Origin of the sequence: Micromonospora sp. PLK6-60 (assembly GCF_019890675.1) — a bacterium.
In the GTDB taxonomy this organism is placed as follows: Bacteria; Actinomycetota; Actinomycetes; order Mycobacteriales; family Micromonosporaceae; genus Micromonospora.
In genome coordinates this window covers 1-56694 of record NZ_JAIOAA010000025.1, presented here as the reverse complement: position 1 = coordinate 56694, position 56694 = coordinate 1, and the positions used below count along the sequence as shown (strand labels likewise).

Here is a 56694-nt window from a genome sequence, read left to right as displayed (position 1 = left end):
GGCTCAGCGACAGCTCACCGGCGACCTGCACGGCGTAGACGGCGACCAGCCACCACGGGGAGACCAGGTCCCCGCCGACGGCGAGCTTGGCGGCGGCGGCCATCAGCACGAACGACAGGCCGTTGAGGATCAGGCCGACGGCGAACTTCACCGGGGTGGAGACCCGGTGGCCCAGCTTCAGCCACAGCGCGGCGGCCAGCGGCGCCCCGATGATGATGAGGATGGGGTTGACGGCCTGGAGCCAGGAGGCCGGGAAGGTGAAGCCGAAGACGTCCCGGTCGGTCCGGTCCGCGGCGAAGATGTTCAACACCGAGCCGGCCTGGTCGTAGATCATCCAGAACGCGGCGGCGAACACGAACAGCCACAGGTACGCCTTCATCCGGCTGCGCTCGGTGTCGCTGATCTCCCGGTCGACGAGGATCCGCGCGAAGTAGCCGACGGTGATCACCACGATGGCGGCGGTGAGCAGGTTGACCACGGTGTTGACGGTGAACAGGCCGGCCAGCGCGAGGGCCGCCAGGACGAGCAGGAGCACCACCACGCCGATGGCGATCCGGTGGAGCGCGCGGCGGCGGTCCGCGCCGAGCAGCGGGTCGGCGGGGCGATCGCCGGCGTCGCCGAGGTTGCGCCGGCCGAGCACGTACTGGATCACGCCGAAGGTCATGCCGATCGCGGCGGCGCCGAAGCCCAGGTGCCAGTTGATCTTCTCGCCGAGGAAGCCGCAGATCAGCGGGGCGATGAACGCGCCCAGGTTGATGCCCATGTAGAAGATCGAGAAGCCGGCGTCGCGGCGCGGGGAGTCGCGGTCGTACAGGCCGCCGACCATGGTGGAGATGTTGGGCTTGAGCAGGCCGGTGCCGAGCACGATCAGCGTCATGCCGGCGAAGACGCTCCAGCCGGTGGGGATCGCCATCACGTAGTGGCCGCAGGCGATGACCACGCCACCCCACAGCACGCTGCGCCGGGCCCCGAGCAGGCGGTCGGCGACCCAGCCGCCGGGCAGCGCCATCAGGTACACCATGGCGTTGTACGTGCCGTACACCGCGTTGGCGGTGGACTCGCGCAGGCCCAGGCCGGCGTCGGCGGCCGACGCGGTGAGATACAGCACCAGGATGGCCCGCATGCCGTAGAAGCTGAACCGCTCCCACATCTCGGTGAGGAAGAGCGTGGACAGGGCCCGCGGATGACCGAAGAACGTGCGTCCCCCCGGCGGTCGGCGCTCCACCGGCGTGTCACTGGCCATCGTCACCTCCGTGCGCGTGCGGCGGGCTAGCATCCCCGATAGCAGGCAAAACACTCCACCGTTTCAGCCCGGCCGGGGACGACCCCGCCGGGCGGCCGTCGTGGGCGGCTACCCTTGCAGGGGCCCGTCGGCGCGGACACCCGCCGCGGCGGGAATGGCCGGGCGGAGACGCGCCGTTGTAACACCGAGAAGACAGCACCACGGACGAGGGGAAGTCGATCATGGGCGAGCGTATGCTGCGCGGTAGCCGGCTGGGCGCGGTCAGCTACGAATCCGACCGCAACACGGAGCTCGCGCCGCGTCAGACCCGCGAGTACCTGTGCGCCAAGGGCCACCAGTTCGAGGTGCCGTTCGCCGTCGACGCCGAGGTCCCGACGACCTGGGAATGCAAGTTCGACGGCAGCGTCGCCCGGCTGGTCGACGGCACCGAGCCGGAGCAGAAGAAGGCCAAGCCGCCGCGTACCCACTGGGACATGCTGCTGGAGCGCCGCTCCATCGCCGAGCTGGAGGACATCCTCGCCGAGCGGCTGCAGGAGGTCCGCACCCGGCGCGGTCGCGCCTGACACACCGCGGCACACCGACGACGAACGCCCCCGGGAGCCACTCCCGGGGGCGTTCGGCGTGTGCGGTCAGGGCCGGTGTTCGACGATCTCGCCCTCGATGGCCCGGCCGGGTTCCGGCGCCGGCTGCCCGGTCTGCGCGGTCTGCGCGGTGTCGGCCGGTTGCGGGGCGCCCTGGCGCACCCGCACCACCCGCGGCCCGAACAGGTCACCGGCGGTCATCGACGACACCCGCCGCTCCGCCGCCCGCCGCACCCCGCCGCGCGCCAGCCGCCGCACCGGCGGCACCAGCAACACCAGCCCCACCACGCCGCTGAACAGGCCCGGCACGGCCAGCAGCAGCGCGCCGAGCAGCCCGACGAGACCGTCGGTGACCCGCTCGCCGGGGGGCTGACCGGCCTGCGCCGCGGCCCGGAAGCCCCGCCAGGCCCGCATCCCCTCCCGGCGCAGCAGCACCAGGCCCAGCAGCGACGCGGCGAACACCAGCAGCATGGCCGAACCGAACCCGATCGCCCGGCCCACCCCGACGAACACCGCCAGTTCCAGGATCACCACCAGCAGCAGAGCCACCGGCACGTACCTCAACCCTCGACGCATGTCACCTCATCTGCCGTACGGCCGTGACTTCCAGCATGACACGTCCCCGCTCACGGCCACCGCGCCCGCGGATCGCCGGCCCGCCGCCCGCGTACCGCGGCGCGCCGGTCCTGCACCGCCCAGCCGGTGATCCGCCACAACGCCTCCGCCACGATCACCGGGCTCATCTTGCTGTCGCCGTGTTCCCGCTCGGCGAACGTGATCGGCACCTCCACGATCCGCACCCCCGCCCGGTGGGCCAGCCGGGACAGCTCCACCTGGAACGAGTAGCCCTGCGAGCACACCGACGCCAGGTCCAGCGCCGCCAACGCCGCCGTCCGGTACACCCGGTAGCCGCCGGTGGCGTCGCTGACCGGCACGCCCAGCGCCAGCCGCGCGTACAGGTTGCCGCAGCGCGACAGCAGCAGCCGCCGCAGCGGCCAGTTGACCACCCGGGCGCCGCGGGTCCACCGGGAGCCGATCACCACGTCGGCGTCGCGGGCGGCGGCCAGCAGCGCCGGCAGGTCCTCCGGGGCGTGCGAGCCGTCGGCGTCCATCTCCACCACCGCGTCGTAGCCGCGCTCCCGCGCCCAGGCGAAACCGGCCAGGTAGGCCGCGCCGAGCCCCTGCTTGCCCGCCCGGTGCAGCACCCGCACCCGGTCGTCGGTGTCGGCGAGGGCGTCGGCGATGCGCCCGGTGCCGTCGGGGCTGTTGTCGTCGACGACGAGCACCTCCACCGCCGGGGCGGCCTGCCGGACCCGGGCGACGACGTCGGTGACGTTGGCCGCCTCGTTGTAGGTCGGGATGACCACCAGCACCCGGCCCAGCCCCGGATGGCCGGGGCCCGGCGCCCGCGTGTCGATCGCCCCGCTCACCGCTCCTCCGCATCCGCCGGCCACCGCGCCGGCCTGGCTCGCGCCCCCGCCGGCCGGTCAGGCCCGCGACCGGCGGCGCAGCATCCCCGCGCCCAGCAGGGCCACGACCGCGAGGCCCGTCAACGCCACCTCCGGCCACACCCCCACCACCGTGGCCGGGGTACGGCCGTCGCCCAGGCGCAGCTGCCGCACCACCACCGCCGCGGTGTTGAACCCGGTGGCCCCGGATACCCGGCCGTCGGGGTCGACGAACCCGGACACCCCGACCGTCGAGGCCATCAACGCGGCGCGACCGTGCTCGACGGCCCGCAACCGGACCATCGCCAGCTGCTGGCGGGCCTCGGCCACGTCGAAGGTGGCGTTGTTGGTCTGCACCACCAGCAGCTGCGCGCCGCCGGTGACGGTGTCCCGCACGATGCCGTCGTAGGCGACCTCGAAGCAGATCACGTCGCCGAGCACCGCCGGCCCGGCCTGCAGCACCCCGGGGGTGGTCCCGGGCACGAAGTCCATCCGCACCCGGTCGACCTGCGAGCTGACCATGCGGGCCAGGTCGCGCAGCGGCACGTACTCGGCGAACGGCACCGGGTGCCGCTTGGTGTAGAGCTGCGCCAGGTCGGGGCCGGTGCCGGGGCGCCACAGCAGGCCGGCGTTGCGGACCTGCCCGGCGCCGGGCCCGAGCAGCACCGCCCCGACCAGCACCGGCGCGCCGATCGCGTCGGCGGCCGCGGAGATCCGGGCGCCGGCCTCCGGGTTGCGCAGCGGGTCGATGTCGCTGGAGTTCTCCGGCCACACCACCAGGTCGGGACGGCGCTCGGCGCCGGCGGCGACCCGGTCGGCCAGCGCCAGGGTCGCGTCGACGTGGTTGTTCAGCACGGCCTGCCGCTGGGCGTTGAAGTCCAGCCCGAGCCGGGGCACGTTGCCCTGCACGATGGCCACCGTCACCCGGTCGCCGGCGCCGCGCACCCCGGTGGGCACGGCCAGGCCGGCGCCGAGCACGGCCAGGACCGCCACCACCCCCGCCGCCATCGGCCGCCGGGCCGCCAGCGCCGCCGGCCGGGACCAGGGCCGCCAGGCCAGGAAGAGCAGCAGCCCGCCGAGCAGCGCCACCGCGAAGGTGACCAGCGGGGCGCCGCCCAGCGCGGCCAGCGGCAGCAGCGGCGACCCGTCCTGGCTGAACGCCAGCCGCCCCCAGGGGAACCCGCCGAACGGGGTGCGGTCGCGCAGCGCCTCCTGCCCGACCCACAGCACCCCGGTCAGCACCGGCCAGCCGGCCCGCCACCGGTCGGCCAGCGGCGACACCCAGCCGGTGGCGGCGCCCAGCAACGCCAGATAGCCCGCCTGCAACAGGGACAACAGCAGCCACGGCAGGTAGCCGGTGTGCAGGTTGGTCCACTCCAGCATCGGCGCGAACAGCGCCACCCCGGTCAGGAAGCCCAGCCCGGCCCCGGCCCGCATCCGCCGGCGGTGCGCGGCGGCGCCGAGCATCGCCACCCCGACCGGGGCCAGCGGCCACACCCCGTACGGGGGGAACGCGGCCAGCAGCACCAGCCCGGCGGCCACCGCCAGCGGCACGGCCACCCGCAGCGGCAACGGCCGCGGCCCGCCCGCGCCGGGCGGCCCGGACGGGGCGCGGGTCTCTTCCCGGTCGAGCGTCGTCACCGGCACCTCACCACGATCACGGGCCGAAGGCTACCCGGCGGGACCGGCCGGGTGCCGGTGACCGGTCCGGGTTCAGCTGGCGACCGGGGACTCGCTCAGCTGACCGTCGCGTACCTCCACCACCCGGTCGACCGCGCGCAGGTGGGTCCGGTCGTGGGTGACCAGCACGGTGGCGGTGCCGCGCTGGCGGGTGAGCCGGGTGATCAGGTCGACCACTGCGGCGCCGCGTTCGTGGTCGAGCGCGCTGGTGGGCTCGTCGACGAGCAGCACGGTGGGCTCGTTCATCAGGGCCCGGGCGACCGCGACGCGTTGGCGTTGACCGCCGGAGAGCTGGTGCGGGCGGCGGCTGGCCTGCTCGGCGAGGCCGACGGCGTCGAGCAGGTCCATCGCCCGGGGGCGGGCCCGGGCCGGCGACCGCCCGTCGAGGTGGGCCATGACCTGAAGTTGCTCGACGGTGGTGAGGGCGGGCAGCAGGTTCGGCTGCTGGAACACGATGCCGATCGTGCGACGTCGCAGGTCGGTGCGGGCGGCGGGGGTCAGCCCGCCGGTGGGGGTGCCGTCGACCGTCACGGTGCCGGAGTCGGGGGTGACCAGGGTGGCGGCGACGGCCAGCAGGCTGGACTTGCCGGACCCGGAGGGGCCGACCACGGCGGTGAGGTTGCCGGTGGGCACGTCGAGGCTGACGTGGTCGAGGGCGGTCAGCCGGCCCGCCCCGTCCGGGTAGCTGAGGGTGACGTCGGTCAGGCGCAGGCTCATCGGGCGCTCCCCAGGGCGGTCAGCGGGTCGACGGAGGTGATGCGGCGCACGGACAGAGCGGCCCCGAGCGCGCCGAGGGCGATCGTCACGGCGGCGGGAAGCAGCACCGTGGCGGCGGTGAGCTGGAACGGCACGGCGGAGGCCACCAGCGCGCCCAGCCCGGCGGCGACGGCGGCACCCGTCGCGGTGCCGGCGACGAGCAGGGCGACGGCCTGCCCGAGCGCGTCGCGCAGCAGGTAGCCGGTGCTGGCGCCGAGCGCCTTGAGCACGGCGATGTCGGCGCCGCGCTGGATGGTCCACACGCTGAAGAAGGCCCCGACGACAAGCGCGGCGATGGCGAACAGGGAACCGCGCATCAGTTGCAGGGAGCCGTTCTCCGAGCGGTAGGAGCCGATGGCCGACAGCGAGTCACCGGTGCTGACCGTACGGGTGCCGGCGGCGGCGTCCACCGCCCCCACGTCGACGGCGGAGGTGGTGGTCAGGGCGATGACGGTGGCGGTCGGGCCGCCGGTAGCGGGCGTCAGCGCCCGCCAGGTGTCCAGCGTGCTCCAGACCACCGGCAGGTGGCTGTAGGAGGCGTCGCCGGTGACCGTGGCCACCCTCAGCGCCCGTCCGGCCAGGGTGACGCCGTCCCCGGCCCGTACGCCCAGCTCGTCGGCGGCGGGCCGGGACAGCACCAGCGTGCCGTCGTCGACGGCCGCCGGCGCCAGGGTGGATCCGGGCGGTACGCCGAAGGCGCTCACCGTGACGGCACGGCCGCCGGCGGTGGCTCGGGTGGTGGTGAGGCCCAACGGCTCGGCGCGGCGCACGCCGGGGGCCTGCGCCCACTGCCGCCACTGCCGCTCGGTGACCGTGGAGTCGGCGTACGACAGGTCGTGGCCGGCTGCGGGCGCGGCGAAGGCGATCCGGTCGGCGGACAGCCCGGTGATCGCGGAGACGTTCTCCCGGGCCAGCCCGGCGGTGAGCCCGGACAACAACCCGACCAGGGCACTGATGAGCGCGACGACGCTCGCCATCAGGGCGAATCGCCCTCGGGCGAAGGTCAGGTCAGCGCGTGCGAGGAACACGACGGGCGGCCCTTTCGACGGTGGAGGCGGATGTCTCCACGGTCCCCGCCACCGCCGCGAGCGGCATCTGGCCGTGGAGGGAACTTCCCCGGCCGAACGACGGTGGCGGCGTTGCATCCTTCGACAGAGGGCACCGGCCGCGACGACGCCTAGGCTGGAAGGACTGTGAACACCTTCGCCGCCACTTTCCGCGCCCTGGCCTGGTGCCTGCATCTGCTGGTCGCCGGCTTGCTCGGGCTGGTCGCCGCCCGGGCGGTGGTCGACGCCGCGCCGCACGCCACCGCGGTGGTGGCCGTGGCGGCGATGCTGGGGCTGACGTACGCGGCGGGTGGCCTGCTACGCCGCGGCGGGGCCGTGCGGGGATGGTTGGCGGCGGTGGCGGCGCTCTGGCTGCTGCTGCTGGTCCTCTCCGCCGACGCGGTGTGGCTGGCCTTCCCGCTGTACTTCCTGGGCCTGCATCTGCTGGCCCGCCGGGCGGCCCTGCTGGCGGTGGCGGCCACCGCGGCGACCGCGGTGGCCGCGTTCGCCGCGCACCGCGGCTCGTTCTCCCCGGCGGTGGTGGTGGGCCCGGCGCTGGGCGCGCTGGTCGCGGTGGCGGTGGCGCGGGGCTACCAGGTCCTGTACCGAGAGAGCGAGCGGCGACGCCGGTTGATCGAGGAGCTGACCGCGACCCGCGCGGACCTGGCCGCGGAGCAGCACCGCGCCGGTGTGCTGGCCGAGCGGGAACGGCTGGCGCGGGAGATCCACGACACGCTCGCCCAAGGGCTGTCCAGCATCCAGTTGCTGCTGCGAGCGGCCGGGCGTGACCTGCCCGACGGCCGGGCCGCCGGCTACGTAGAGCAGGCGCGCCAGGCCGCGGCGGACAACCTGGCCGAGGCCCGCCGGTTCGTCACCGCGCTCACCCCGCCGCCGCTGGAGGGGACGACGCTGGCGGGCGCCCTGGACCGGCTCTGCGTCACCACCGCCGCCCAGCACCGGCTCGACGCCCGGTTCCGGGTCACCGGGGACCCGGTGGCGCTGTCGACCCCGTACGAGGTGGCGCTGCTGCGGGTAGCCCAGTCCGCGCTGGCCAACACGGTTCAGCACGGGCACGCCGGCACCGTCCAGGTGACCCTCGACTACGGCGACGCCGCGGTCGCCGTAGTGGTCGCCGACGACGGCGCCGGCTTCGACCTCCGGCGGTCGCCATCCGGTCCGAGGAACGGGTTCGGACTGGCCGGGATGCGGGCCCGGGTGGGGGACCTGGGCGGCACCCTCAGCGTCGTGTCCGCCCCTGGGCAGGGCACCACGCTGACCGCCCGGCTGCCGGTGGCTGGCCCGGCCGTTGACGCGGGGGCGGGGTCGTGACGCCTGCGCCGATCCGGCTGCTGCTGGCCGACGACCACCCGGTGGTGCGGGCCGGGCTGCGCGCGGTGTTGGAGTCTGAGCCGGACCTGCTGGTGGTGGCCGAGGCCGCCACCGGCGAGCAGGCCGTGGCCCGCGCCGCCATGGGCGACATCGACGTGGTGCTGATGGACTTGCGCTTCGGCCCCGGGATGACCGGCGCGCAGGCCACCGCGGCGATCACCGCCGGCGCGGGGGCCGCCCGGGTGTTGATCGTCACCACCTACGACTCCGACGCCGACACGTTGCCCGCCATTGAGGCCGGCGCGAGCGGCTATCTGCTCAAGGACGCCCTGCCCGAGGATCTGGGCGCCGCCGTGCGCGCGGCGGCGGCCGGGCGTACGGTCCTGGCGCCCATGGTCGCGGACCGGCTGATGCACCGGCTGCGCTCCCCCGCCACCGCGCTGACCCACCGCGAGATCGAGGTCCTCGCCCTGGTCGCCGAGGGACTGTCGAACCGGGCCGTCGGCGGCCGGCTGCGGCTCACCGAGGGCACCGTGAAGTCCCACCTGGCGCGGATCTTCACCAAGCTGGGCGTGGACTCGCGGACCGGCGCGGTGGCGGCGGCGACCCGGCTCGGCCTGATCCGCCGCTGACGGCGTTCAGCGGCGCCGAGCCACCAGCACGGCGTCGCGTACGGTGGCGGTCCGCCCGTCGTGATCGGTGATCTCACGGGGCCGGTCCTGCGCGGTCACCGCCCACCCGAGCGGGTCGAGGACGCCGGCGACCTGCGCGGCGGTGAACATCAGCTCCGGCAGGTGCGGGCGGCGCACGGTGGTGCGCAGGTCGGCCGGGTGGTGTCCGACGATGAGCAGGATGCCGCCGGGGGCGACGGCGTCGGCCAACCGCGCCCACAACCGGCGCTGCTGCTCGGCGGGCAGGTGCACGTACTGGGCGGTGACCAGGTCGTAGCCGGCGCCGGGCAGCGGGTCGTGTCGCAGGTCGGCCTGCGCGAAGGTGACCCGGTCGGCGACCCCGGCGTCGGCGGCCTGCGCGGCGGCCCGTTGCAGGGCGACCGAGGAGAGGTCCACGGCGGTGACCTGCCAGCCCCGCCCGGCCAGCCAGATCGCGTCGGCCCCCTCGCCGCAGCCGACGTCGAGGGCCCGGCCGGGGGTGAGGTCGGCGGCCTCGGCGACCAGCTGCGGGTTGGGCCGGCCGCTCCACACGTGCGACCGGGACCGGTAGCGCTGCTCCCAGGCGTCCCGCTCGTGCATGGTGGCGCGCAGCTCGCGGTGCGCCCGCACGGCGGCGCGGGTGTCGTCGGCGATCAGGTCGGCGTTGACGGCGGCCCCGGCGGTGAGCCCGGCCGCCGCCGCGACGGCCACCTGGGCGCGTACGTCGGTGACGTTGCCGGCCACCCACACCCCGGGCACGGCGGTGGCGCCGTCGGGGTCGGCGGGGATCCGGGTGCCGACGACGTGCCCGCCCAGCTCCACGTCGACCGGGTGCAGGCCGAGGGAGGACAGCACCCCGGCGCGGGCGACCAGCCGGGTGGTGACGGCGAGGGCGTCGAGCGCGACGACGTCCCCGTCGGCGAGCCGCACCCCGGCCAGCGCGCCGTCGTGGGTTTCCAGGGCGGTGACCGGGCCGTCGACGACGGCGATGCCGCGGGCGGCGAGCTGCTCGGCCTGCTCGGCGTCGGGGGCCGGCGCGCCGTGGCGCAGCAGGATCACGTGTGGGCTCCACTGCCGCCACAGCTGCGCCTGGTGCACCCCGAGCGGGCCGGTGGCCAGCACCCCGATGCGCTGGTCGCGGACCTCCCAGCCGTGGCAGTACGGGCAGTGCAGCACCTCGCGCCCCCAGCGCTCCGCCAGGCCGGGCACGTCGGGCAGCTCGTCGACCAGGCCGGTGGTGACCAGCAGCCGGCGGGCGGACACGGCCCGCCCGTCGTGCAGCCGTACCCGGAATCCGTCGCCGTCGGCGGTGGCGGCGGTGGCGGTGGCGTCGACCAGCTCGGCGCCGTAGCGGGCGGCCTCGGCCCGGCCGGCGGCGAGCAGCCGCGCCGGGGCTGTCCCGTCGTGCCCGAGGTGGTGGTGCACCCCGGCGGCGGGGGCGTTGCGGGGCTGCCCCGCGTCCACCACGAGCACGCTGCGCCGGGCCCGGGTCAGGGCCACCGCGCCGGCCAGCCCGGCCGGGCCGCCACCGATCACCACCACGTCGTACCGTTCGTCCACGTCGTCGCCTCCGTCGCTCGTCGTCGCCGCCCACGGTGCACCCGCCCCGGCCCGACCGGCAAGTACTGTTGCCGGTATGGCAAACGAGGAGTCGGCGGTGCTGGCCGCGGTCGGGCCCCGGCTGCGGGCGTTGCGCCGCCGCCGCGGCACCACCCTGGCCCAGTTGTCGGCGGAGACGGGCATCTCGGTGAGCACCCTGTCCCGGCTGGAGTCCGGGGGCCGCCGCCCCACCCTGGAGCTGCTGCTGCCGCTGGCCCGCGCGCACCAGGTGCCGCTGGACGACCTGGTCGGCGCCCCGCCGGTGGACGACCCGCGGGTGCGGGCCCGGCCGATCGTGCGGCACGGGGTGACGTACCTGCCACTGACCCGCCGCCCCGGCGGGGTGCGCGCCTTCAAACAGGTGTTCCCGCCGCACACCCCGGCCGAGGTGACCCCCCAGACCCACGAGGGCCACGAGTGGCTGTACGTGCTGTCCGGGCGGATCCGGCTGCTGCTGGGCGAGCACGACCTGCTGCTGACCGAGGGTGAGGTCGCCGAGTTCGACACCCGGGTGCCGCACGCCGTCGCCAATCCGGACCCCCGGCCGGCGGAGGTGCTGAGCCTGTTCGGGCCGCAGGGCGAGCGGCTGCACGTGCGGGCCCGCCCGGCCGGGGGTTGAGGGTCAGGCCGGTGCGGGGCCGGGGAAGCAGCCCAGGAACCGGGCGGCGACGTCGCGGTCGCCGTGCAGTTCCAGGTCACCGGCGGCCACGGCGTCGTCGACCGGCCGGCCGCCGAAGAGCACCGCGAGCAGCGTCGGCACGTCGGCGCGTACGCCGGCGGCGGGCCGCGCGGCGGTGCCGCGGGTGATGTGCACGCCGTCCGGGCCGACCTCGACGTCGAACCGGTCGGCGGCCACCCGCAGGTCGACGTGGGCGTGCAGGCCACCGGCGCGGCCCGGGTCGTAGGTGGTGCGCAGCGCGAGCATCAGCGCGTCCACGCTGAGCTGGCCGGTCGGCGGCAACGGTTGGCGGCTGCCCCAGGTCCCCAGCGCCAGCAGGGTGTCCTCCAGGTCCCGTCCGCGCGGGGTGAGTTCGTACACCCGGGCGCCGGCCGGCGGGCCGAGCAGCCGGCGGGTCACCACCCCGGCCTGCTCCAACTCCCGCAGCCGCTGGGAGAGCACGTTCTGGCTGAGGGTGGGCAGGGCGCGGCTGAGGTCGGAGAAGCGTTTCGGGCCGAGCAGCAACTCCCGCACGACCAGCAGCGCCCACCGTTCGCCGACGGCCGACAGCGCCCGGGCCACGCCGCAGAAGTCGCCGTAGGAACGCACCGGCCCACTCTAGCGAGGCTGCTTGCCCACCCGAAGTGGTTGCTCCTAATCTAGGAGCAACCGAGTCGAGGGGACACCATGACCGTGACCTACGTGCTGGTGCCGGGCGCCGGCGGCACCGGCGAGGAGTGGCACCTGCTCGCCGGCGAACTGCGCCGGCGGGGCCGGCAGGCCGTGCCCGTGGTGCTGCCCGGCGCCGACGAACACGCCGGCCTGCCCGCGTACGTCGACCTCGTCCGCGCCGCCGTCGACGAGCACCCCGACGTGACACTGGTGGCCCAGTCCCTCGGCGCGTTCACCGCCGCGCTGGTCGCCGACCACCCGGCGGTGCGGCTGCTGGTGCTGGTCAACCCGATGATCCCCGCCCCCGGCGAGACCGCCGGCGACTGGTGGGAGACCACCGGCCACGCCGAGGCCCGCGCCGTCCACGCCGCCGCCCAGGGCCGCGACCCGCACGCCGGCGTGGACCTGGCGGTCGACTTCTTCCACGACGTGCCCGGCGAGGTGGCTGGACGGCTGCTCGCCACCGAGGCACCCGAGTCGGCGGCGGTGTTCACCAGCGCGAATCCGCTGCGCCGCTGGCCGGACGTGCCGACCCGGGTGGTGTCCGGCCGCGACGACCGGTTCTTCCCGCTGGCGTTCCAGCAGCGGCTGGCCCGGCAACGCCTGGGCGTGGAACCGGACGTGCTGCCCGGCGGGCACCTGCTGCCGCTGAGCCAGCCGACGCTGCTCGCCGACCAGTTGGAGGCGTACCGCGCCGGGTGACCGGCCCGGACAAACGAAATCGGGGCGCGGCTTCCGCCGCGCCCCGATGCTCCCAGGCCCTCCCCGGCCGGTGGGGCGAGGATGCGGCACGGGCGACCTTCGGACCGACCGGACGGTGACTGGCTGCCCCCGCCGGGCCGTTGTCTACTGGCCGTGCACCTCACCCTGCCCGTACACCGGTTACCGCGGCCGGTTCGCGCCGCCCCGCCGACCCCCGCCCGCTGGACCTGGCCGCCGCGGCCCACGCACATGTCGCACCGTGCGTCGGGTCACTCGGCCAGCGGGCGAGAGGACGAAGCGAACAACAGCCGCTTCCCGTAGTAGGACTCAAAGACGGTACGTGCCGACCCCCCGGCCCTGTCAACCCACCCGGGCCTGTCGCGGCCGGCCCCGGCGTGTCGCGCCCGGGCCGGCTCACCCCGCGCCGAGGTGGTGGCGCAGCAACGCCGCCGCCGCGCCCGGCTGCTCCTGCGCCAGCAGCCCCGCGGCGGCCAGCACGTACTCGGTGTCGACCACCGGCCGGGCGTGCCGGGGCACCGCCCACCCACCGGCGTGGTCGGCCAGCACCGCCGCCAGCACGTGCCCGGCGTCGGCCGGGTCGGCGTGGCGCAGCACCCCACCGGAGCCGACCACCAGCCGCACGTCCCGCAGATCCCGGCCGGCCCGCTCACCGGTGGCCCCACCGCGCGCGTGCCGGCGCACCGCCACCGTCGCGGCGAGGGCGGCGATGCGCCGCTCGGCGGCCCGGTCGTCGGCGCCGGCGGGCAGGAACCCCGGGTCGGCGGCGCGGACCGCCGCCGCCGCCGTCAACCCGTCGCGCTCACCGTCGGCCAGCAGCCGTTCCTCCGCCGCGGCCCGCACCACCCCCGGCGCGCTCCACCGCATCCCCAGGTCCCCCTCGACGGTGCGGGCCCGCCACAGCGTGCCGGCGACCTCCCGACCGGGACCGCTGTCGCGTTCGTCGGGGGTGAGCACCGAGTACACGTCGGTGGTGGCGCCACCGACGTCGACCACCACCAGGTCACCGCCGAGGGTGTCGGCGAGGACCTCCACCCCGGTCAGCACCGCGTCGGGGGTGGCCGCGCGCACCAGCCGCGCGAACCGGCCGCCCCGCGACAGCCGCTTGCCGCCGATGACGTGCCGCAGGAACACCTCCCGGATCGCCGCCCGCGCCGCCGCCGGGGCGAGCACCCCGATGCGGGGCAGCACGTTGGCGCAGGCCGTCACCGGCACCCCCGCCCCGGCGAGCAGGGCAGACAGGTCGTCGCGGGCGTCAGCGTTGCCCGCGAGGACCACCGGCACCCGCCAGCGGGCCTTCGCCAGCCGGGTCGCGTTGTGGGTGAGGGTGTCGGCGTCACCGCCGTCGGTGCCGCCGACCAGCAGCACCACGTCCGGCCGGGCGGCCCGCAACGCGGCCAGCTCCGCCGCACCCAACCGGCCGGCGGCCACGTGCACCACGTCGGCCCCGGCGGACAGGCCGACCCGCCGGCCGGCCTGCGCGGTGACCAGCGGCTCGTAGCCGATCACCGCCAGCCGCAGCCCACCACCGGCCGACGAGCACACATACCAGGGGGCGTGGTCGGCGGGCAGGCCGGCGGTGGCCGCCCCGACCGCCGCGTCCAGGCCGTGCAGCACATCGGTGCCCACGGTGGTCGGCGCGGCCGCCGCGGCGACCAGCCGGCCGCCGTCGGTGTCCACCACCGCCACCTTCGTGTACGTCGACCCGACATCGGCGCAGACGGCGAGGCTCACGCAGATCCGTCCTTCGTGCGCGGGGCCTGCGGACCCGGCCCGCTCCTCGCGCTCACGGGGAGCCGTCCTCTGTTCGCGACCGCGGGGCACGCGGACCCGGCCCGCTCCTCGCGCTCACGAAGCCGCGGGGACGACCACGGTGCCGGTCGCGGTGACCGCCACCACCGGCTCGGCCAGCACCTCCGCCGCCGACTCACCCCTGTCGGGCCGGCCCCGACACACCACCGTCGCGGCGAAGTCGATGGTGCGGCTGCGGGTGCCCACCCGGGTCACCGTCGCCGTCACCTCCAGCACATCACCGGCCTTCATCGGCGCCCGGAACTGCACATCCGAATACGAGGCGAACAACCCCTCGTCGCCGTCGGTGCGGATGCACACCTCCGTCGCCACATCCCCGAACAACCCCAGCGCGTACGCCCCGTCCACCAGGTTCCCCGCGTAGTGGGCGTGGGAGTACGGCACATACCGGCGGTGGACGACCGTCAAACCCACCCGTGCGTCGCTCATGCGGCCGCCTTCCTGCTCGTGACCAACGCGTGGACCAGGTAGCTGGCCACCTCACCCGGGGTGGTGCCCCGACCGAAGATCCGGTCCACCCCCAACTCACCGGTCATCGTCTCGTCGAACCGGGGACCCCCGACGATCAGCAGCGGCCGCTTCCCGGCCGGCATCGCCTCCCGGAACGCCGCCGACATCTCCCGGGTGTTGTGCAGGTGCGCGTCGCGCTGCGTCACCACCTGCGACACCAGCACCGCGTCGGCCTTCTCCACCCGGGCCGCCTCCACCAGCTCCGGCACGCTGACCTGCGCACCCAGGTTGGTGACCTTCAACTCCCGGTAGTACTCCAGGCCCTTCTCCCCGGCGATGCCCTTGACGTTGAGGATCGCGTCGATGCCCACGGTGTGCGCGTCGGTGCCGATGCACGCCCCCACCACCGACAGCTTGCGCCGCAACCGCTGCTTCACCACCGCGTTGACCTCCTTGGCCGACAGCAGCGGAAAGTCGCGTTCCACCACCTGCACCGCCGCCAGGTCCACCAGATGGTTCACCCGCCCGTACACCACGAAGAAGGTGAACCCGTCGCCCATCGGCTTGGCGTGCACCAGCATCGCCGGGTCGATGCCCATCTTGTTGGCCAGCTGGATCGCCGCGCCCTCGGCCCGCTTGTCGTGCGGCACCGGCAGGGTGAACGACACCTGCACCATGCCGTCACCGGTGGTGTCCCCGTACGGCCGCACGATCGTCTTCTCCGCCGCCGCGGTCATGCCGCCGCCTCCAGGATCTCGGTGGCCGGGTTGTAGTAGTCGTCCTCGTGCGCCGCGACCCCGTCGAGGCCCTTGCCCCGGTCCGCGGGCCGCTTCATGATCCCGAAGGTGCCCTCCGCGATCGCGGTCAGCAGCGACTGCTCCCCGATGCGTTCGAGGAGGTCGACCGCCTCACCGAGGACCCGGTTGGCGCGCTGCTGGATGAACCCGCCCGGCGCCGGCACGAAGTCCTCGTGCAACCCACCGGCCGCGCCCAGCACGTAGCGGACGTTCTGCAGGGCGATGTCCCGGTCCGACAGCCACGGCGTCACCACCGCCTCCGTCATCATCCCCACCAGCAGGATCCCCTGCCCGGTCATCGTGCCCACCAGGTTGAAGAACCCGTCGAGCAGGTTGCCCCGGAACACGTCCCCGGTCATGTGCTTCGTCGGCGGCATCCACTTCAACGGCGCGTCCGGGAACAACTCCCGCGCCAACAGCGCGTGCGCCAACTCCAACCGGAACGACTCCGGCACATCTGGGTTGATCTCGAACGCGTGCCCCAACCCCAACAGCTCGTCGGTCAACCCCGCCTCGTGCGCGAAGTACTCGTTGAGCAGCTGCGACACCGTCACCGTGTGCGCCTCGTCCACCGCGTCGGCGGTGGTCAGGTAGTTGTCCTCACCGGTGTTGATGATGATCCCCGCCCGCGCGTGCACCTGCCGCGAGAACCGCTGGTCCACGAACGTACGGATCGGGTTGATGTCGCGGAACAGAATCCCGTACATCGAGTCGTTGAGCATCATGTCCAGACGCTCCAGACCCGCCAGGGTCGCCATCTCCGGCATGCACAGCCCCGACGCGTAGTTCGTCAACCGCACGTACCGGCCCAACTCCTTCGACGAGGAGTCCAACGCCGCCCGCATCAGCCGGAAGTTCTCCTGCGTCGCGTACGTCCCGGCGAAACCCTCCCGGGTCGCCCCCTCCGGCACGTAGTCCAGCAGCGACTGCCCCGTCGACCGGATCACCGCGATCACGTCCGCGCCGGCCCGCGCCGCCGCCTGCGCCTGCGGGATGTCCTCGTAGATGTCCCCGGTCGCCACGATCAGATAGATCCACGGCCGCTGCTTCGGATCCCCGTACCGCTTCACCAGCCGGTCCCGCTCGGCCCGGCGCCGGTCGACCTGCCGGACCCCCGCCGCCACCGCCCTACGGGCCGCCTTCCGCGCGGCCGTGGCGGCCTTCCCGGCCGGCTGCTGGAACCGCACCGACCCCGCCGCGGCCTTCTGCGCCAGCAACGTCACATCCGCGATGCCCTCCCGGGCCAGCGCGTCGAACACCGGCGCGGCCACCCCGTGCCCCAACCCGACGTCCGCCACCACCGCGTCCACCAGCCGGTTCACCCACGGAATACCGTCCGGGTCCGCACCGGACACCCCGGCCAACCGCAGCACCGCCCGCTCCACCGACACCGTGGTGTGGCTGCGCGCCAACTCCACCACCGGCCGGCCGGCCCGCCGCGCCAACTCCCGCGCCCGTGCCACCAGCACCGGATCCAGGTCAAGCTTCCCGCTCACGAAACGCCTTCCTCATAAATGACCTCACCGCGCAGCACCGTCGCCCGGCACACCGGCAACGGCGTCGGATCGTCCGCGCCCCGCAACTCCGGATCCTCGGCCAACAGCACCGGCAAACCCCGCTCCACCCCGGCCGGCGTCGACCACACCGCGAACGTCGCCGGCGCACCCAACGCGATGACCCCCTCCGCGTCCAGGTGCACCGCCCGCCACCCGCCCCGGGTGTGCGCGGCGAACGCCGACCGCACCCCCATCCGCTGCGCCGGATTGTGATGCGCCGCCGCCGCCCGCACCGAACCCCACGGGTCCAGCGGCGTCACCGGCGAATCCGACCCGAACGCCAACGCCACCCCCACCGAGTGCATCGCACCCATCGGGTTCGACTCCCACGACCGGGACAACCCCAGCCGCGACTCGTACATCCGGCCCGCGCCACCCCACAACCGGTCGAACGCCGGCTGCATCGACGCCACGATCCCGTACTCCACGAACCCGGCGATCAACCGCTTGTTCATGATCTCCGCGTGCTCGATGCGGTGTCGGGCCGCCCGCAGCCGATCCACACCCAGCTTCTCCGCCGCCCCCGCGAACCCCGCCAGCACCGTCGAGATCGCCGCGTCCCCGATCGCGTGGAAACCACCCTGCATGCCGTGCGCCGCACAGTCCAACAGATGGTCACGCACCTGCTCGGCGCTCAGGTACCCGTGCCCGCACCCACCCGGCTCACCGTCCAGGTACGCCGCCGACACGTGCGCCGTCCGCGACCCCAACGCCCCGTCGGCGAACAGGTCACCACCGGCACCCACCGCGCCCAACTCCCGCGCCCGCGCCGCACCGAGCAACTCACCCCAGTACCCGTACACCTCGGGCACCCCGTCCCCGGAGATCCCCAACAGGCCGGTGAAATCCTCCTCGTCCGAGATGTCCGGCCCACCGCACTCGTGCACCGCCGCGATCCCCAACGACGCCGCGTGCGCCAGCGCCACCCGCTGCGCCGCCACCCGCTGCGCCCGCGTCACCGACCCCTGCGCCGCCGCCCGCACCACATGGTGCGCGTCGCGCCGCAACCACCCCGACGCGTCGAAACCGGGCGCGGCCGCCGCCTCCGGACACGCCGCCAGCAACGCCCGCGACACCAACGCCGAGTGGATCGACGCCTGCGACAGGTACACCCGCCGGCCAGCCGCCGCCCGGTCCAGCGCGTCCGCGTCCGGCAACGCCCGATCCGACCAGCCCGACTCGTCCCAGCCGTGCCCCAGCACCACCGCGTCGGCCGGCAGCCGCCCGGCGAACGCCGACACCGCCGCCAGCAACTCCCCCGCCGACCGCACCCCCGACAGGTCCAGCCCCGACAACACCAGACCGGTGTCCGTGGCGTGCACGTGCGCGTCCACGAACGCCGGCGTCACCAGCGCCCCGTCCAGCTCCACCACCCGGTCGGCGGCCGGCGCGTCCGCGCCGGCACCCAACCAGGCGATCCGGCCGTCGCGCACCAGCAACGCCGTCGCGCTCGGATCCGCCGGACAGTGCAGCACTCCGCCGCGGTACAAGGTCGAGGGGTTCGTCATGGCCTCAGTCTGCCGCCAACCGGGACTCGAACAGCGCACGGACCCCCGGCTCCGACCGCAGCAGCGCCAACGCCAGCTCCGCGTGACCCGGCACGTACCCGTTGCCCACCAGCATCGTCACGTCCGCCGCCAGACCCTCCGCGCCCAACGCCGCCGCCGCGAAACTCGTCGCCATCGAGAAGAACACCACCGTGCCGCCGTCCGCCGTGGCCAGCACCGCCCCGTGCTCGCAGCCCGGCACGTCCACGCACACCACGGTCACGTCCGCCGGCGCGCCCAACGCGCTGGTCACCGCCGTCGACAACGCCACCGGATCCCGGGCGTCGGCCAACGCGACCTGGTCGGCCAGGCCCGCCGCGAGCAGCGCGTCGCGCTCCGCGGCCACCGGCACCACCCCGACCGTACGGCCCGCGCCCGCCCGCCGCGCCGCGGCCAGCGACAGCGACCCGCTCTTGCCGGCCCCACCGATCACCGCCACGCCCACCGGGCGCGGGTCACCGTCGCGGTCCCGCCGCGCCACCTGCTCGGCCACCACCCGCGCCGTCAACGCCGGCGCCCCGCACACGTCCAGCACCGCGAGGGACAGCTCCGGGTGAAGGTCCGCCGGCAGCACCGCGGCGATGGACCGGGCGAACAGGATGGCGTACCCGTCGCACGGCACCTGCTCGCTGCGCCCGTCCCAGCGGGCCAGCCCGTCGGTGACGGTCAGCGGGGTCAGGGTCAGCGACACCAGCGTCGCCACCCGGTCGCCGGGGCGCAGCCCCAGCGGGGACCGCCGCCCCGCCTCCTCCACGGTGCCGATCAGCATGCCGCCGGACCCGGTCACCGGGTTCTGCATCTTGCCCCGGGTGGAGATGATCTCCAGCACCTCGGCGCGGACCTTCTCCCCGTCGCCGCCGTGCTTCTCCGACAGCTGCCGGAAGCTCGCCGCGTCCAGATTCAGCCGTTCCACCCGGATCCGCACCTCGTTCGGGGCGATCCGGGGGTCGGCGTCCAGCCGCCACGCCGCCTGCGGCAGCACCCCCGACGGTTCCACGACGCGGTGCAGTCCCACCGGTGACGTCACGCCGACCTCCCCCTGTTCAGCCGCTCGAAGCCCCGGTCAGGACTCGCATCGCGGGAAAACTTACGGCAGACTAATTTCTTCACCGGATATTTTCCAGTAGCCTTCGGGGCCGCTGATCGAGTCGAGCCACCACCGAGGAGGGGCCGTGACCCAGACCCAACCGGTTGAGACCATCCCTCAACCCCGCCACTCCCCGGTCGCCACGCCGACCGCCGGGCAGCCCTACGAATACCGCCGCAGCCCCCTGGTCGAACCTGACTGGACCCGCTTCCCCGGCTGGCGCCACGTCACCCGCGAACAGTGGGAGAGCGCCCAGTGGCAGCGCGTCAACTGCGTCAAGAACATCAAGCAGCTCCGCGCCGTGCTCGGCGACACCGTCGACGAGACCTTCTACGCCGACCTGGAGGCCGACCAGAAGGCCCTGGCAACCATGTCCATGCTGGTGCCACCGCAGATGGTCAACACCATGGTGCCGTTCGCGCCGATGAGCACCGAGGCGCTGCTCGCCGACCCCATCCGGCGCTACATGATCCCCGTCGCCTCCGACCGGCGCACCGACTGGCCGTCGCACCCCTACGCCAGCCGCGACAGCCTGCACGAGCACGACATGTGGGTCGCCGAGGGTCTCACCCACCGCTACCCCACCAAGGTCCTCGCCGAACTGCTCTCCACCTGCCCGCAGTACTGCGGCCACTGCACCCGGATGGACCTGGTCGGCAACTCCACCCCCGCCGTCGACAAGCTCAAGCTCACCCTCAAGCCGGTCGACCGCTACGACGCCCACATCGCCTACCTCAAGGCCCACCCCGGCGTCCGCGACGTGGTCGTCTCCGGCGGCGACGTGGCCAACGTGCCCTGGAAGAACCTCGAGTCGTACCTGATGCGGCTGCTCGACATCGAGACCATCCGCGACATCCGGCTCGCCACCAAGGCCCTCATGGGCCTGCCCCAGCACTGGCTCCAGCCCGACGTCGTCGAGGGCCTGGAACGGGTCGCCCGCACCGCCGCCCGCCGCGGCGTCAACCTGGCCATCCACACCCACGTCAACCACGCCCAGTCGCTGACCCCGCTGGTCGCCAAGGCCGCCCAGACCGCCCTCGACGTCGGCGTACGCGACGTGCGCAACCAGGGCGTGCTCATGCGCGGCGTCAACGCCACCAGCGAGGACCTGCTCGACCTCTGCTTCGGCCTCCAGGGCGAGGCGGGCATCCTGCCGTACTACTTCTACATGTGCGACATGATCCCCAACGCCGAGCACTGGCGGGTCCCGGTCTGGCACGCCCAGCAACTCCAGCACGACATCATGGGCTACCTGCCCGGCTACGCCACCCCGCGGATCGTCTGCGACGTCCCCTTCGTCGGCAAGCGCTGGGTGCACATGCTCACCGAGTACGACCGCGACCGCGGCATCTCCTACTGGACCAAGAACTACCGCACCTCGATCGAGTCCGCCGACCTGGCCGCGCTGGACAAGCGCTACGCCTACTACGACCCGATCGACACCCTGCCCGAGGCCGGCCAGCAGTGGTGGACCGCCCACCGCGACGACTGACCCGCGACACCACCGGCGCCCCGCGACCAGCCCCGGTCGCGGGGCGCCGCCGTGTCGTCAGCTCGCCCGCGGCGCGTACATGATCACCGCCACGCCCAGCAGGCAGATCAACGCGCCGGTCACGTCCCAGCGGTCCGGGCGGAACCCGTCCACCACCATCCCCCAGGCCAGCGACCCCGCCACGAACACACCCCCGTACGCGGCCAGGATCCGGCCGAAGTTCGGATCCGGCTGGAACGTCGCCACGAACCCGTACGCTCCCAACGCCAGCACCCCGCCGGCGATCCACCACAGGCCACGGTGCTCCCGCCAGCCCTGCCAGACCAGCCAGGCACCGCCGATCTCCGCCAGCGCGGCCAGCACGAACAACACCAGGGAACGCAACACCGTCACGCCGCGACCCTAACCGCCCCCGCGCGGGCCCCGCCGCTGCCTGCCGCCCGCCGTGCGCTTGCACGGCGGGCGCGGATGGGACGATCTGCGGCACGTCGGGCCTTCCCGGGACGCCCAAAGGCCGACCTGCGGCATCTCGGGTTGCCGAGCCGGCCCACCGCCTGCGCCAGCGGCACAACCGGGCACGACGCGGGGGCCGCCGGATCGTCCGGCGGCCCCCGCGTACCGGGTCACTTCGAGAACGACTCCCGGGCGTCGCGCCCGGCGTCCTTGACGTGTTCGCCGGCCTCCCGCGCCCGGGCGGTGCTCTGCTGGGTGGCGCCCTCGGCCCGCATGCGCTCGTTGTCGGTCATGTCGCCGATCCGCTCCTTGGCGGCGCCGGTCAGCTCGTCGGCCTTGTTCTTGGCCTTGCCGGTGAAGCTCATCTCGCCTCCTCGTGGTGCGACTCCCTCGTCGGTTGCCCGGCGGTGTCGGCCACAAACGCTGAGGTGGTGGCCACATCGCGTAAGGCATCCTAGGAAGATAGGTATGTCGGTCGCCCGGCCGGGCCCGCCGGGCCGTGGTTGACTGGGCCGGTGAACGAGATCGTGCTGGTACGACACGGCGAAACCACCTGGAGCGCCAGCCACCGGCACACCTCGGACACCGATCTGCCGCTGACCCCCGACGGCGAGCGGCAGGCCCGCGCCCTCGGCGGGGTCCTCACCGGCCGCCGCTTCGTCCGGGTCCTCTCCAGCCCCCGGCAGCGGGCCCGGCACACCGCGCAGCTCGCCGGCCTCACCGTCGACGACGTGGACGACGACCTGGCCGAATGGCACTACGGCGAGTACGAGGGCCGCACCACGGCGGACATCCACGAGGACCGTCCGCAGTGGAACCTGTGGACCGACGGCTGCCCCGGCGGGGAGTCGCCGGAGCAGATCGGCGCCCGCGTCGACCGGCTGCTCGCCCGGATCACCCCGCTGCTGACCCAGGGCAGCGTCGCGCTGGTCGGGCACGGGCACGGCCTGCGCGTGGTCGGCGCCCGCTGGATCGACCTGCCGCCCTCCGGCGGCGGCCGGCTGCGGCTGGACACCGCCACGATCTCCGTCCTCGGGTACGAGCACGGCCGGCCGGTGATCATGCGCTGGAACGGCCGCTGAGTCGTCGCCGAGGGCGGCGGGCGGCGTTCCAGGCGTCGGCCGTAGGCCCGCTGCCCTGTCCGGCCGAAACCGTAGCCCGCCGTGAGTGCCAGTGGCGTACCTTCGCCCCGCATCGCCCGTTCGGTTACCCGCGGCCGACGATCGACCATTTCCATGTGCGGCCGTCCGTTCTGGACAGCTACGAAGGACGCATGACCAACGAGGTGACCATTCCCCTGCTGCCCTGCGCGTCGATCGACGACATCGTCGCCTTCTACACGGTGCTCGGTTTCCACACCACGTACCAGCAGCGCAAGCCCAACCCGGCCGTGGGGTTGCAACGTGAGGATCTGAATCTGCAGTTCTTCGAGATCCCGGGGTTCGATCCGGCCCAGTCCTACGGTTCGTGCATCGTGCTGACCTCGGACACGGGGCAGCTGTACCGGGCTTTCGCGGCGGGAATGCGCGCCGCGTACGGCAAGGTGCTGGTCTCTGGGACGCCGCGGATGACCCGGCCCCGGGCGCGGAAGAACGCCGACGGGCTGAGCGGCTTCAGCGTCATCGATCCCGGCGGCAACTGGATCCGCGTCTTCCAGAACGCCCCGGCCTCCCCCGCGCCGGCGCCGACCGGGCGGCTGGGCAAGGCGATGGCGAACGCCGTCGTGCAGTCCGACTCCAGAGGGGACGCCCGACAGGCGGCTCGGATTCTCGACAGCGCGTTGGCCCGTCCCGAGCCAGCTGACGACCCGGTCGCGCTGGTGGAAGTGCTCGTCTACCGCGCCGAGGTAGCGATGGCCCTGAGCGATCCGGCCACGGCGGCCGAGATGCTGGCCCGCGTCGACCGGGTCGCGTTGAGCCCGGACGAAGCCACCCGAGCCGCCGCTGCCTACGAGGCCGCCACCGACCTGGCGGCAGCGCTGTCCTAGGGGCCGCGTACCGGCGGGCAGCCGCGCGGCCCGGACCGCGCCGGCTGCCCGCCGCCGCTACTCGGTGAAGGCGGTCCAGGAGACGGCTCGGTCCAACCGGCCGGCGGCCAGATCGTCGACGCGGATCAGGAACCGCCCGCGGTAGAGCTGTCGGCCGGTGACGAACTGGATCAGCGGGATCCACTCGCCGGCCACCCGCTGCAGTTCCTCCTCCACCAGGAAGTTCTCCTCCTTCGACGAGGAGACGACGAGATCACCGGCCTTCTTCCGCGCCCGCAGGTTCGCCTCCGCGATGAGGAACTCGGGCGTGACGTAGACATGACCGGCCATCTCGCCGACCTCCCAGCCGTAGCCGCCGAGCTGGAACTCGGTGGACCTGACGGCCGGCCAGAGCTCGTCGACCAGGGCGCACAGCCCGCTGCGGTGCGGCAGGGCGCGCGCCGACTGCCGCTGGAAGTCGGACAGGCCGGGCTCGTCGTCCTCGTCCTGGTCGAGCCAGCCCGGCAGGCTGGCCTGGACCACCGCGTACAGCTCGTGCTCCGAGCCGAGGAACCGGTCGGGGTCCGTGCGCGGGGAGTTCTCCGGCACCTCCGCCGGCACGGTCGGCGTGCCGGCCGGCAGGTGGATGATCCGCGCGTACTCCTGCTCCTTGGCATGGTCGTCGACCTCGTAGGCGGCGACCTCGTGATCCAGGAAGACCAACAGCGACCCGTCGACCGGCAGCGGCAGGCCGGCGACCCTCGGCAGAGCCGCACAGTCGAAGGTCGCGACGAAGGGCAGCAGCAGCCCTCCGGGGCTGGACGGCCACGGCAGGTCAGCCGGGAGCCGGGGCCGTCCACCGGCCCGGCCCACCACGACATCGGCCGCCGGCCCGGTCGGTGGGTTCGTCGAGCGCCCGACGTCCGCGCCGTCGCGCCCGGGTCGCGCCGCGATGGTGAAGCGGAGGAGACGAGCGAAGGCGTCGATCTCGTCCGCGGCGAAACCCCGCGCCGTCGCCACCTGATGGAACTGTAGGTAGTGGTCCACCCGGAGAGAGTGCCAGACCGTCGACACCTGCCGCCGACGTGGTACGCCCATGGCAGTGGCCAACGACGTCCCGCGGCGTTGCGGTTTCGCCCGGACGCTGTCGGGGACCTACGCCTTCGGCGGCCGGTGCTCGTACGGCGTGGAGAGCACCACCGTCGTGCGGGTGGTGACGTTCGCCGAGATGCGGATCTCCTGCAACACCCGCTCCAGGTCGGCCGGGCCGGCGACCCGCACCAGCAGCAGGTAGAAGTCCTCCCCCGCCACCGAGTAACAGGAGTCGATCTCCGGCAGGTGGGCCAGCCGCTCCGGCGCGTCGTCCGGTTGGGACGGATCGAACGGCCGGATCGCCACGAACGCGGTCAACGGCAGGTCCAGCGCCTCGAACGACACCCGCGCCGCGTACCCCTTGATCACTCCACGTTGCTCCAGCCGGCGGACCCGCTGGTGCACGGCGGAGACCGACAGCCCCACCTTCTCCGCCAGGTCGGTGTACGACAGCCGACCGTCCCCGGTCAGCGCGGCGACGATGGCCCGGTCGATCTCCTCCACGGCGTGCAACCTACCGGGAAAAGCCCGCCGGTGCGACGACGGTCCCACCCACCGTCACTCCGAGCGGGCGGTGCGGTCACGCACCGCGTCGGCGGCGAAGTTCAACACCTCGGCCATGTCCTCCTCGTCCAGGAAGGGCAGGTCGGTGAGGATGTCCGTGACGGACATGCCCTCGGCCATCATCGCCAGCAGCGTGGCCACCGGAATCCGGGACTGCCGGACGCAGGGCGCGCCGCCCATCACCTCGGGGTCGACGGTGATCCTCGGGAACGTCACCGGCCCAGGCTAGCGGGCGGCGCCGACCGCTCAGTCCTTGGCCAGGGCGCGGGAGATGACCAGTCGCTGGATCTGGTTGGTGCCCTCCACGATCTGGAGCACCTTCGCCTCCCGCATGTACCGCTCCACCGGGTGGTCGGCGACGTAGCCGGCGCCACCGAGCACCTGCACCGCGTCGGTGGTCACCCGCATCGCCATGTCGGTGGCGAACAGCTTCGCCTTCGCCGCCTCGATGGAGTACGGCCGGCCGGCGTCGCGCAGCCGCGCGGCGGCCAGCACCAGGGCGCGGGCGGCGGAGATCTGGGTCGCCGCGTCGGCCAGGCTGAAGCCCAGCCCCTGGAAGTCGATGATGGCCCGGCCGAACTGCTGCCGCTGGGTGGCGTACCCGACGGCGTAGTCGAGGGCGGCCTGGGCCAGGCCGACGGCGCAGGCGGCGATGCCGAGCCGGCCGGAGTCCAGGGCGGACATGGCGATGGTGAAGCCGGCCCCCTCCCCGCCGATCAGCCGGCCGGCGGGCACCCGGGCGTCGTCGAAGGCGATCTGCGCCACCGGGGAGGCGTGCAGGCCCATGGTGCGCTCGGCGGCCTGCGGGTGGAGGCCCGGGGTGTTCCGGTCGGCGAGCAGGCAGGAGATGCCCTTCGGGCCGGGGCCGCCGGTGCGGCAGAAGATGTTGTAGAAGTCGGCGACCCGGGCGTGGGTGATCCACGCCTTGGTGCCGGTCACCACGTAGTCGTCGCCGTCGCGTACGGCCTTCGTGGTCAGCGCCGCCGCGTCGGAGCCGCCCTGCGGCTCGGACAGGCAGTACGCGCCGAGCAGCTCGCCGCCGATCATGTCCGGCAGCAGCTTGCGCTGCTCGTCGGTGCCGAACTGCGCCACCGGATAGCAGGACAGCGTGTGCACGCTGACCGCCTCGGCCACGGCCAGCCAGCGGCTGGCCAGGATCTCCAGCACCTGGAGGTACACCTCGTACGGCTGGGCGGCGCCGCCGTGCTCCTCGGCGTACGGCAGGCCGAGCAGGCCGGCCCGGCCCAGGGTGCGCAGCACCTCCCGGGGGAACTCGGCCCGCTGCTCGAACGCGGCGGCTTTCGGGGCGAGTTCGCGGTCGGCGAGTTCGGTGGCGAGGTCCAGCAGGTCGTGGGCCTCGTCGGTGGGGAGGATCCGGTCGACGTTCATAGCGCGATGAGCTCCGTGGGGGTGGTGTTGAGCCGTGCCACGCCGTCCGGGGTGCAGACGACGATGTCCTCGATGCGGGCGCCGTGCCGGCCCGCCAGGTAGATGCCGGGTTCGATGGAGAAGGCCATCCCGGCCTCGATCGGCCGGGGGTTGCCGGCCACCACGTACGGCTCCTCGTGGCCGTCCAGGCCGATGCCGTGCCCGGTGCGGTGCAGGAACGCGGCGCCGTAACCGGCGGCGGCGATCAGGTCCCGGCCGACCGCGTCGAGCGCCTCGGCGGTGATCCCGGGCCGGACGGCGGCCACCGCGGCCCGCTGGGCCTCCCGCAGCACCGCGTAGTAGTCGGCGAACTCGGCCGGCGGCCGGCCGGCGGCGACGTAGGTGCGGGTGCAGTCGGAGCGGTAGCCCGACGGCATGGTGCCGCCGATGTCGACCACCACCGGCTCGCCGGCGCCGATCGGCCGGTCGGAGGTGCCGTGGTGCGGGCTGGCCCCGTTCGGGCCGGCGGCGACGATGACGAAGTCGACGCTCACGTGACCGGCGGCCCGGATCGCCGCCGCGATGTCGGTGGCCACCTCGGCCTCGGTGCGGCCGGGGCGCAGCCACTGCCCCATCCGCTCGTGCACCGCGTCGATCGCCGCGCCGGCCTCGGCCAGGGCGGCCACCTCGGCCGGGGACTTGCGGATGCGCAGCTCCCGCAGCACCTCGGAGGCGAGCCGCTGGGTGGCGTCGGGCAGCGCGGCGCGCAGGCCGAGCACCTGCTCGGCCCACATCCGGTCGGCCAGCCCGACCGCGCCGACCGGCCCGCCGAGGGCGGCGGTGACCAGCGGGTACGGGTCGGTGCCGTCGGCGTGGTCGACGATGCGCAGGCCGGTGCCCGGGGCGGGTGACGCCTCGGCGGCCGGCCGTTCCAGGGCCGGCACGATCAGGGTGGGCTCACCCTCGGCGGGCAGCACCAGGCAGGTCAGCCGCTCCCCCGCGTGGGCGTCGTAGCCGGTGAGGTAGCGCAGGTCCGACCCCGGGGTCAGCAGCAGGGCGTCCAGGCCGGCGGCGGCGGTGGCGCGGCGCGCGGCGGCCAGCCGGTCGGCCGGGTAGAGCTCGTCGGTTCCCACCCCGTCAGCTTAACGGTCGTTTGGGTCGTCGTGGGAGCCCGGCGGGCGGCCGCGGTCACCACCCCTAGGGCATCCTAGGACACAGGGTCGGCCGCCGGCGCGGGACCCTGACCGGCGGCCGCCCGGCGGACCAGTCGCCGGGCCTCGTCCGGCGGCACGCCGGTGGCGCGCAGCAGGTCGTTGGCCACGGTGCGCAGCTGGGACACCACGATGGTGCCGGAGAACCCCAGCTCCTGCCGGCACGCCACCCCCGCCTCCCGCACCGCCCGCAACACCCGCTCCCGGGCCCCTTCGGGCGTACGGGCGGAGAGGAACTCCCGGTGCAGGACGCGCACCGCCTCGCCGAAGTGCTCCACGGCGGCCGGCAGGTCCGGCGGCACCGGCTCACCGTCCCGCAGCGTGGTGCCGATCCGGCGCACCAGCGAGCGGCTGTTGCGGAACGCCCGGTCCATGTGCCCCACCCCCCGCTGGTACGCGGCCAGGCGGCGCCGGCTGCGCCAGCGCACCGGGGAGAACCGGACCACCTCGTTCGCGGCGTGCACCACCTCACCGAGGCGCCGCAGGTCCGGCTCAGTGGCGCGCATCCGGTCCAGCACCCGCTCGGCCGCGGCCGGGTCAGCGTGCGCCAGCGCCTCGGCCGCGGCCGTCATCTGCCCGGCGAAGGCGTCCAGGGTGGGCCCGGCCACCCGGCGTACGGTGCGCAGCGGGTTCAGCGGGGCGAGCACGAAGACCACGAGCAGGCCCACCAGCCCGCCGACCAGCGCGTTGAGGGTCCGGGGCAGCTCCAGGTCCGGGGCGGTCGGGGTGAGCGTGGCGATCAGGACGGCGGTACCGCCGGCCTGCGTCATCAGCGCCCCGCTGCCCCGAGCCACCACCGCCACGGTGATCGCCAGGAAGACGATCACTCCCGTCTGCCACGCTCCCGTCCCCACCACGATGATCAGCAGGTCGCCGACGAGGATGCCGAGCACCACCCCCGCGATCAGCTCCCCCGTGCGGCGGGCCCGGTTGCCCAGCGCCGCGGCGATCACACCCACCGCCGCGGCCGGCGCGAAGGTCGGCTCGGCGTTGCCCAGCACGCGCTGGGCGACCACCCAGGACAGGGCGGCGGCCAGCCCGGCCTGCGCCGCCACGATCAGGTACAGCTGCAGGCGCCGGTAGCCGGCGTGGCCGGCCGCCCGCACCCGGCGGGGCAGGCGGGCCGGCGCGATGCTCATGGGCCGGGATACCCGGGCCGCCGGGCGACGAACGTCAGGCCGGGTGGGCCATCGTGCCGGTCAGCGCCACCACGCCGGGCAGCCGGGTGTCCTGGCGCAGGAACTGCACCACCACCGGCACCGGGGAACGCAGCAGGCAGCCGTACGGCCGGTCCAGCCGGACCGCCTCCGGGTCGATCAGGTCGTTGATCCGCACGTGCCGGATCCGGCGGGCGCCCACCGCCAGCCGGTACGGCCCCACCGGCTCCTGGTCCTCGTAGAAGACCTCCAGGCTCACCTCGGCGTCCCGCTCGGTGGCGTTGAGCAGGCAGAGCTGGTCGAACCCGGTGAAGGCCGGCTCCGGCCCGTGCCCGGGGAACGGCACGTGCCCGCCCGGCACCACCCAGGTCCGCGCGCCGATCTCCATCACCCCTCCGCCAACAGCCGGGCCAGGTCGGGCGAGAGGAACACCCCGTCCGGGTCGAGCCGCCGGCGAGTGGCCCGGAAGTCGTCCCAGCGCGGATAGAGCGGACGCAGGTCGCGCGCGGTCAGCCAGTGCTTCTTGCCCCAGTGCGGCCGGCCGCCGTACTGCCGGAAGACCGCCTCCATGTCCCGGAAGTACTCCTCATACGGCAGCGAGGTGTTCTGCAGGCAGGCGATGGTGGTGGTCGGCCGGCCGTACGCGTTGCTCAGCCAGATGTCGTCCGGGGCGATGCTGCGCACCAGCACCCGCCAGCCGGCGATCCGCCGGTGCCGGTCCCGGATCCGGCGGCGGACCTCGGCGAAGCAGGCGGGGAACGCCTCGGACGGGAGCATGTACTCGATCTCCTCGAACCTCAGCTCCCGGTGCTGCGGGATGGTGCGGTGGGTCGGACCGACTCGGTGCTCCCGCCAGCCGGCCGAGCTGGGCACCCGGGCACCCTCCCACGGCCGGCCGTCGGGCTCCTGGTCGACCCGGTTCATCACCCGCACCTGGGTCTGGTCGCTGCGGGGATACCAGTAGAAGTCCATGTTGCGGTTGCTGTGCTGCAACTCGGCCAGGTGGTCCAGGGTCCACTCCAGGTCGGCGCACCAGGAGCGGCGCCGCAGCTCGTACCGGGGCTGCACGTCCAGGGTGATCCGGGGCGACGACCCACGGGTGCTGTCCACCATCGACCGGATCCGGCGGGACCTCACCGTCGGCCCGGCCCTGATCCGCCGGTACCGGGCCGACGACGGGCTGCCCGGCGAGGAGGGGGCGTTCCTGCTCTGCTGCTACGAGCTGGTCTCCGCGCTCGCCGTCGCCGGCCGCCGGGACGAGGCCCGGCGGCTGTTCGATCAGCTCGCCGGGTACGCCGGAGAGCTCGGGCTGTATCCGGAACAGCGGGCCCCGGACGGCACGGCGCTGGGCAACCACCCGCAGGCCTTCACCCACCTGGCGCTGATCGAGGCGGCGCTCAACCTGGACGCCGGTGCGGACCGGGAGGCCCTGCACGCCTGGGCCGAGCGCGGCGCCTGATCCCCGACCGCGGCCGTCCCGGACCGTCGGGCCCGGTCGCCGGGACCCGCGCCGGCGCAACCACCAAAAGGCATCGACGCTGGTCAGCGCCGGTGGGCCCGCGCGCGGCCGAGGTCGAGATCGGACAACGGGACGTACGGCCACGCCAGAGGCTTTTTTGAGATCTTGAACTTAGCCATGTTTCGTTACCCGCGTGTTATTGACGTGACCCACGGCACTTCGGTTGACTGCCACCGGAACCGCTACCGCAACCGGTTCCGGACCGTCCACCACCGACCCGCACCGGGGAGCGTCACGTGCCGATCACCATCGCCGACGTCGCCACCCGGGCGGGGGTGAGCAAGACGACCGTCTCCCGGGTGCTCAACGGCAAGGGCGAGGTGGACCACCGGACGGCGGACCGGGTCCGCGCGGTCATCACCGACCTGGGCTACGTGCCCAGCGCCCGCGCGGTCAACCTGGCCCGCGGCCGGACCCGGGTGGTCGGCATGCTGGTGCCCGCGCTGACCTGGCCGTGGATGGGCGAGGTGCTCCAGGGCGCGATCGACGTGGTCGAGGCCGAGGCGTACGGCCTGCTGCTGTTCACCTGCAACCGCGGCGACGAGTCGATGCGCCGCTTCGCCTCCCAGGTCTCGGCCCGGTCCTTCGACGGCCTGCTCGTGGTCGAGCCCGAGGGCACGCTGGACTACATCACCGGGCTGCACCGGCGCGGCCTGCCGGTCATCCTCATCGACGACCGGGGCCAGCAGCCCGGCTTCCCGTCGGTGCGCACCACCAACACCGACGGCGCGCACGCCGCCGCCGCGCACCTGCTGGGGCTGGGCCGCCACCGACCTCTGATGATCACCGGGCCGCTCCGGTTCGGCTGCACCCGGGAACGCTCGGCCGGCTTCCTGCGCGCCTACGCCGAGGCGGGTCGCCCCGTCCCGGCCGACCACCAGGTGACGGGCGACTTCACCTTCGAATGCGGCCGGGACGCCGTACGCCGGCTGCTGCACGCCGGGGTGCCGTTCGACGCCGTCTTCGCGCACAACGACCTCTCCGCCGCCGGCGCGCTCCAGGCGCTGCGCGACGCCGGCCGCGGCGTCCCGCAGGACGTGGCGGTGGTCGGCTTCGACGACCTGCCGCTCGCCGGGCACACCCACCCGCCGCTGACCTCGGTGCGCCAACCGCTGCGGGAGATGGGCGCGGCCGCCGCCCGGCTGCTCATCGCCCACCTCACCGGCACACCGCTGCCCGACACCCCGACCGTCATCCCGACCAGCTTCGCCGCCCGCGCCTCCACCCGCGTCACCTGACCGCCGCCCCGGCGACCACGCCGGCGGGCACCCCGCCCACCGGCGGCACCACCGCACACCCTCCATCCACCACATCCCGCCCGAGGACATGCGGGAGCACCGAGGGAGACCTCCATGAGAAGACGGCACCTGCTCGCCGTCGCGCTGGCCGGCGCGATGGTCACCACCACCGCCGCGTGCGGCGACAGCCCGAACGCCAACAAGGGCAACGGCCAGGCCGCGACCGTGCTGAACGTCGGCATGCCCAACGGCCCGCAGGCCGAGAACAACAACCCGTTCCTCACCACCTCGGCCGCGGCGTCGCTGGGCTACCGCTGGCAGATCTACGAGCCGCTGATGATGTGGAACCCGGTCAAGCCGGCCGAGCCGTTCAAGCCGTGGCTGGCCACCAAGGCCGAGTGGTCCACCGACTACAAGTCGGTGAAGGTCACCGTCCGCGACGACGCCACCTGGTCCGACGGGCAGAAGCTCACCGCCGAGGACGTCGCGTTCACCTACAACCTGGTCCAGAAGTACCCGGCGCTCAACGACCAGGGCGTGCCGTACACGGGCGCCACGGCGAGCGGCAACGACGTCACGATCACCATGTCCAGCCCGCAGTTCGTCAACCAGCAGAAGGTGCTCTGGCGGGTGCCGATCGTGCCGAAGCACCTCTGGGAGAAGATCAGCGACCCGACCACCGACCCGGTGAAGCAGCCGGTCGGCAGCGGCCCCTACACGCTCAAGTCGTTCACCCCGGCCACCACCACGCTGACCGTGCGCGACAGTGGCTACTGGCAGGACGCGCCGAAGGTCAAGGAGCTGCGCTTCACCTCGTACACCGACAACAGCGCGCAGACCACCGCGCTGGCCAACGGCGAGTCGGAGTGGAGCTTCGTCTTCATCCCCAACTACCAGGCCGTGTTCGTGGCCAAGGACCAGCAGCACCACAAGGTGTGGGCGCCGCCGGTGCTGGGCATCCACGGCCTCTACCTGAACACCACGAAGAAGCCGTTCGACGACCCGACGCTGCGCAGGGCGATGAACATGGTCGTCGACCGGGCCGACATCTTCACCACCGCCGAGGCGGCGTACTTCCACCCCGAGGTCAAGAGCGTGACCGGCCTGCCCAGCCCGGCGGGTGACTCGTTCCTCGCGCCGGAGTACCGGGGCCAGGAGCACAAGGTCGACGTCGAGGGCGCCAAGGCGCTGCTCACCGGCGCCGGCTACCAGCTCGACGGCACCACGCTGAAGGACAAGGCCGGCAAGCCGGTCACCATCAAGCTGACCGACCCGGCCGGCTGGTCCGACTACCAGACCAGCCTGGAGATCGTGAAGGACAACCTGTCGAAGATCGGCATCGCGGCGACCATCGACAAGGCCAACCAGGACGCCTGGTTCCGCAACGTGGAGCAGGGCAACTTCGAGGCCACCTTCCGGTGGACCGAGAGCGGCGCCACGCCGTACGACATCTACCGAACGATCATGGACGGCCGGGTGCTCAAGCCGATCGGCACCGCCTCACCCGCCGGCAACTTCGGCCGCTTCAACGACAAGGCGGCGACCGACGCCCTGGTCTCGTACGCCAACGCGACCGACGACGCCACCCGCGCCACGGCCATGGGCACGCTGCAGAAGATCTTCGTCGAGCAGATGCCGATGATCCCGGTCGGCGCGGACAACATCGGCGGCGCGTACAGCACGAAGAACTGGACCGGCTGGCCGGACGACGCCAATCCGTACGGCGCCCTGCAACCCACCCAGCCCAACGCGCTGGACGTGGTGCTGCACCTCACGCCGACCGCCGGCTGACCCGGCCGCCGCCTCCCCGGCCGGCCGCCGCCGGCCGGGGAGGCGGGCCCGCCCCTCACCCCGGCAACCCAGACAGGAATTCGGCATGACGACGACCGAGAGCGCCCCGGCGCCGGTCGACGAGGTGGTGCTGGAGGCCGTCGGCCTGACCAAGCACTTCCCCGTCCGCCGGCGGCTGCGTGACCTCCTCTCCCGGACCCCGGCGGTGGTGCACGCCGTCGACGACGTCTCGATCGCGCTGCGCCGCGGCCGGGTGACCGCGCTGGTCGGCGAGTCCGGCTCCGGCAAGTCCACGGTGGCCCGGCTGCTGGCCCAGCTCTACCCGCGCACCGGCGGCGACATCCGGCTGCACGGCGCCTCGACCCGGGTCCGCGGCGGCCGGCGCTTCCGGGCGTACGTCCGGCGGGTGCAGTTGATCCTGCAGGACCCGTTCGCCTCGCTGAACCCGGTGCACACCGTCCGCTACCACCTGACCCGCTCGCTGCGCATCCACGGCAACGCCGGGTCCGGCCCGGAGGAGCTGGAGCGGGCGCTGGCCGACCTGCTCACCCGGGTCAGCCTCACCCCGCCGGAGCGCTACCTCGACGCGTTCCCGCACGAACTCTCCGGCGGCCAGCGCCAGCGCGTCGCCATCGCCCGGGCGCTCGGCGCCGACCCCGAGGTGCTGCTGGCCGACGAGCCGGTCTCCATGCTGGACGTCTCGATCCGCCTCGGCGTGCTCAACCTGCTCCAGGACCTCAAGGACCGGCTCAACCTGGCCGTCCTCTACATCACCCACGACATCGCCTCGGCCCGCTACTTCGCCGACGAGACGATCGTGATGTACGCCGGGCGGATGGTCGAGGGCGGCGACAGCGAGACGGTCACCCAGCGGCCGGCCCACCCGTACACCCGGTTGTTGACCGACTCGGCGCCGGACCCGGAACGGATCACCGGCGCGGGCGGCGTCGCGCCGGGCCGGCGGGACCACGGGGAGCCGCCGAGCCTGATCCGGCCGCCGGCCGGCTGCCGGTTCCACCCGCGCTGCCCGCACGCCATGCCCCGGTGCGCCGCCGAGCTGCCGCCACCGATCCCGGTCGACGACAGCCCCGGGCACTGGGCGGCGTGCTGGCTGTTCGACCCGGCAGGCGTCGCGGCCGGGGCCGAGGAGGTGGCCCGGTGAGGTTCCTGCTGCAACGGGTGGCCTTCTACCTGTTCACCGCGTGGGCGGCGATCACGCTCAACTTCTTCATCCCGCGGCTGGTGCCGGGCGACCCGGTGCAGTCGCTGATCTCCCGCAACCAGGGCCGGATCAGCGCCGACGCGATCGCGTCGCTGCGGGTGCTGTTCGGGCTGGACTCCGACCGCAACCTGTGGGAGCAGTACGTCGCCTACTGGGGTCAGCTCCTGCACGGCGACCTGGGGCTGTCGTTCACCTTCTTCCCGGCGCCGGTGTCGCAGGTGATCGGCGACAGCCTGCCCTGGACGGTCGGCCTGGTCGGGGTCACCACGGTCGTCAGCTTCCTGCTCGGCACCGCGCTCGGCGTGGGCGCCGGCTGGCGGCGCGGCTCGTGGATCGACGGGCTGCTGCCGGCCACCACGTTCCTCTCCTCGATCCCCTACTTCTGGCTGGGCCTGGTCGCGATCGCGCTGTTCGCCGGGCCGGGCAGCTTCTTCCCCTCCTCCGGCGGCTACGAGCCGGGGCTGGTGCCCGCGTTCGACGCGTACTTCCTGCCGAGCGCGCTCCAGCACAGCATCCTGCCCGCGGCGACCATCCTGGTCTCCTCGATGAGCGGCTGGATCCTCAGCATGCGCAACATGATGGTCACCGTCGCCAGCGAGGACTACATCACCGTCGCGCACGCCAAGGGGCTCTCCGAACGCCGGGTGGCGCTCAGCTACGCCGCCCGCAATGCGCTGCTGCCCAACGTCTCCGGCTTCGCGCTGTCGCTCGGGTTCATCGTCGGCGGCACCCTGCTCGTGGAGATCGTCTTCTCCTACCCGGGCCTGGGGTTCCAGCTCTTCCAGGCGGTCGGCGCCAAGGACTACCCGCTGATGCAGGGCATCTTCCTGATCATCACCATCTCGGTGCTGGTGGCGAACCTGCTCGCCGACGTGGCGTACCTGCTCCTCGACCCGCGGACCCGAAAGAGCTGAGCCGATGACAATCTCCCCGTCGAGCATCGAGCAGGTCATCCCCGGCCAGGGCGCGATGGCCCAGCCGTCGGCCCGGGCGCGGCGCCGCCGGTTCCGCTTCGTGGCCAACCCCAAGGCCGCCACCGGGCTGGTCGTCCTCGGGGTCTACGCGCTGCTGGCGGTCATCGGACCGTGGATCGCGCCGTACGACCCGGACGCGCGCGGCGCCGACGTGCTCCAGGCGCCCTCGGCCCGGCACTGGTTCGGCACCACCCACCTCGGGCAGGACATCTTCAGCCAGATCCTGGTCGGCGCGCGCAGCGTGATGGTGGTGGGCCTGATCGCCGGTGTGCTGGCCACCATCCTGTCCATCCTGATCGGCGTCACCGCCGGCTACCTGGGCGGCGCGGCCGACGAGGGCCTGTCCGCGGTGTCCAACGTGTTCCTGGTGATCCCCGCGCTGCCGCTGATCATCATCGTCACGTCGCTGGTGGACCGCGCCAGCGACCTGCTGGTCGCGCTGATCATCGGCCTCACCTCGTGGGCGTGGGGCGCCCGGGTGCTGCGCGCCCAGACGCTGTCGCTGCGCCGCCGCGACTACGTCGAGGCCGCCCGGGCCACCGGCGAGCGGACCTGGCGGATCATCGGCTTCGAGATCCTGCCCAACCTGACCGCGATCATCGCCTCCGGCTTCGTCGGCACGGTGATCTTCGCGGTGATGTCGGAGATCACCCTCGCGTTCATCGGCATCTCCTCGGTCAGCTCCTGGAACTGGGGCACCATCCTGTTCTGGGCGCAGGGCCAGCAGGCGCTCGCCCAGGGCGCCTGGTGGTGGTTCGTCCCGGCCGGACTGGCCATCGCGCTGCTCGGCACCGCGCTCGCGCTGATCAACTTCGGCATCGACGAGTTCGTCAGCCCCCGGCTGCGCACCGGCGGCCGCACCCGGATCCGCACCGCCGACGGCCGCACCGTGCGGATGCGGGTCGGCTTCACCCCGGTGCTGGCCCCAACCACCGCCGCCGTGCCGATGCAGGACACCCGGAAGGACGTCACCCCATGAGCGACCAGGTGCTGGAGATCCGGGGGCTCAGCGTCGACTACGGGATCGGTGCGGACGCGGTGCACGCGGTCCGCGACGTGGACCTGACGCTGCACCGCGGCGAGGTGCTCGGCCTGGCCGGGGAGAGCGGCAGCGGCAAGTCCACCCTGGCGTACGGGCTGACCCGGCTGCTGCCCCCGCCCGGCGTGGTCAGCGGCGGCCAGGTGATCTACCACCCGGTCGACGGCCCGCCGGTCGACGTGCTGACGCTCAGCCCGGCCCGGCTGCGCGAGTTCCGCTGGGCGCAGACGTCGATCGTGTTCCAGGGGGCGATGAACTCCCTCAACCCGGTGCACAAGGTCTCCACCCAACTGCTCGACGTGATCAAGGCGCACGAGCCGCGGAGCACCGCCGCCGGCCGGCGGGCCCGCGCCCGGGACCTGCTGCGGCTGGTCGGCATCGCCGCCGACCGGCTGGACAGCTACCCGCACCAGCTCTCCGGCGGGATGCGGCAACGCGTCATGATCGCGATGGCGCTGGCGCTGGAGCCGCAACTGGTCATCATGGACGAGCCGACCACCGCGCTGGACGTGGTGATGCAGCGCCAGATCCTCGGGCAGCTCGCCGAGCTGCGCGAACGGCTCGGCTTCGCGGTGCTGTTCATCACCCACGACCTGTCGCTGCTGGTGGAGTTCTCCGACCGGATCGCCATCATGTACGGCGGCCGGATCGTCGAGGAGGCGCCCGCCGCCCGGCTGTACGCCGCGCCGCTGCACCCGTACACCGAGGGGTTGCTGCACTCGTTCCCGGCGCTGCGCGGGCCGCGCCGCGAGCTGGCCGGCATTCCCGGCTCCCCGCCGGACCTGCGCGCCATGCCGGCCGGTTGCGCGTTCCACCCGCGCTGCCCGAAGGCGTTCGCGCCGTGCGACGAGCGGGTGCCGGTGCTGGGACCGCCCGAGGGCGGCGATCCGACCCGGGCCGTCGCGTGCTGGCTGCACCCGCCCGTCGCACCGCTGTCCCGCTGACCCGCCCGAGCCCACCCGCTACCGCGAGGAGAACCATGGACACCGACCGCACCAGCTCGACGCTCGGTCAGGCCGACCCGATCGACACGCTGCCGCCGACCTTCCGCTGGGGCGTGGCCACCTCGGCGTACCAGATCGAGGGGGCGGTGGCCGAGGACGGCCGGACGCCGTCCATCTGGGACACCTTCTGCCGGGTCCCGGGGGCGGTGGCCAACGGGGACACCGGCGACCTGGCCTGCGACCACTACCACCGGATGCCGCAGGACGTCGCGCTCATCGCCGACCTGGGGCTGGACACCTACCGGTTCTCGGTGGCCTGGCCCCGGGTGCAGCCGGGCGGACGGGGCCCGGCCAACCCGGCCGGGCTGGCCTTCTACGACCGGCTGGTCGACGAGCTGCTCGGCCGGGGCGTCGACCCGTGGGTGACGCTCTACCACTGGGACCTGCCGCAGGAGCTGGAGGACGCCGGCGGCTGGCCGGCGCGGGACACCGCGTACCGGTTCGCCGACTACGCCGAGCTGGTCATGGCCCGGCTCGGCGACCGGGTGCGGACCTGGACCACGCTCAACGAGCCGTGGTGCTCGGCGATGCTCGGGTACGCCTACGGCGCGCACGCCCCCGGCCGGCGCGACCTGGGCGACGGCATCGCCGCCGCGCACCACCTGCTGCTCGGCCACGGTCTGGCGGTGCCGCGGCTACGGGCGGCGGCGCCGGCCCCGATCGAGGTGGGCATCACGGTCAACCTGGCCACCGCGGACCCGGCCACCGACAGCCCGGCCGACCGGGACGCCGCCCGGGCCGCGGACGGGCTGGGCAACCGGTGGTACCTGGACCCGCTGATCCACGGCCGCTACCCGGAGGACGTGCTGGCCGACCTCGCCCAGGCGGGGGTGCGCGTCCCGGTCGAGGACGGCGACCTGGCGGTCGTCGCCGCCCCGATCGACGTGCTCGGGGTGAACTTCTACTTCGGTCAGCAGCTCTCCGGCGTGGACGAGCGGGGACGCGACCGCGACGACGAGGGCCGGCCGGTGCGCCGGGTGCTCCGGCGTGACCTGCCGCGCACCGCGATGGACTGGGAGATCACGCCGGACTCGTTCACCGACCTGCTGGTGCGGCTGCACCGGGACTACCCGGGCGTGCCCCTGGTGATCACCGAGAACGGCGCGGCGTTCGACGACCGGCCGGACGCCGACGGCTTCGTCGCCGACGACGACCGGGTGGCGTACCTGACCGCGCACCTGCGCGCGGTGGCCCGGGCCCGCCAGGCCGGGGCGGACGTGCGCGGCTACTTCGCCTGGTCGCTGCTGGACAACTTCGAATGGGCGTACGGCTACGACAAGCGCTTCGGCATCATCCGGGTCGACTACGACACCCAGCGACGCACCCCGAAGCGCAGCGCGCTGTGGTACCGGGACACGGTGCGGCGGATCCGGGGCGGGCGCTAACCCGTCCGTCGGGCGGCGGGCCCGGCCGGCTCACCGGGCCGGCGTCCGCCGTGGGCCGGGCAGCCGGGCGCCGGGCCCGCCGCCGTCGCCGAGCAGCCGGGCCATCGGCAGGGTGGCCGCGCCCATCGCGACCGCGTCCGGCCCGAGCCGGCACAGCTCGATCGAGGTCTGCGCGTACGGCTGGCGCAGGGCGTGCCGCGCGGTGGCCGCCCGGATCGCCGGCAGGTGGCGCTCGCCCAGCGCCAGCCCGGCCCAGCCGCCGAGTACCACCCGCTCGGGGTTGAACAGGTTGACCAGGTTCGCCACCCCGGCGCCGAGGTAGCCGACCGTCTCGTCGAGCACCCGGGCGGCCGTGCGGGAGGAGGAGCGCAGCAGCTCGCCGAAGGCGGTCTCCTCGTCGGCGCCGGGCGCCGGGCGGCCCCGGTTGGCCTGCCGGAACCGGTCCAGCACCCCCTCCGCCCCGACGTAGGCCTCCAGGCAGCCGCGGTTGCCGCAGCGGCAGGGGCGACCGCCGTACACGATGGTGGTGTGGCCCCACTCCCCGGCGCTGCTGTGCGCGCCGCGGTAGCCGACCCCGTCGGCAACCACGCAGGCGCCGACGCCGGAGCCGACCAGGGCGATCACCGCGTGCCGGGCGCCCCGGCCGGCGCCGAACCACATCTCGGCCTGGCCGAGGGTCTTCGCGCCGTTGTCCACGTGGATCGGGACGTCGGTGCCGGCGCGCAGCACGGCCCCCAGCGGCACCCCGTCCCAGCCGAGGGTCTGGGCGTGCACGACGGCGTCCACGGTCCGCTCGACGGTCCCGGAGACGGCGACGCCGAAGCCGAGCACCGCGGCCGGGTCGACCCCGGCCTGCTCGGTCACCGCGGCCAGGCCGTGCAGCAGGTGCGCGGCCACGTCGTCCGGGTCCGGCTCCGCGCCGGGGATCGGGTACTCCGCCTTGGCCAGCGCGGTCATCGACAGGTCGAAGAGCTCGACCTGCACCCGGGTCTCCCCCACGTCCGCGCCGACCAGGTAGCCGTGCCCGGGCGCGACCCGCAGCAGCACCCGGGGCCGGCCGCCGTCGGACTCGACCGAGCCGGCCTCCTCGACCAGCCCTTCGGCGATCATCTCGCCGACCAGGTTGCTCACGCTGGCCGCGCTCAGCGCGGTGGTCTGCCCCAGCTCGTGGCGGCTGAGCGGGCCGTCCAGCCAGATCCGGGTGAGCAGCACCGCACGGTTGGCCCGGCGCATGTCGCGCACGGTGGTGCGCCTGGCGTCCATGTCGCCCGCCCCTTCCGTCCGCCGCCGGTGCTCACCACAGCGGCGCGTCGGAGCGGTCACCCGGCCCGTCGACCACGTGCACGGCGGCCTCCTCGGCGCTGGCGCCGCCGCCGTCGATGCCGACGTCGGCGGCGACCGAGTCCGCCTCGACGTCCTCGCCGAACCCGTCGTTGCCGTCGACCAGCCGCCCGGCCCGCGACTCGCGGTCGTAGCCGCGCGGGGTCAGCTCGTCCTCGTCGGCGTAGGCGCCGTCGTCGCCGGCGGCGAGGTCCGGCTCCTCCTCCGCGAGGCGCTGGGCCAGGGACTCCCCCGCGTGCTGCTCCGCCGGGGTGGTGCCGAAGCGGTTGACGCCGGACCAGTGGTCGCTCGCGGCGATCCCGGTGTCCAGCGGGTCACCGACGCCGTCGTCAAGGGTGTCGGTGGCGTCCAGGACGCCGTCGTCCTCGATGTCGTCGTACTGCTGGACCTCGAAGTTGTCGGTGCTCATCTCCAGCCCCCCTCAGTCGTGGCGCGAGCCGTCCGCATGCTACCCACCGCACCCGACGAACGCCGAGGCCGAGGGACGCGCGGGCACCGCCGGCGTCACCGCCGCATGATCCAGACGGGCAGCGGGCCGGCCGACACCTCGCGCGCCACCTCCCAGCCGGCCCGACGGTAGACCTCGACGTTGGCCGGGTTGCTCGTCTCCAGCACCGCCGGCAGCCCGTCCGCGGCGGCCCGGCGCAGCCCGTGCGCCATCAACGCGTGGCCCCACCGGCGGCCGGCGTGCGCGGGGTGGGTGCCCAGCACGCCGAGATACCAGAACGGGCCGGGCGGCAGCGCGGCGTGCACCGCGTCGTCGTACGCGTCGACCCGGGCCCGCACGTCGGCGGGCAGTTCGTCGGCGAGCGACCCGGCCGCCGGTTCGTGAGGCGCCGCCGGGTCGTCCCACAGGGCCAGCGACGCGCCCCGCTCGATGGTCCAGATCGTGCCCCGGCCCACCCGCCTGTCGAAGAGCCGGCCGAAGAACGCGGCGGCGTAGCGGGGATAGCTGGTGTCGTCCGGGAACAGGTGCCGCAGCACGTGGTCGGCGGCGAACGCGGCGACCAGCGACTCCAGCGCGCGGGCGCGGTCCGCCGGGGTGGCGACGGTGATCTCGGGGGCGGTGATCTCGGAGGTGGTCACGACCTCCGACGATATACCGGGCTGGCCCGGGGACGTGGCCCCCGGACACCGGCCCGGGCCGGTCGACCGGCGGGTGCCGCCGGCCCGGCCCGGGTGATTGGATGGGCGACATGGCGAACCCGGTGATCCTGACCGTCGACGACGATCCGGTGGTGTCCCGGGCGGTGGCCCGGGACGTCCGGCGCCGCTACGGCGACCGCTACCGCGTGGTCCGGGCGAGCTCCGGGCCGGAGGCGCTGGAGGCGCTGCGCGAGGTCAAGCTGCGCGGCGAGCAGGCGGCGCTGCTGCTGGCCGACCACCGGATGCCGGAGATGACCGGCATCGAGTTCCTCGAGGCCGCGATGGACCTGTTCCCCGCCGCGCGCCGGGTGCTGCTGACCGCGTACGCGGACACCGAGGCCGCCATCGAGGCGATCAACGTGGTGGACCTCGACCACTACCTGCTCAAGCCGTGGCACCCGCCGGAGGAGCAGCTCTACCCGGTGCTGGACGGGCTGCTCGACGCCTGGGCGGCCAGCCCGGACGCGGCGCTCGCCGAGATCCGGGTGGTGGGGCACCGCTGGTCCGCGCCGTCGTTCACGGTACGCGACTTCCTGGCCCGCAACCTGGTGCCGTTCCGGTGGCTGCCGGCCGAGGAGCCGGAGGGGGCCCGGCTGCTCGACGCGGCCGGCGCGACCGAGGCGGACCTGCCGGTGGTGGTGACCACCGAGGGCAAGGCCATGGTGCAGCCGAGCCAGGCGGAGCTGGCCACCCTGGCCGGGCTGACCGTGCTGCCGGCGACCGACTTCTACGACCTGGTGGTGGTCGGCGGCGGCCCGGCCGGGCTCGGCTCGGCGGTGTACGGCGCGTCCGAGGGGCTGCGCACGGTGCTGGTGGAGCGTCGGGCCACCGGCGGGCAGGCCGGGCAGAGCAGCCGGATCGAGAACTACCTCGGCTTCCCCGACGGGGTGTCCGGCGCCCAGCTCACCGACCGGGCCCGGCGGCAGGCCACCAAGTTCGGCGCCGAGCTGCTGAGCACCCGCGAGGTGGTCGGGCTGGACGTCGCCGGCTCGGCCCGGCTGCTGCGCTTCGACGACGGCAGCGAGATCGGCGCGCACACGGTGGTGCTGGCGACCGGGGTGTCGTACCGGCTGCTCGACGCGCCCGGGCTGGCCGACCTCACCGGTCGGGGCGTCTTCTACGGCAGCACCGCCACCGAGGCGCCCAGCTGCGTCGACCACGAGGTCTACATCGTCGGCGGGGCGAACTCCGCCGGCCAGGCCGCGGTGCACTTCTCCCGCTACGCCACCCGGGTGCACCTGCTGATCCGGGGCGCCGACCTGACCGGCTCGATGTCGCGCTACCTGATCGACCAGCTGGACCGGATCGACTCGATCGTGGTGCACCCGCACACCACCGTGGTCGGCGCCGACGGCGAGGAGCACCTGCGCCGGCTCACCCTCTGCGACGCCCGCACCGGGGCCACCCGCACCGTCGACACGTCCTGGCTGTTCATCTTCATCGGAGCGGAGCCGCGTACGGACTGGCTGGACGGGCGGCTGGTCCGGGACCGGCGGGGCTTCATCGTCACCGGGCCGGACCTGCTGGCCGACGGCCGCCGCCCGGCCGGCTGGACGCTGCCCCGCGACCCCTACCACCTGGAGACCAGCGTGCCCGGCGTGTTCGCCGCGGGGGACGTGCGCGCCCAGTCGGTCAAGCGGGTCGCGTCGGCGGTCGGCGAGGGGGCGATGGCCGTCTCGCTCGTGCACCGCTACCTGGAGGCCCAGTGAACCCGCCCGAGCGGCTGACCCCGGCCGAGCTGCGCACCCTGTTCCTGTTCGAGGCGCTCGACGACGACCAGCTCGGCTGGCTGGCCGAGCACGGCCGGGTCGAGCGGCGCGCCGCCGGCACCCTGGTCTACGGCGAGGGCGAGGCCGCCACCTGCCTCTTCGTGCTGCTGGCCGGCGCGGTCACGCTGCAACGCCGGGTACGCGGCGACGACGTGGAGATCACCCGGACCGACCAGCGCGGCGTGTACGGCGGCGCCACCCAGGCGTACCTGGCCGACCGGGGCGAGCACGTCTACCGCCACTCGATGCACGCGGTGACCGACGCGGACTTCTTCGTGCTGCCCGCGGAGCGCTTCGCGTACGCCGTGCGGTCCTGGTTCCCGATGGCGATGCACCTGCTGGAGGGGCTGTTCATCGGCATGCGGGACACCCAGACGATCGTCGGCGAGCGGGAACGGCTGCTGGCCCTCGGCTCGCTCTCGGCCGGGCTCACCCACGAGCTGAACAATCCGGCCGCCGCCGCGGTCCGGGCCACCTCGGTGCTGCGCGACCGGGTCGCCGGGATGCGGCACAAGCTCGCCATGGTCGCCGACGGCCGGCTGGACGGGCGGGCGCTGCGCCTGCTGGTGGAGTTGCAGGAGGAGGCGGTGACCCGGGTGGCGACCGCGCCGAAGCTGTCCCCGATGGCCGCCGCCGACGCCGAGGACGAGGTGGCCGACTGGCTGGACGAGCAGGACATCGCCGGCGGGTGGGAGCTGGCCCCGACGCTTGTCGGCGGCGGGGTGGACGCCGAGTGGCTGGCCAAGCTGGAGCCCGCGGTCGGCCCGGCCAACCTGGAGGCGGCGGTGCGCTGGCTGACCTACACGGTCGACTCCGAGCAGCTGATGCGGGAGATCGACGAGGCGGTGGGCCGGATCGCGACGCTGGTCGGCGCGGCCAAGCAGTATTCGCAACTCGACCGGGCGCCGTTCCAGGTGGTCGACGTGCACGACCTGCTCGACGCCACCCTGGTGATGTTCAAGGCGAAGGTGCCCGGCGGGGTCCGGGTGGTCCGGGAGTACGACCGCGAGCTGCCGCCGCTGCCGGCGTACGCGGCCGAGCTGAACCAGGTCTGGACCAACCTGATCGACAACGCGCTGGGCGCGATGGGCGAGCGGGGGGTGCTGACGCTGCGCACCGCGCGGGCCGGGGACATGCTGGTGGTCGAGGTCGCGGACACCGGGCCGGGCATCCCGCCGGAGGTCCGGCCGCGCATCTTCGAGCCGTTCTTCACCACCAAGCCGGTCGGCGAGGGCACCGGCCTGGGGTTGGACATCTCCTACCGGATCGTGGTGCACAAGCACCACGGCGACCTGCGGGTGGAGTCGGCGCCGGGGGCGACCGTCTTCCGGGTGCTGCTGCCGCTGTCCAACGACGGCTGACCTTCCGGGGACCACCGGTTGCACGGGATGGACGATCAATCTACGCTCGCCCATGGGAGCGCTCCCGCGCCCCGCCGCGCCGAACCCCGGGCAGGTTCGCGTCCGGCCGGGCCGTCCACCGTCACCCCACCAGATTGGGACGATCCCCGATGACCCCTGTCCCCCGCCCGACCCGGCGCACGCTCCTCGCGGCCTCCGCCGTCGGCGCGCTCACGCTGGCCGCCACCGCGCTCCTGCCGGCGGTGCAGGCGCAGGCCGCCACCGGCTGCGCCGTCACCTACACCAGCAACGAATGGCAGGGCGGGTTCACCGCCACCGTCACCATCAAGAACCTGGGCGACCCGGTCAACGGGTGGACCCTCGGCTTCAGCTTCCCCACCGCCGGCCAGCGGGTCGGGCAGGGCTGGTCGGCGACGTACCAGCAGACCGGCACCGCGGTCACCGCCCGCAACGTGGACTACAACGGCGTGCTCGGCACCGGCGCCAGCACCAGCATCGGCTTCAACGGCACCTGGACCGGCGCCAACCCGGCGCCCACCGCGTTCACCCTCAACGGCACGGCCTGCACCGGGTCGACCACCCCGACCAGCACGCCGCCGACGAGCACGCCGCCGACCAGCACGCCGCCGCCCCCGACCGGCAGCACCCCGGTCGCCGTCAACGGCCAGCTGCGGGTCTGCGGGGTCAACCTCTGCAACCAGTACGGCAGGCCGATCCAGCTGCGCGGCATGAGCACCCACGGCCTGCAGTGGTTCGCCCAGTGCTACCCCGACGCCTCGCTGGACGCCCTCGCCAACGACTGGCGGGCCGACCTGCTGCGCATCTCGATGTACGTGCAGGAGCAGGGCTACGAGACCGACCCGGCCGGCTTCACCAACCGGGTAAACACGCTCGTCGACAAGGCCGAGGCACGCGGCATGTACGCCCTGATCGACTTCCACACGCTGACCCCCGGCGACCCGATGTTCAACCTCGACCGGGCCAAGACCTTCTTCGCACAGGTCAGCGCGCGCAACGCCGCCAAGAAGAACGTGATCTACGAGATCACCAACGAGCCGAACGGCGTGAGCTGGTCCACCATCAGGAACTACGCCGAGCAGGTGATCCCGGTGATCCGGGCGAACGACCCGGACGCGGTGGTCATCGTCGGCACCCGGGGCTGGTCCTCGCTGGGCGTCTCCGAGGGCGGCAACTCCGACGAGATCGTCGCCAACCCGGTCCGGGCCGACAACATCATGTACGCGTTCCACTTCTACGCCGCGTCGCACCGGGACAACTACCGCACCGAGGTGCAGCGGGCCGCGGCACGGCTGCCGCTGTTCGTCACCGAGTTCGGCACGGTCACCTACACCGGTGACGGCGCCGTCGACACGGCCAGCAGCACCGCCTGGCTCGACCTGCTCGACCGGTTGAAGATCAGCTACGCCAACTGGACGTACTCCGACGCGGCCGAGGGCAGCGCCGCCTTCAAGCCGGGCACCTGCTACGCCGGGACGTTCGCCGGCACCTCGGTGCTCACCCCCTCCGGGGTGTTCATGCGCGAGCGCATCCGTACCCCGGACAACTTCCCCACCAGCTGATCCGCCGTGGCGCGCCGGGGCGGACCGCCCCGGCGCGTCGGCGCCGCCGGCGGGTCAGCGCCGGCTCTGGCAGGGCACGCAGAGGGTCGCGTGCGGCAGGATCTCCAGCCGCTCGGCGGGGATCCGGCTGGCGCACCGCTCGCAACTGCCGTAGCTGCCGTCGGCCATCCGGCGCAACGCGTCCCCGATCTGGGCCAGGTTCCGCCGGGTGGCCGAGAGCAGCGCGTCGCGGGTGTGCGCCTCGCCCGGGTCGCCGGTGTCGGCGGTCAGCTCGGTCAGCCGGGCGGTCTGCGTCTCGAACTCGGTGGCCAGCGCCGCCCGTAGCGCGCCGTAGCGGTCCGGGTCGACGGGAGGTCGGATGTCGGTGCTCATCGTGAAGATCCTTTCGGGAAAAAGAAAAAGGGCCGAAGCTGCGTGAGCTTCGCCCTGGTGGCCGCGTCGGGTGGGTAGGAAGGATCCCGGGGGGCCACGGCCGGTGGGGAGGGGACTCGGCCGCCGGTGGCCGGGCACGGCGGGGCCGGCCGCCGTCGCGAGGACGGCGGCGCGCAGCGCAAGCCCGGCCGGGTACATGGGCCCACCATAGGCCAGCCGGCCGGCGGAACCAACGCCTTTCGCCCCCGGCCGGTGCGCCCGGGGCGGCGTCGGGGCGGACCGGCTACCGTACCGGCGGCGCGGGTCGTCCGCGCCGTGGGCACCGGGGAGGGGCGGATGCGGCTGCACGTGGGCTGCGCGATGTGGCACCACCGGGCCTGGCCGGGAGGATCCCTGCCGGCCCGGGAGCGGCTGCGCGCGTACGCCGGATGGTGCACCGCCGTCGAGGGCAACACCACCTTCTACGCGACGCCGACCCGGGAGACGGTGGCCTCCTGGGCGGAGCAGACCGACCCGGACTTCCGGTTCGTGCTCAAGCTGCCGAAGGTCGTCACCCACCAGCACCGCCTCGCCGGCGGCGACGAGGCGCTGCGGGTGTTCCTGGACGCGATCGAGCCGCTCGGGCGGCGGGCGCACGCCCTGTGGATCCAGCTGCCGGCGTCGTTCGGCCCCACCGACGTGCCGGCCCTCGCCGGCTTCCTGCGCCGGCTGCCCGCCGCCCACCGGTACGCCGTGGAGGTGCGCCACCCCGCGTTCTTCGCCGACCCCGGCGAGGTGCGCGCGCTGGAGCGGACGCTCGGCACGGTCGGCGCGGAGTGGATCCCGTTCGACACCACCGCGTTCTTCGCCACCCCGCCGCGCAGTGACGCGGAACGGGACGCCTGGTTGAAGAAGCCCCGAACCCCGCTGCGCACCCGCGCGCTGACCGACCGGCCGGTCGTCCGGTACCTCGGCCGGGACGACCCGGCGCGCACGGTCGAGGGCTGGCAGCCGTGGCTCGACGTGGTGACCGGCTGGCTGCGCGAGGGGCGCTCCCCGACGTTCTTCGTGCACACGCCGGACAACGCCGACGCGCCGGACCTCGCCCGCCGGTTCCACCAGCAGGTCCGGGCCCGGCTGCCCGACGTCGCGCCGCTGCCCGAACCGGCCCCGCTCGGGCCGGCGACCCTGTTCTGACGGCCGGGACCGCCGCCCGCCGGGCGACCGATCCGTGACGGCATAGGGAATCACCCGATTACCGCACCGGCGCGCCGCCCTAGCGTCGGAGCCATGGCCCGTCACCCGCTCGCGCCGGCCCGCACCGGCGCACCCACCGCCCACGGCCGCGTCCCGTGGACCGCCCGGCGCCGGCTCGCGCCGCTGCTGCTGCTCGCCCTGCTCGTGCCCGCCGCCTGCGCCGGCCCGACCGACACCCCGGCCGGGGATCGGGACGCCGCCGTGGACTCCGACGGCGGGGGCGACGCCCCGGCCGCTCCCCCGCCGGCCTGCCCGTTCACCGCCGAGCAGGCATCCGAACTGGCCGGCCTGGCCCTGACCGACCAGGGCAACTGCCTGTTCGGCGACGGTCGCGGGGTGGCCAGCCTCACCATCACCACCGCGTCCCGGCTGGCCGGCGAGGCCACCTGGGACTACCAGCACGAGCAGGCCGGCAAGCGGTACGAGCGGGTCACCGACGTCGACCGGGGCGTCCGGGCGTACGTGGCCGCGAAGGACATCGAGGGCGAGGCCGTCATGATCACCGAGAAGGGCAGCTACACCGTCACCATGAGCAGCTTCAGCACCGACGTCGCCGGCTACGAGCAACGGCTGCGCCGGCTGCTCGAGGCGATCCCGAGCTGAGCGGGGGCCGGACATGCGTACCACGTGCCTCGCGGCCCTCGGGCTGGCCGCGCTCGTCCTGGCCGGCGGCTGCGGCAGCCCCGACCCGGGGACACCCGCGGCCGACCCGCCCGCCGCGCCCGCCTCCGTCGACCCGCTGGGCGTCGAGCCGAGCGCCGCCGAGCCGACCGAGGCGACCGAGGCGCCGGTCGCCGAGCTGCCCGACGCGTGCGGGCTGGTCTCCAAGGCGGAGGCGGAGAAACTGGCCAGCGCCAAGCTGAACGACGCGGTGCCGGTGCGTGACACCTGCACCTACACCGGCCCGGTGAGCGGCCCGACCGCCCAGGTCGAGGTGTACGTCGGCGACGGCGTGAAGAAGTACCTCGACATCGAGCGCGAGCTCAAGCACGAGATCCGGCCGCTGCCGGGGCTGGGCGACGAGGCGCACCTCACCGGGGACTCGTTCTTCATCCGCAAGGCCGACGTCTGGGTGGCGGTCCGGTTGACCCGGCTCGTCGACCCCGCGGAGAACCGCCGGCCGTTGGAGACCCTGGCCCGTACCGTCGCCGGCCGGTTGTGAGGGCCGCGGTGCCGCGCCGCCGGGCCCGCGCCCTGCTCGCCGTCGCGCTGGCGGTCGTCGTCGCGCTCGCCGGCTGCGAGCGGCCGCCGGCCGCCGAACGCTCCGGCGGCGCGGCGGCCACCAGCGCGGCGGACCTGAGGTACGGGGCCGCCCCCGCCGTCGACCCGGACGTCACGCTGCAACCCGACGTGGTCCTCGTCGGCGGCGGCGGTCGCAGTGTCCGGTCGGTCACCGCCGACGGGCTCACCTGGCGCATCGACGGGCGGGCCCGCAACGCCGACCAGCTCGCCCCCGGCAAGGTCATGTTCGTCACCGGGCGCGGGGTGGGCCGGGTGCTGGACATCACCGAGGACGGCGGTGACCTGCTGGTGCTGATCGGCCCGGTGGACATCACCGAGGTCATCCGGGACGGCACCTTCGCCAGGCAGGGGGTCACCCTCGACGATCCGGTGGTCTACCTGGCGGGTGACCCGTCCTGGGCCGAGGCCCCGCCGGCGACGCCGAGCAGTTTCGGCCGCAGCCGCCCGATGCGCGCCCCGCTGCTGGCACCGGGCGCCCAGCCGGTACAGCCACCACCCGCCCGCGACGGCAAGGCGACCACCAGGGCCCAGGGCTACCGGGTCTTCTCCAGCTGCTGCACCAACGGGGTGGGCGCCCACTTCACCTACGACGACGGCGGCGTACGCCTGCTCGGCACGGTCACGCTCCTCTTCCAACGCCCCGACGCCGCCTTCCACCTGGCCATCGGCGCCGGCACGGTGACCCGGGCCGAGCTGGAGATCAGCGGCGGTTTCGGCATCAAGGTCGACTTCGAGGGCGGGATCCAGGACGGCAGGAACCACAGGAAGACCTTCCCCATCGCCGCCGACTTCTCCTTCCCGATCGGGCAGATCGCCGGGATCCCGCTGTCGTTCACGGTCAGCCAGACCCTGGAGGTCGCCACCGCCTTCGGGGCCAAGCTCGGCACCGTCAAGGGCGGCGGGGAGTACTCGCTGGCCGGCAAGCTCGGCTTCGGCTACGCCAACGGCACGTTCGGCCCCCGGGTCACCAAGCAGTTCCAGCGCCGCGACAGCCTGCTCAACTCGCTCACCGGGCGGCCCGTCGGCGTGATGGGGCTGGTCGTCCGGCACGGCGTCCGGTTCACCGTCGGCATCTCCGCCTTCCTGTTCAGCGCCGGTGTCTTCGTCGAGCTGACCACCTCCTACGGCGCCACGCTCGGGTCGGCGCTGGGCGCCGCGTACGCGCAGTGCCGGGGCGTGGGCATCGGGGTGCACGCCACGTTCGGCATCGGCTTCCGCATCCTCGAACCCGTGGTGAAGGTGATCAACCAGTTCCTCAGCCTGCTGCAACCCTCCCGCGCGCCGGTCATCCCACCCGTACCGGCGGAGAGCGGTCCGAAGTGGAGCAAGGAGATCTACCGCAACGAGGAGATCATCCCGAAGGTCCCGGCCTGCGGACACCCGCCGACGTGAACCGGCGGGTCACTGGGCGCGCTGGCGCGCGCGTGCCACCATGCCGCCATGAGTGCCACCCTGGTGGGCCGCGACGCGACCGTCGAGCAGGCGTGGCGGGCGCTGGCCGGCCGGTCCCCGGTGATCGTCGAGGGGCCCAGCGGCATCGGCAAGACGGCGCTGTGGCGGGCGCTGGTCGCCCGGGCCGAGCAGGCCGGCTGGCTCGTGCTGGTCGCCGCGCCGACCGAGGCCGAGGCCGTGCTGCCGTACGCCGCGCTCGCCGACCTGCTGCGACCGCTGGCCGCCCGGGTGCCGGCGCTGCCGCTGCCGCAGCGGGTCGCCGCCGAGGTGGTGCTGCTGGCCACCCGGGCCGACGAGCCGGTCGACGAGCGGGCCGTCGGCGCCGCGACCCGGGCGCTGCTCGACGCGGCGGCCGGCGGCGACGTCCCGGTGCTGCTCACCGTCGACGACCCGTGCTGGCTCGACCCGCCGAGCGAACGGGCGTTGCGGTTCGCGCTGCGCCGGCTCACCCGCCGGCCCCGGGTGCTGATCACCCACCGCACGCACGGCGACGACCCGGCCGACGCCCCGCTCCTGCTCGACGACGACCACCTCGCCGGGCCACCCCGCCGGGTCGCCGTGCCGCCGCTCGGCGCGGGGGCGCTGCACCACATCGTCCGGGCCCGGCTCGGCGGCACGCTCAGCCGGCCGCTGCTCGCCCGCATCGCCCGCGACGCCGGCGGCAATCCGCTGCTCGCCATCGAGCTGGCCCGGGCGGTGCTGCGGCTGCCCCGCACGCCGTCGCCGGGCGAGGACCTGCCGGTGCCGTCGTCGATGCGGCAGCTGCTCGCCGGCACCCTGGACGCGCTGCCCGCCGGCAGCCGGGACGCGGTCCGCCTGGCCGCGCTGCTGACCGTGCCCACCGTGGCGGACCTCGCCCGGGCCGGGGTGAGCGCGGACGCCTTCGACGCGGCCGAGGAGGCCGGCCTGCTCAGCGTCGGCCCGCGCCGGATCGGTTTCACCCACCCGCTGTACGCGGCCGCCGTGCGGGAGGGCGTCCCGGCGGGCGTGCGGCAGCGGCTGCACCGGATCCTGGCCGACGCCGTGGCCGACCCGGACGAACGGGCCCGCCAGCTCGCCCGGTGCACCGCCGCCCCGGACGCCGCGGTCGCCACCGAACTCGCCGCGGCGGCGGCCCGCCAACGCGCCCGCGGCGCGCCCGCCGTCGCCGCCGCGTGGTACGAGCGGGCCGCCGACCTCACCCCGGCGCAGGCGACGGCGGACCGGGACCGGCGGCTGCTCGACGCGGTGCAGTGTCACCTCGACAGCGGCGACTACGCGGCGGCCGGCGCGGGTGCCGACGCCGCGGCCACCCGGCTGGCCGGGCCGGCGCTCGCCGAGGCGCTGCTGCTGCGGGCCACGGTCGCCTGGTGCGTCGACGACCTGCCCGGCGCGGTGCGGACGGCCGAGCGGGCCCTCGCCGCCGCCGGCGACGACACCCAGTTGGCCGGCCGGGTCCACGCCCACCTGACCCTGTTCCACGACGCGCCGGAACCCGCCCGCCGGCACGCCGAGGCGGCCATCGCCCACCTGTCGGACCGGGCGGACGAGCGGCCCCTGCTGGCCGCGGCGCTGCTGCTGCTCTTCTTCCACGAGGTACGCGCCGGCCGGCCGGCCCGCACCGAGCTGCTCGACCGGGGGCTGGCGCTGGAGGCCGGCGAGCCGTCCTGGCTCGCCGGTTCGATCCCGGCGATCTGGTGGCGGGCCACCGACGAGCACGGCCGGGCCCGCGACCGGTTGCACGACATGCTGGACCGGGCGGTGGCCCGCGGCGACGAGCCGTGGCAGCACGAGGTGCTCACCCACCTGGGCGAGGCGGAGCTGCTGGCCGGCCGGTTCACCACCGCCGGCGAGCACATCGCGGCGGCCCGGGAGCTGGGCGAGCAGCTCGGCACCGGGCTGGTCGGCGAGACCTGGCTGGCCGGCCTGCTGGACGCCTACCGGGGTCGGCTCGCCGAGGCCGGCGCGGTGGCCGAGGGTGGCCTGCGTCGCGCCGCGGAACTCGACGACGCCTGGAGCCGGCGGATCCATCTCCAGCTGGCCGGGTTCGTCGCCCTGTCCGCCGGCCGGATGAGCGAGGCCGCCGAGGCATACGGCGCGCTGGCGGCGGAGCTGGACGGGTCGCGCATCGCCGAACCGCTGGCCCAACGCTTCGAGCCGGACTGGATCGAGGCGTGCGTCGGCGCCGGGGACCTGGACACCGCCCGCGCCGCCCTGGCCCGACTCGCCCGCCGCCACGATCGGCTGCCCCGGCCCTGGACCATCCTCGGGCTGGCCCGCAGCCGGGTGCTGGTGGTCGCCGCGGCGGGCGCGGACCCGGTGGCGGAGCTGGCCGAGCTGGCCGCCGCCCGGGCCCGGGTGCCGGCCGACGTACTGCCCCTGGACCGGGCCCGCTGCCTGCTGGTCGCGGGCCGGGCGCACCGGCGGGCCCGGCGGCGGCGGGAGGCCGGCGCCGCGCTGTCCGCCGCCGCCGCCGAGTTCACCGGCATCGGCGCCGTCGCCTTCGCCGACCGGGCGCAGGCGGAGCTGGCCCGGATCGGTCGCCGGGCTCCGGCGCCGACCGCCCTCACCCCGACCGAGGAACGGGTGGCCCGGCTCGCCGCGCAGGGGCGCACCAACCGGGCCATCGCCGACACGTTGTTCATCAGCCCGAAGACGGTCGAGGCGAACCTCGCCCGGGTCTACCGCAAGCTGTGCATCTCCAGCCGGGCCGAGCTGGGCGCCGCCATGGGCCGGCCGCCCGGTCCGGTGCCCGGCTGAGGCGGGCCCTCAGTCGTCCCGTTTCCAGGTCACGGTCGGTTGGCCCGCCCGGCACCGGGCGTCGACCTCGATCCGGCCCCCAGGCCCGGCGAAGACCACCCGCGCGTGGTCGTCCGGCTCGGTGTCCTCCCGCGCCACCCGGAACCCCTGGGCCGGCGACGTGGTCAGCCGCACGATCGAGCCGGCGCAGGTGACGATCACCGTGCCACCCGGGGTGGCGCGCACCGTACGGGCCGCCGCCGCGCTCGGGACGGCGGACGACGACGCGGCGCTCGGCGTGGCGGCGGGCGACGCCGTGGCGGCGGGCGTGCCGGCCGGCGCCGGGGACCCGGTGGCCGCCGCCAGGTCCCGCGCCACCTGGTCCGCGCCGACCACGTGCCCCGACTTGCCGGCCCCGATCCCGTCGCCGATCACCCGGACGGCGGCCAGCCCGGCGCCGGTGGCCGCCACGGCGGCGACCAGCCACCCCACGGTCACGAACAGACTTCGACGACCCATCCCCCGACTATGCCCGGCCGGTGGTTAAGCCGGGCACCCGGCAACGCTAAGGCCGGGTTAAGGGGCCTGCCGCGCGGGGCGGGGTGGCGCTAGCGTTGCCGGCGTGGCCCGCCTGCTGCTCATCGAGGACGACCCGGCGATCCGTACGACGCTGATCCGGGCCCTGCGCGAGCGGGGACACGCGGTGGCCGCCGCCGGGACGGCGATGGCGGGCCTGCAGTCGGTCCTCGACGACCGTCCCGACCTGGTGCTGCTCGACCTCGGCCTGCCCGACCGCGACGGCGTGGAGCTGCTCCGGATGGTCCGGGCGGTCAGCCCGGTCCCGGTCATCATCGCCACGGCCCGCGACGCCGACCGGGACGTCGTGCTCGGCCTCGACGCCGGCGCCGACGACTACCTCGTCAAGCCCTTCACCGCCGCGCAGCTCGACGCCCGGATCCGGGCCGTGCTGCGCCGCGGCGGCGGGCCGCCGCAGCCGGCGGTGCTGGTCGTCGGTGACCTGCGGGTCGACCCGGCGGCCCGGCTGGCCAGCCTGGCCGACGAGCCGCTGGACCTGACGCCCCGCGAGTTCGACCTGTTGCACTACCTGGCCCGGCGGCCCGGGCAGGTGGTGACCAAGCGCGAGCTGCTGACCGAGGTCTGGCAGGTGCCGTACGGCGGCGCCGACAAGACCGTCGACGTGCACCTGTCCTGGCTGCGCCGCAAACTCGGCGAGACCGCCCGGGAGCCGCGCTACCTGCAGACCGTGCGCGGCGTCGGGGTACGACTCGGCGCGCCCCGGTGAGGCGGCGGCTGACCCTGCTGGTGGCGGCCACCATGTGCCTGGTGCTGCTGGCCTTCCTGGTGCCGCTGGCGGTGCTGCTGCGCCGGGTGGCCGAGGAGCGGGCCCTGGTGGCCGCCACCACCGAGGCGCAGAGCCTGATCGCCCTGGTCGGTGCGGCCGACCCGGGCGGTCTCGGGCTGAGCGCCGAGCAGCTGGCGGCGACCTCGGGCCGGCCGATGACCGTGTTCCTGCCGGACGGCACGGTGCTCGGCACGCCCGCCGACCGCTCCCCCGCGGTCCGGCTGGCCGCGACGGCGGGCCGCAGCCTGACCGTGGCCGGCCCGGACGGCGCCGAGATCGTGGTGGCGGTACGGGGACGGTCCGACGGCACCGCGGTGATCCGCACCTTCGTGCCGCGCGCCGAGCTGACCCGCGGCGTGGCCCGCGCCTGGCTGGTGCTGGCCGGCCTCGGCGTCGTCCTGCTCCTGCTCGGGCTCGCCGTCGCCGACCGGCTGGCCCGGGCGCTGATCGCCCCGATCACCGAGCTGTCGGCGGTCTCGCACCGGCTGGCCGGGGCGGAGCTGACCGCCCGGGCCCGGCCGGCCGGGCCACCGGAGCTGCGCGAGGTGGCCGGCGCGCTCAACCACCTCGCCGACCGCATCCAGCAGTTGTTGCAGGACGAACGCGAACAGGTGGCGGACCTGTCGCACCGGCTCCGTACCCCGCTGACGTCGCTGCGGCTGGAGGCGGAGTCGTTGACCGACCCGGCCGAGGCGGCCCGGGTGGGCGCCCGGGTGGACGCGCTGGAACGCGCGGTGAGCGGGCTGATCCGGCAGGCGAGGTGGCGCCGCGACGGCGACGCGGAGACCGGCTGCGACGCCGCGGCGGTGGTCGGCGACCGGGTGGCGTTCTGGTCCGTGCTGGCCGAGGACACCGGCCGCGCGGTGCGGCTGGACCTGTCCCCCGGGCCGCTGCCGGTGCGCGCGCGGGCCGACGAGCTGACCGCCGCGGTGGACGCGTTGCTGGGCAACGTCTTCGCACACACCCCGGACGGCACCGCCTTCGCCGTCGCCCTCCGGCCCCGGCCCGGGGGCGGCGCGACGCTGCTGGTCACCGACCACGGTCCGGGCGTGCCGGGCCTGACCGGGAGCGACCCGGGCGGGTCCACGCCGGCCGACGGGAGCACCGACGACGGGCCGGTGCGCCGCGGCGCCAGCTCCGCCGGCTCCACCGGTCTCGGGCTGGACATCGCCCGGCGCGCCGGGCTGGCCAGCGGGGGCGGGTTGTCCCTCGCGCCCCGCCCCGGCGGCGGCCTGCGGGTGACCCTCGAACTCGGCCCGCCGCGCGCCTTTACCTCCACTTAGGGTCCGCACAGCGCGCCGCTATCCCGGATCGCGCGAACCTCAGGTCACCAACGACCGCAGGAGGTTCACGATGACCAGGACCGCACTCGTACTGCTGGCCACCGGCGCGGTGGCCGCGGTGACCGGCACCGCGCTCGGCATCGCCGCGGCCGACACCGCCCCGTCGCCGACGGACCGGCCGGCGACGGTCGCGTCGGGCGACGATCGGACCGGCCGCCCCGACGACAACCCGACGCGCGGTGACGAGACCCCGGGCCGCCCCGACGACCGCCGCACGAGCGACGACGACGCCGGCCGCCCGGACGACGACCCGACGCGCCGGGACCGGACCGCGACGCGGACCGCCCGCCCGGCCGGTGACGTGCCGGCCGGCGCCTCGGCGCAGCGGGACCGGGCGGTGCGGGTCGCGCTGGCCCGGACCGGCGGCGGTCGGGTCGTCACGGTCGAGGCCGAGACCGAGCACGGCCGCGCGGTGTGGAGCGTGCGGATCGTCCGGGACGACGCCCGGCTGCGGGTGGACGTGGACGCGGCGACCGGGCGGGTGGTGCGGGCCCCGGCCGGGACGGCGACCGTCCGGGACGACGACGCGACCGGGCGGGACGACCACGCCGGCCGAGCCGACGACGACCGCCGGGGCGACGACCGCCGCCGCGGGGCCGACGACGCGGGCCGAGTTGCAGCAGGCGCTGCCCCGCTGACCGCGCGGGCGGTGGCGTGCCGTTGGC

Annotated in this window: 56 protein-coding genes (1 of these 56 only partly in view); 27 read left to right on the top strand and 29 right to left on the bottom strand. The window is 74.7% G+C overall.

What is annotated here, in order from left to right:
- A protein-coding gene (locus K7640_RS28145; RefSeq protein ID WP_222957953.1) for a peptide MFS transporter crosses the window boundary here: on the bottom strand, window positions 1-1243 show its 5' portion. It extends 239 nt beyond the left edge of the window; 1243 of the gene's 1482 nt are visible here — the first part of the coding sequence; the start codon lies at window positions 1241-1243; its stop codon lies beyond the left edge, outside the window.
- 221 nt (window positions 1244-1464) lie between these two features.
- Between K7640_RS28145 and K7640_RS28140 the strand changes: the two genes are divergently transcribed.
- Entirely contained in the window at window positions 1465-1806 is a 342-nt protein-coding gene (locus K7640_RS28140; RefSeq protein ID WP_007070998.1) for an RNA polymerase-binding protein RbpA, read from the top strand.
- Window positions 1807-1872: 66 nt separating this feature from the next.
- Here the strand turns inward: K7640_RS28140 and K7640_RS28135 are convergent, their stop codons facing one another.
- The 5 genes from K7640_RS28135 to K7640_RS28115 all read right to left on the bottom strand — a co-directional run bounded on the left by K7640_RS28135 (window position 1873) and on the right by K7640_RS28115 (window position 6685).
- Window positions 1873-2400: an FxsA family protein gene (locus K7640_RS28135; RefSeq protein WP_222957952.1), complete on the bottom strand. Its 528-nt coding sequence runs from the start codon at window positions 2398-2400 to the stop codon at window positions 1873-1875.
- Between the two features lie 50 nt (window positions 2401-2450).
- A complete protein-coding gene (locus K7640_RS28130) occupies window positions 2451-3254 on the bottom strand; it encodes a polyprenol monophosphomannose synthase (protein ID WP_308042804.1) in 804 nt (267 codons plus the stop codon).
- Window positions 3255-3311: 57 nt separating this feature from the next.
- A complete protein-coding gene (lnt, locus tag K7640_RS28125; protein ID WP_222957961.1) occupies window positions 3312-4913 on the bottom strand; it encodes an apolipoprotein N-acyltransferase in 1602 nt (533 codons plus the stop codon).
- 72 nt (window positions 4914-4985) lie between these two features.
- Entirely contained in the window at window positions 4986-5669 is a 684-nt protein-coding gene (locus K7640_RS28120; RefSeq protein WP_222957951.1) for an ABC transporter ATP-binding protein, read from the bottom strand.
- A complete protein-coding gene (locus K7640_RS28115) occupies window positions 5666-6685 on the bottom strand; it encodes an ABC transporter permease (protein WP_222957963.1) in 1020 nt (339 codons plus the stop codon). The genes K7640_RS28120 and K7640_RS28115 overlap by 4 nt, the downstream gene beginning before the upstream one ends.
- A 216-nt stretch (window positions 6686-6901) precedes the next feature.
- Between K7640_RS28115 and K7640_RS28110 the strand changes: the two genes are divergently transcribed.
- A complete protein-coding gene (locus K7640_RS28110) occupies window positions 6902-8083 on the top strand; it encodes a histidine kinase (protein ID WP_222957950.1) in 1182 nt (393 codons plus the stop codon).
- A complete protein-coding gene (locus K7640_RS28105) occupies window positions 8080-8715 on the top strand; it encodes a response regulator transcription factor (protein ID WP_308042802.1) in 636 nt (211 codons plus the stop codon). Before K7640_RS28110 ends, K7640_RS28105 begins: the two co-directional genes overlap by 4 nt.
- A 6-nt stretch (window positions 8716-8721) precedes the next feature.
- Here K7640_RS28105 and K7640_RS28100 read toward each other — a convergent pair whose 3' ends face one another.
- Window positions 8722-10293 (bottom strand): methyltransferase domain-containing protein, encoded by a 1572-nt coding sequence (locus K7640_RS28100; protein ID WP_222957949.1) that lies wholly within the window; start codon window positions 10291-10293, stop codon window positions 8722-8724.
- Between the two features lie 76 nt (window positions 10294-10369).
- On the opposite strand from K7640_RS28100, the gene K7640_RS28095 reads away from it, so the two are divergent.
- Window positions 10370-10951, top strand: coding sequence for a helix-turn-helix domain-containing protein (locus K7640_RS28095; RefSeq protein ID WP_222957948.1), 582 nt, complete (start codon window positions 10370-10372; stop codon window positions 10949-10951).
- A 3-nt stretch (window positions 10952-10954) separates the two neighbouring features.
- On the opposite strand, the gene K7640_RS28090 is transcribed toward K7640_RS28095, so the two are convergent.
- Window positions 10955-11599, bottom strand: a complete 645-nt coding sequence (locus K7640_RS28090; protein ID WP_222957947.1) for a winged helix-turn-helix transcriptional regulator — start codon at window positions 11597-11599, stop codon at window positions 10955-10957.
- Between the two features lie 78 nt (window positions 11600-11677).
- Between K7640_RS28090 and K7640_RS28085 the strand changes: the two genes are divergently transcribed.
- A complete protein-coding gene (locus K7640_RS28085) occupies window positions 11678-12364 on the top strand; it encodes an alpha/beta fold hydrolase (RefSeq protein WP_222957946.1) in 687 nt (228 codons plus the stop codon).
- A gap of 414 nt (window positions 12365-12778) precedes the next feature.
- Here K7640_RS28085 and K7640_RS28080 read toward each other — a convergent pair whose 3' ends face one another.
- From K7640_RS28080 to K7640_RS28055, 6 genes are all read right to left on the bottom strand, one after another.
- Window positions 12779-14116 (bottom strand): glutamate mutase L, encoded by a 1338-nt coding sequence (locus K7640_RS28080; RefSeq protein ID WP_222957945.1) that lies wholly within the window; start codon window positions 14114-14116, stop codon window positions 12779-12781.
- Between the two features lie 114 nt (window positions 14117-14230).
- The gene (locus K7640_RS28075) at window positions 14231-14623 is read right to left on the bottom strand and encodes a hotdog domain-containing protein (RefSeq protein ID WP_222957944.1); all 393 of its coding nucleotides are present in this window, start codon (window positions 14621-14623) and stop codon (window positions 14231-14233) included.
- A complete protein-coding gene (locus K7640_RS28070; protein ID WP_222957943.1) occupies window positions 14620-15381 on the bottom strand; it encodes an OAM dimerization domain-containing protein in 762 nt (253 codons plus the stop codon). The genes K7640_RS28075 and K7640_RS28070 overlap by 4 nt, the downstream gene beginning before the upstream one ends.
- A complete protein-coding gene (locus K7640_RS28065) occupies window positions 15378-16937 on the bottom strand; it encodes a lysine 5,6-aminomutase subunit alpha (RefSeq protein ID WP_222957942.1) in 1560 nt (519 codons plus the stop codon). The genes K7640_RS28070 and K7640_RS28065 overlap by 4 nt, the downstream gene beginning before the upstream one ends.
- Complete coding sequence (locus K7640_RS28060; protein WP_222957941.1) at window positions 16934-18505, bottom strand: amidohydrolase; 1572 nt, start codon at window positions 18503-18505, stop codon at window positions 16934-16936. The genes K7640_RS28065 and K7640_RS28060 overlap by 4 nt, the downstream gene beginning before the upstream one ends.
- A 4-nt stretch (window positions 18506-18509) precedes the next feature.
- Window positions 18510-19559 (bottom strand): zinc-binding alcohol dehydrogenase, encoded by a 1050-nt coding sequence (locus K7640_RS28055; protein WP_222957959.1) that lies wholly within the window; start codon window positions 19557-19559, stop codon window positions 18510-18512.
- A gap of 157 nt (window positions 19560-19716) precedes the next feature.
- On the opposite strand from K7640_RS28055, the gene K7640_RS28050 reads away from it, so the two are divergent.
- Window positions 19717-21123 carry a KamA family radical SAM protein gene (locus K7640_RS28050; protein WP_222957940.1) on the top strand — a complete coding sequence of 469 codons (1407 nt, stop codon included), beginning with the start codon at window positions 19717-19719 and terminating at the stop codon, window positions 21121-21123.
- 57 nt (window positions 21124-21180) lie between these two features.
- Here K7640_RS28050 and K7640_RS28045 read toward each other — a convergent pair whose 3' ends face one another.
- Together K7640_RS28045 and K7640_RS28040 are read right to left on the bottom strand one after the other, a co-directional pair.
- Window positions 21181-21516: a YnfA family protein gene (locus K7640_RS28045; protein WP_222957939.1), complete on the bottom strand. Its 336-nt coding sequence runs from the start codon at window positions 21514-21516 to the stop codon at window positions 21181-21183.
- Between the two features lie 230 nt (window positions 21517-21746).
- Complete coding sequence (locus K7640_RS28040) at window positions 21747-21941, bottom strand: CsbD family protein (RefSeq protein WP_222957938.1); 195 nt, start codon at window positions 21939-21941, stop codon at window positions 21747-21749.
- Between the two features lie 150 nt (window positions 21942-22091).
- On the opposite strand from K7640_RS28040, the gene K7640_RS28035 reads away from it, so the two are divergent.
- Together K7640_RS28035 and K7640_RS28030 are read left to right on the top strand one after the other, a co-directional pair.
- Window positions 22092-22658 (top strand): histidine phosphatase family protein, encoded by a 567-nt coding sequence (locus tag K7640_RS28035; RefSeq protein WP_222957937.1) that lies wholly within the window; start codon window positions 22092-22094, stop codon window positions 22656-22658.
- Window positions 22659-22849: 191 nt separating this feature from the next.
- Window positions 22850-23563, top strand: a complete 714-nt coding sequence (locus tag K7640_RS28030; protein WP_222957936.1) for a VOC family protein — start codon at window positions 22850-22852, stop codon at window positions 23561-23563.
- A gap of 57 nt (window positions 23564-23620) precedes the next feature.
- On the opposite strand, the gene K7640_RS28025 is transcribed toward K7640_RS28030, so the two are convergent.
- From K7640_RS28025 to K7640_RS27990, 8 genes are all read right to left on the bottom strand, one after another.
- The gene (locus K7640_RS28025) at window positions 23621-24589 is read right to left on the bottom strand and encodes a DUF1963 domain-containing protein (RefSeq protein WP_222957935.1); all 969 of its coding nucleotides are present in this window, start codon (window positions 24587-24589) and stop codon (window positions 23621-23623) included.
- Window positions 24590-24697: 108 nt separating this feature from the next.
- The gene (locus K7640_RS28020; protein ID WP_222957934.1) at window positions 24698-25138 is read right to left on the bottom strand and encodes an Lrp/AsnC family transcriptional regulator; all 441 of its coding nucleotides are present in this window, start codon (window positions 25136-25138) and stop codon (window positions 24698-24700) included.
- Between the two features lie 54 nt (window positions 25139-25192).
- On the bottom strand, window positions 25193-25414 hold the full coding sequence (locus tag K7640_RS28015) for a DUF433 domain-containing protein (protein ID WP_222957933.1): 222 nt from the start codon (window positions 25412-25414) through the stop codon (window positions 25193-25195).
- A 30-nt stretch (window positions 25415-25444) separates the two neighbouring features.
- A complete protein-coding gene (locus K7640_RS28010; RefSeq protein ID WP_222957932.1) occupies window positions 25445-26587 on the bottom strand; it encodes an acyl-CoA dehydrogenase family protein in 1143 nt (380 codons plus the stop codon).
- Window positions 26584-27699, bottom strand: coding sequence for a Xaa-Pro peptidase family protein (locus K7640_RS28005; RefSeq protein WP_222957931.1), 1116 nt, complete (start codon window positions 27697-27699; stop codon window positions 26584-26586). The genes K7640_RS28010 and K7640_RS28005 overlap by 4 nt, the downstream gene beginning before the upstream one ends.
- A gap of 74 nt (window positions 27700-27773) precedes the next feature.
- Window positions 27774-28916, bottom strand: coding sequence for an FUSC family protein (locus K7640_RS28000; RefSeq protein ID WP_222957930.1), 1143 nt, complete (start codon window positions 28914-28916; stop codon window positions 27774-27776).
- A gap of 34 nt (window positions 28917-28950) precedes the next feature.
- Window positions 28951-29322: a sensory rhodopsin transducer gene (locus K7640_RS27995; RefSeq protein WP_222957929.1), complete on the bottom strand. Its 372-nt coding sequence runs from the start codon at window positions 29320-29322 to the stop codon at window positions 28951-28953.
- Complete coding sequence (locus tag K7640_RS27990) at window positions 29322-30047, bottom strand: D-arabinono-1,4-lactone oxidase (protein WP_255610091.1); 726 nt, start codon at window positions 30045-30047, stop codon at window positions 29322-29324. Before K7640_RS27990 ends, K7640_RS27995 begins: the two co-directional genes overlap by 1 nt.
- Between K7640_RS27990 and K7640_RS27985 the strand changes: the two genes are divergently transcribed.
- The 8 genes from K7640_RS27985 (at window position 30010) to K7640_RS27950 (ending at window position 39106) form a co-directional block, all read left to right on the top strand.
- Window positions 30010-30393 (top strand): glycoside hydrolase family 15 protein, encoded by a 384-nt coding sequence (locus K7640_RS27985; RefSeq protein WP_374198136.1) that lies wholly within the window; start codon window positions 30010-30012, stop codon window positions 30391-30393. The two genes, K7640_RS27990 and K7640_RS27985, sit on opposite strands and share 38 nt — an antisense overlap.
- A gap of 296 nt (window positions 30394-30689) precedes the next feature.
- Entirely contained in the window at window positions 30690-31691 is a 1002-nt protein-coding gene (locus tag K7640_RS27980; RefSeq protein ID WP_222957927.1) for a LacI family DNA-binding transcriptional regulator, read from the top strand.
- A 114-nt stretch (window positions 31692-31805) separates the two neighbouring features.
- Window positions 31806-33482, top strand: coding sequence for an ABC transporter substrate-binding protein (locus K7640_RS27975; RefSeq protein WP_222957926.1), 1677 nt, complete (start codon window positions 31806-31808; stop codon window positions 33480-33482).
- Between the two features lie 85 nt (window positions 33483-33567).
- Entirely contained in the window at window positions 33568-34644 is a 1077-nt protein-coding gene (locus K7640_RS31045) for an ABC transporter ATP-binding protein (RefSeq protein ID WP_222957925.1), read from the top strand.
- Window positions 34641-35618, top strand: coding sequence for an ABC transporter permease (locus tag K7640_RS27965; protein WP_222957924.1), 978 nt, complete (start codon window positions 34641-34643; stop codon window positions 35616-35618). Before K7640_RS31045 ends, K7640_RS27965 begins: the two co-directional genes overlap by 4 nt.
- Window positions 35619-35622: 4 nt before the next feature.
- Window positions 35623-36657: an ABC transporter permease gene (locus K7640_RS27960; RefSeq protein WP_222957923.1), complete on the top strand. Its 1035-nt coding sequence runs from the start codon at window positions 35623-35625 to the stop codon at window positions 36655-36657.
- Window positions 36654-37661 (top strand): ABC transporter ATP-binding protein, encoded by a 1008-nt coding sequence (locus K7640_RS27955; protein ID WP_222957922.1) that lies wholly within the window; start codon window positions 36654-36656, stop codon window positions 37659-37661. Before K7640_RS27960 ends, K7640_RS27955 begins: the two co-directional genes overlap by 4 nt.
- A 35-nt stretch (window positions 37662-37696) precedes the next feature.
- A complete protein-coding gene (locus K7640_RS27950) occupies window positions 37697-39106 on the top strand; it encodes a GH1 family beta-glucosidase (protein ID WP_222957921.1) in 1410 nt (469 codons plus the stop codon).
- A gap of 30 nt (window positions 39107-39136) precedes the next feature.
- Here K7640_RS27950 and K7640_RS27945 read toward each other — a convergent pair whose 3' ends face one another.
- The 3 genes from K7640_RS27945 to K7640_RS27935 form a co-directional block, all read right to left on the bottom strand.
- Entirely contained in the window at window positions 39137-40369 is a 1233-nt protein-coding gene (locus K7640_RS27945; protein WP_222957920.1) for an ROK family transcriptional regulator, read from the bottom strand.
- Window positions 40370-40400: 31 nt separating this feature from the next.
- A complete protein-coding gene (locus tag K7640_RS27940) occupies window positions 40401-40856 on the bottom strand; it encodes a DUF5709 domain-containing protein (RefSeq protein ID WP_222957919.1) in 456 nt (151 codons plus the stop codon).
- A 95-nt stretch (window positions 40857-40951) separates the two neighbouring features.
- Window positions 40952-41518 (bottom strand): N-acetyltransferase, encoded by a 567-nt coding sequence (locus K7640_RS27935; RefSeq protein ID WP_222957958.1) that lies wholly within the window; start codon window positions 41516-41518, stop codon window positions 40952-40954.
- Between the two features lie 116 nt (window positions 41519-41634).
- On the opposite strand from K7640_RS27935, the gene K7640_RS27930 reads away from it, so the two are divergent.
- The 3 genes from K7640_RS27930 (at window position 41635) to K7640_RS27920 (ending at window position 46303) form a co-directional block, all read left to right on the top strand.
- Complete coding sequence (locus tag K7640_RS27930) at window positions 41635-43302, top strand: FAD-dependent oxidoreductase (RefSeq protein WP_255610090.1); 1668 nt, start codon at window positions 41635-41637, stop codon at window positions 43300-43302.
- Window positions 43299-44723, top strand: a complete 1425-nt coding sequence (locus K7640_RS30665; protein WP_308042800.1) for an ATP-binding protein — start codon at window positions 43299-43301, stop codon at window positions 44721-44723. Before K7640_RS27930 ends, K7640_RS30665 begins: the two co-directional genes overlap by 4 nt.
- A gap of 149 nt (window positions 44724-44872) precedes the next feature.
- Window positions 44873-46303 carry a cellulase family glycosylhydrolase gene (locus tag K7640_RS27920; protein WP_222957918.1) on the top strand — a complete coding sequence of 477 codons (1431 nt, stop codon included), beginning with the start codon at window positions 44873-44875 and terminating at the stop codon, window positions 46301-46303.
- 54 nt (window positions 46304-46357) lie between these two features.
- Here K7640_RS27920 and K7640_RS27915 read toward each other — a convergent pair whose 3' ends face one another.
- Entirely contained in the window at window positions 46358-46675 is a 318-nt protein-coding gene (locus K7640_RS27915; RefSeq protein WP_222957917.1) for a TraR/DksA family transcriptional regulator, read from the bottom strand.
- Between the two features lie 360 nt (window positions 46676-47035).
- Here K7640_RS27915 and K7640_RS27910 point away from each other — a divergent pair, with 360 nt between their 5' ends.
- The 5 genes from K7640_RS27910 to K7640_RS27890 all read left to right on the top strand — a co-directional run bounded on the left by K7640_RS27910 (window position 47036) and on the right by K7640_RS27890 (window position 53344).
- Window positions 47036-47851, top strand: coding sequence for a DUF72 domain-containing protein (locus K7640_RS27910; protein ID WP_222957955.1), 816 nt, complete (start codon window positions 47036-47038; stop codon window positions 47849-47851).
- Between the two features lie 93 nt (window positions 47852-47944).
- Window positions 47945-48514, top strand: a complete 570-nt coding sequence (locus K7640_RS27905; protein ID WP_222957916.1) for a hypothetical protein — start codon at window positions 47945-47947, stop codon at window positions 48512-48514.
- A gap of 13 nt (window positions 48515-48527) precedes the next feature.
- Entirely contained in the window at window positions 48528-49073 is a 546-nt protein-coding gene (locus K7640_RS27900; RefSeq protein ID WP_222957915.1) for a hypothetical protein, read from the top strand.
- Window positions 49070-50545, top strand: coding sequence for a hypothetical protein (locus K7640_RS27895; RefSeq protein WP_308042799.1), 1476 nt, complete (start codon window positions 49070-49072; stop codon window positions 50543-50545). Before K7640_RS27900 ends, K7640_RS27895 begins: the two co-directional genes overlap by 4 nt.
- A gap of 48 nt (window positions 50546-50593) precedes the next feature.
- Window positions 50594-53344: a LuxR family transcriptional regulator gene (locus K7640_RS27890; protein WP_222957914.1), complete on the top strand. Its 2751-nt coding sequence runs from the start codon at window positions 50594-50596 to the stop codon at window positions 53342-53344.
- Between the two features lie 9 nt (window positions 53345-53353).
- On the opposite strand, the gene K7640_RS27885 is transcribed toward K7640_RS27890, so the two are convergent.
- The gene (locus tag K7640_RS27885) at window positions 53354-53842 is read right to left on the bottom strand and encodes a septum formation initiator (protein WP_222957913.1); all 489 of its coding nucleotides are present in this window, start codon (window positions 53840-53842) and stop codon (window positions 53354-53356) included.
- Window positions 53843-53945: 103 nt separating this feature from the next.
- Between K7640_RS27885 and K7640_RS27880 the strand changes: the two genes are divergently transcribed.
- The 3 genes from K7640_RS27880 to K7640_RS27870 form a co-directional block, all read left to right on the top strand.
- Complete coding sequence (locus K7640_RS27880) at window positions 53946-54626, top strand: response regulator transcription factor (protein ID WP_222957912.1); 681 nt, start codon at window positions 53946-53948, stop codon at window positions 54624-54626.
- Window positions 54623-55969 carry a HAMP domain-containing sensor histidine kinase gene (locus K7640_RS27875; RefSeq protein WP_222957911.1) on the top strand — a complete coding sequence of 449 codons (1347 nt, stop codon included), beginning with the start codon at window positions 54623-54625 and terminating at the stop codon, window positions 55967-55969. The genes K7640_RS27880 and K7640_RS27875 overlap by 4 nt, the downstream gene beginning before the upstream one ends.
- 70 nt (window positions 55970-56039) lie before the next feature.
- Window positions 56040-56694: PepSY domain-containing protein (locus tag K7640_RS27870; protein WP_222957910.1), on the top strand; the 655-nt coding region annotated here is incomplete at its 3' end.

Bases quoted from the DNA above. Each gene is read 5' to 3' on its own strand.
- K7640_RS28135 (WP_222957952.1), bottom strand. From the start codon at position 2,400: ATGCGTCGAGGGTTGAGGTACGTGCCGGTGGCTCTGCTGCTGGTGGTG.
- K7640_RS27900 (WP_222957915.1), top strand. From the start codon at position 48,528: ATGCGTACCACGTGCCTCGCGGCCCTCGGGCTGGCCGCGCTCGTCCTG.
- K7640_RS27945 (WP_222957920.1), bottom strand. From the start codon at position 40,369: ATGGACGCCAGGCGCACCACCGTGCGCGACATGCGCCGGGCCAACCGT.
- K7640_RS28000 (WP_222957930.1), bottom strand. From the start codon at position 28,916: ATGAGCATCGCGCCGGCCCGCCTGCCCCGCCGGGTGCGGGCGGCCGGC.
- K7640_RS27995 (WP_222957929.1), bottom strand. From the start codon at position 29,322: ATGGAGATCGGCGCGCGGACCTGGGTGGTGCCGGGCGGGCACGTGCCG.
- K7640_RS28095 (WP_222957948.1), top strand. From the start codon at position 10,370: ATGGCAAACGAGGAGTCGGCGGTGCTGGCCGCGGTCGGGCCCCGGCTG.
- K7640_RS27950 (WP_222957921.1), top strand. From the start codon at position 37,697: ATGGACACCGACCGCACCAGCTCGACGCTCGGTCAGGCCGACCCGATC.
- K7640_RS28115 (WP_222957963.1), bottom strand. From the start codon at position 6,685: ATGGCGAGCGTCGTCGCGCTCATCAGTGCCCTGGTCGGGTTGTTGTCC.
- K7640_RS27960 (WP_222957923.1), top strand. From the start codon at position 35,623: ATGACAATCTCCCCGTCGAGCATCGAGCAGGTCATCCCCGGCCAGGGC.
- K7640_RS28060 (WP_222957941.1), bottom strand. From the start codon at position 18,505: ATGACGAACCCCTCGACCTTGTACCGCGGCGGAGTGCTGCACTGTCCG.
- K7640_RS27920 (WP_222957918.1), top strand. From the start codon at position 44,873: ATGACCCCTGTCCCCCGCCCGACCCGGCGCACGCTCCTCGCGGCCTCC.
- K7640_RS27940 (WP_222957919.1), bottom strand. From the start codon at position 40,856: ATGAGCACCGACAACTTCGAGGTCCAGCAGTACGACGACATCGAGGAC.
- K7640_RS27910 (WP_222957955.1), top strand. From the start codon at position 47,036: ATGTGGCACCACCGGGCCTGGCCGGGAGGATCCCTGCCGGCCCGGGAG.
- K7640_RS28040 (WP_222957938.1), bottom strand. From the start codon at position 21,941: ATGAGCTTCACCGGCAAGGCCAAGAACAAGGCCGACGAGCTGACCGGC.
- K7640_RS28120 (WP_222957951.1), bottom strand. From the start codon at position 5,669: ATGAGCCTGCGCCTGACCGACGTCACCCTCAGCTACCCGGACGGGGCG.
- K7640_RS28140 (WP_007070998.1), top strand. From the start codon at position 1,465: ATGGGCGAGCGTATGCTGCGCGGTAGCCGGCTGGGCGCGGTCAGCTAC.
- K7640_RS28075 (WP_222957944.1), bottom strand. From the start codon at position 14,623: ATGAGCGACGCACGGGTGGGTTTGACGGTCGTCCACCGCCGGTATGTG.
- K7640_RS28085 (WP_222957946.1), top strand. From the start codon at position 11,678: ATGACCGTGACCTACGTGCTGGTGCCGGGCGCCGGCGGCACCGGCGAG.
- K7640_RS31045 (WP_222957925.1), top strand. From the start codon at position 33,568: ATGACGACGACCGAGAGCGCCCCGGCGCCGGTCGACGAGGTGGTGCTG.
- K7640_RS28010 (WP_222957932.1), bottom strand. From the start codon at position 26,587: ATGAACGTCGACCGGATCCTCCCCACCGACGAGGCCCACGACCTGCTG.
- K7640_RS27915 (WP_222957917.1), bottom strand. From the start codon at position 46,675: ATGAGCACCGACATCCGACCTCCCGTCGACCCGGACCGCTACGGCGCG.
- K7640_RS27930 (WP_255610090.1), top strand. From the start codon at position 41,635: ATGGGCGACATGGCGAACCCGGTGATCCTGACCGTCGACGACGATCCG.
- K7640_RS28030 (WP_222957936.1), top strand. From the start codon at position 22,850: ATGACCAACGAGGTGACCATTCCCCTGCTGCCCTGCGCGTCGATCGAC.
- K7640_RS27975 (WP_222957926.1), top strand. From the start codon at position 31,806: ATGAGAAGACGGCACCTGCTCGCCGTCGCGCTGGCCGGCGCGATGGTC.
- K7640_RS27890 (WP_222957914.1), top strand. From the start codon at position 50,594: ATGAGTGCCACCCTGGTGGGCCGCGACGCGACCGTCGAGCAGGCGTGG.
- K7640_RS27905 (WP_222957916.1), top strand. From the start codon at position 47,945: ATGGCCCGTCACCCGCTCGCGCCGGCCCGCACCGGCGCACCCACCGCC.
- K7640_RS28070 (WP_222957943.1), bottom strand. From the start codon at position 15,381: ATGACCGCGGCGGCGGAGAAGACGATCGTGCGGCCGTACGGGGACACC.
- K7640_RS27990 (WP_255610091.1), bottom strand. From the start codon at position 30,047: ATGGTGGACAGCACCCGTGGGTCGTCGCCCCGGATCACCCTGGACGTG.
- K7640_RS27955 (WP_222957922.1), top strand. From the start codon at position 36,654: ATGAGCGACCAGGTGCTGGAGATCCGGGGGCTCAGCGTCGACTACGGG.
- K7640_RS27885 (WP_222957913.1), bottom strand. From the start codon at position 53,842: ATGGGTCGTCGAAGTCTGTTCGTGACCGTGGGGTGGCTGGTCGCCGCC.